This window comes from Bradyrhizobium sp. JHI2711 (assembly GCF_056156565.1).
Genome location: NZ_JBPZPT010000003.1, coordinates 895,500 through 951,855, shown reverse-complemented (window position 1 = coordinate 951,855; position 56,356 = coordinate 895,500). Strand labels below are relative to the sequence as shown.

Here is a 56,356-nt window from a genome sequence, read left to right as displayed (position 1 = left end):
GCGGCGGCGGAACGCCTTGAGCTGCTGGGATATCGGCCGCATCTCCGGCACGAACCAGGGCGGCAGCATGATGGTGGTGACGTCGATGCGCGAGGTGTCGCCTTCCGATGCGCGGATCGCGCGCAACAGATCCTTGGCGTGCAGAATGCCGATGATGTTCTCCGACTTGTCCCGCCACAGCGGAATGCGGGTGTATTCGGTGGCCAGCACCTCCCGCACCAGCTCCTCCGGCGGCAGGTCGGCGTTGATCATCACCATGGCCGTGCGGTGGACCATCACGTCAGACACCGTCAGCTCGCCGAGACGGAAGACGTTGTGAATGTACTCGGCCTCGCCGCTCTCGATCTTGCCGTGCACGGCCGATTCCTCGACCAGGCCCTCGATCTCCGAATCCGTCAGGATTTCGTGTTGCGAGAACTCCTGCACCCCCATCAGACGGAGGATCGCGCTCGACGCCGTGTTGAGGCACCAGCTCAGCGGGTAGAACAGGAGGTAGGAAAAATGCAACGGATAGGCAATCCACTGCGACACTGGCATCGGCTCCCTGATCGCAAGCGTCTTCGGCACCTGCTCGCCGATGACGATGTGCAGCGAAGAGAAGACCAGAAAACCCGCCACGAACGAGGTGAAGTGCAGCGTGGCCTCCGACATTCCGAGCGGGCTGAGGACGGGGCTCAGCAGCGCAGACACCGTCGGCTCACCGATCCAGCCGAGACCGAGCGAGGCCATGGTGATGCCGAGCTGGCAGCAGGCGAGATAGGATTCGATGTTCCCCATCATCGTCTGCAGCAGGCGCGCGCCGAAGCGGTTCTGCTCGACCATGGCCTTGACGCGGAAGCCGCGGCTCTTCACCAGCGCAAATTCCGCCGCCACGTAAAACGCGTTGGCGGCGAGCAGGAGGGCCGCAAGCAGCAGATTGATCGAGATCGAACTCATGTTTGCCTCGCGACCGCCCCGGCGTTCCCCGCCGTTTCGCGGGCGGCCGATCTGAACGGTCCCGTTATCACTGCGCGAGCTTCTCTTTCAGGAAGTCGCGCACCGGCGCCGGCTCGACGTCCTTTGCGATCACCGCGCGGCCCACGGCCTCCAGTAGGATGAAGGTGAGCTTGCCGCGCTTGACCTTCTTGTCCTGCGCCATCAGCGCCATCAGCGCGTCGGCATCGGCGAGCCCTTCCTGCGCAAAGCCGGCGATGTCCTGCAGGCGCGTCGGCAGGCCTGCCTCGATCAGGTGGCGCTCGATGCGCGCCGCCTCACGCTCGCCGATCATGCCGAGCTTCGCGGAGAACTGCGCTGCCAGCGTCATGCCGATGGCGACGCCCTCGCCGTGGAACAGGCGGTCGGAGAAGCCGGTCACAGCCTCCAGCGCGTGGCCGAAGGTGTGGCCGAGATTGAGCAGCGCGCGCTCGCCGGTCTCGCGCTCGTCGCGCGCGACGATTGCGGCCTTGGCCCGGCAGGAGGTCGCGATCGCATGCTCGCGGGCCGATCCGCCCCTCGAGATGTCGGCATGGTTCTTCTCCAGCCAGCTGAAGAAGGCCTCGTCGCCCAGCACGCCGTATTTGGCGACCTCGGCATAGCCGGCCCGGAACTGGCGCGGCGACAGCGTGTCGAGCACGGCGGTGTCGGCGATGACGAGCACCGGCTGGTGGAAGGCCCCGAGCAGATTCTTGCCCTGCGGCGAGTTGATGCCGGTCTTGCCGCCGACGCTGGAATCGACCTGCGCGAGAAGCGAGGTCGGCACCTGCACGAAATCGACGCCGCGGCGCAGGATCGCCGCGGCAAAGCCGGCGAGATCGCCGACCACGCCGCCGCCGAGCGCGATGACGAGATCGTTGCGCTCGATCTTCGCTGCGATCAGGGCCTCGCTGACCTTTTCGAGCCCGGCATAGGTTTTCGAGATCTCGCCTTCCTCGACGACGATGCGCGAGGTCGGAATACCGCTGGCTGCGAGCGACGCCTCAGTGGGCTCGAGCCAGTATTTCGCGACGGTGCGGTCGGTCACGATGGCCGTGCGCACCCCGGGACGCAGAGCGGCGACACGCTCGCCGAGCGAGGCCAGCACGCCGCGGCCGATGACGATGTCATAGGCGCGGTCACCGAGTGCGACGTCGACCTTGATGGGATCGGAATGTTTCAACGGCGCAGTCATCTTGACGCACTCGCAATGTCGGCAGGCGGTTGGGCTGGCTCTCCGCCGCAGAGGCGGGCGTGCAGCGCCTCGATGCATTCCTCGACGATTCTGTCGTGCGGCACGTCGCGCGAGGCGATGGTGAGGTCGGCATTGGCATAGATCGGCTCGCGCTGGGCGAGAAGGCGCGTCACGGTTCCTTCGGGATCGGCGGTCTGAAGCAGCGGACGGTCGGCACGGCGCCGCACGCGGCGCATGATGACGTCATGGTCCGCCCTCAGCCAGATCGAGATGGCCTTCGCCGCGATGCGTGCGCGCGTCTCCTCGCGCATGAAAGCGCCGCCACCGGTCGCCAGCACGATCGGCCCGCCCTCGAGCAGCCGCGCGATCACACGGGCCTCGCCGTCGCGGAAATAGGGCTCGCCATGGGCCGCAAAGATCTCCGGGATGGTCATGCCGGCATGGGCCACCTCGATTTCGGTGTCGGCATCGATGAAGGGCAGCCTGAGCCGGGCCGCGAGGCGGCGGCCGATGGTGGATTTGCCCACCCCCATCATGCCGACGAGCACGATCGAGCGCGCCCCGAGCGCCGACAGGATGTCGGCCTCGGGCGAAGCAGGAAGCGGCAACGCGGCGTCGGACATCGTCTCGCTCGACTGGATCTCGCTCGAACTGCCGCCAGATGCGGCATGGCTTTGGCCACCTATACGACCCCATGGGGGCCCTCGCCAGAGGACTCTTGCCACGAAACGGCGAACATGTTGGATGATTTCATTGGTTAATTTGGCTGCCGCGCCCCGACCCGAGACTCCAGAACGATGCCGAGCCTGTTCCGCTTCCTGACGGTCGTCGCCGTGATCGCCGGCATCGTCTATGGCGTGGTCTTCGCACTGGCGAACTTCGTCAACCCGAAGCCGCGGGAAATGACGGTGACGATCCCGCCGGACAAGTTTCTCAAGAAATAGGAGCTAGCCTCCCGGGCATGCCCGCCAAACCCTCAGACACCAGGCTCATCGGCCTGTTCCTCGACATGCTCGCCGCGGAACAGGGCGCCGGCCCCAACACGCTCGATGCCTACCGCCGCGACCTCAGCGATTTCTCGGAATTTCTGGGCCGCGTCGGCCATACATTCGTGGATGCCGAGACCCAGACGCTGCGCGACTATCTCGTCGATCTCGACACCCGCGGCTTCAAATCCACCAGTGTGGCCCGCCGGCTGTCCGCGATGCGGCACCTCTACCGTTTCCTGCTGAACGAGCGCATCCGCGGTGACGATCCCGCCGCGATCCTGTCAGGTCCGAAGCGCGGCCGCGGCCTGCCGAAAGTGTTGTCGATCGCCGACGTCGACCGCATGCTCCGCCGCGCCAGGGAATTGAGCGAGGCGGAAGATGCCTCGCCGTCGAAACGGCTGCGTGCCTTGCGGCTCTATTGCCTGCTCGAGGTGCTCTACGCCACGGGCCTGCGCGTCTCCGAGCTGGTGGCGCTGCCGCGCTCGGCGGCCAAGCGCGACGCCCGCATGATCGTGGTGCGCGGCAAGGGCAACAAGGAACGGCTGGTACCGCTCAACGACGCCTCGCGGCAGGCGATGGCGGACTATCTCGCCGCCACGGAAGCGGCAAAGGCCGACAGGAAGAACAGCGTGGCCGCGTCGAAATGGCTGTTCCCCTCGTTCGGCGAGAGCGGACATCTGACGCGCCAGCATTTTGCCCGCGACCTCAAGGAGCTCGCGGTTGCGTCCGGCTTGCAGGCCCGCCTGGTCTCCCCGCACGTGCTGCGCCACGCCTTTGCCAGCCATCTGCTGCACAACGGCGCGGACCTGCGCATCGTGCAGACCCTGCTCGGTCACACCGACATCTCGACCACCCAGATCTATACCCATGTGGTCGAGGAGCGGCTGAAGAGCTTGGTGCGCGACCTGCACCCGCTGGCGGAGAAGTAGTTGCTGCTGGTAGCCCGGATGGAGCGACGCGTAATCCGGGGCCGCCTCCTCGCGGCCAGACCTTCCCGGATTGCGCTGCGCTCCATCCGGGCTACGGGTAAAGGGTGAAACCGCCTTGACTTCGGCCACATCTCCGCGGAAAGAGCCGGGGCCTCACGGCTGATTTGGCCGACTGCACCAGCACACAAGCCAAACCATTGAAGACGCTACACTTCTTTCCGCCGCCCCAACTTGCTTCGCTTCTCGCGCCCCGTCCCCCTATATTGAGTTGATGCTAGACCAGATGCGCAGCTATCTCGACTTCGAAAAGCCCGTCGCCGAGCTCGACTCCAAGGTCGACGAATTGCGCGCGCTCGCCGCCACCGGCACCGACATCAGCGACGAGGTCGGGCGGATCGAGGACAAGGCGGCGCAGGCGCTGGCCGACCTCTATGCGAACCTGACGCCGTGGCAGAAGACGCTTGTGGCGCGGCATCCGCAGCGGCCGCATTTCAACGACTTCATCAAGGGCCTGATCACCGAATTCACCCCGCTCGCCGGCGACCGCAAGTTCGGCGAGGACGAGGCGCTGGTCGCCGGCTTCGGCCGCTTCCGCGGTGAGCCGATCTGCGTGATGGGCCAGGAAAAGGGCGATTCCACCGAGAGCCGCATCCGGCACAATTTCGGCATGGCGCGGCCGGAAGGGTATCGCAAATGCGTGCGGCTGATGGAGATGGCCGAGCGGTTCGGCCTGCCGGTGCTGTCGCTCGCCGATTCGGCCGGCGCCTATCCCGGCATCGGCGCCGAGGAGCGCGGCCAGGCGGAAGCCATCGCGCGCTCGACCGATGCGTGCCTGGCGCTGACCGTGCCCAACGTCGCGATCATCACCGGCGAGGGCATGTCGGGCGGCGCCATCGCCATCACCACGGCCAACAAGGTCCTGATGCTCGAGCACGCGATCTACAGCGTGATCTCGCCGGAGGCGGCGTCCTCGATCCTCTGGCGCGACGGCACCAAGGCGCAGGAAGCCGCCAACAACATGAAGATCACCGCCCAGGATATGCTCCGCTTCGGCGTGATCGACGCCATCCTGAAGGAGCCGGTCGGCGGCGCCCACCGCGACCCCGCCGCCATGATCGCCACCACGGGCGAGGCCATCGCCAAGGCGTTCGACGAGCTCCGGAACTTTGATGGGGATGCCATCCGCAAGCAGCGGCGGCAGAAATTCCTCGATATCGGCCGCAAACTGGGCTGATTCGCCTCGATTCCGCTGTCGTAGGGTGGGCAAAGCGAAGCGTGCCCACCAATCCCGGCTGTACGAACGGCTCGTGGGCACGGCGCTTCGCGCCTTTGCCCACCCTACCAGGCCTTTCGAGCAGCCCCCGGTAACCCCGCCTTAACCCTTTTTTTGCCCAAATCGGCGATCTGAGTCCCCTCGGCCCGAAAGCCCAAGTTCCGTCCCAAGTCGCGTCCATTTAGTCTTCGTTGACCATGCCACTGGGCCAACGCCCTCGTGATCCCCGCTCGGGTTGCGACCACATGACCCAGAGGTTAGAATTTTAATCAATGGCTTCAGGGCATAAGCGCTGGAGCGGGGTCTGACCGGGCCCGTCTCGGCGGGTCGGTTTACCGGTCGGATTGCGCTTCGGAATAATTGGGGTTCGCGCTTCAATGCCCGGCACGGTGTGGGGTCCATCTTGATTTCTCGTTCGCTTGCTCGCGCGCTCTTGGTTTCGGTTGCGCTGATGACGGCCGGCGGTCTGCTCGCCGGCTGCAACACCGATCAGGTCTCGCTTGCGACCAACGCCAAGGCCAATCAGCCGGTGCCGCCGAAGCTGATCGCCGCGATGGCCGAGAAGGACATGGACCTGCAATCGCCGATCCTGGTCCGCCTGTTCAAGCAGGAGGCCGAGCTCGAGGTCTGGAAGCAGACCCGCTCGGGCCAGTTCGCGCTGCTCAAGACCTATCCGATCTGCCGCTGGTCGGGCGATCTCGGCCCCAAGGTGCGCGAAGGCGACCGCCAGGCGCCGGAGGGATTCTACTCGATCAATCCGAGCCAGATGAATCCGCAATCGTCCTATTACCTCTCGTTCAACACCGGCTACCCGAACGCGTTCGACAAGGCGCTGGGCCGCACCGGCTCGCAGCTGATGGTGCACGGCGACTGTTCGTCGCGCGGCTGCTACGCGATGACGGACGAGCAGATCGCGGAGATCTATTCGCTCGGCCGCGAGTCCTTCTTCGGCGGCCAGAAGGCGTTCCAGTTGCAGGCCTATCCGTTCAAGATGACGCCGGTGAACATGGCCAGGCACCGGAATAATCCGAACATGCCGTTCTGGAAGATGATCAAGGAAGGCTATGATCATTTCGAGGTGACGCGGCAGGAGCCGAAGGTCGATTTCTGCGAGAAGAGATACGTGTTCGACGCCGCCAAGCCGGCGGACGCCAAGCGCGATCTGGTGTTCGACGCCTCTGCCAAATGTCCGGCCTATGTGATCCCCGAAGAGATCGCCAGCGCGGTCCGCGAGAAGCAGGCCAAGGACGAAACCGAATACGCAAGGCTCGTCGCCAAGGGCACGCCGGTGGCGCGGATGAACACCGGCATCGACGGCGGCATGCACAAGGTGTTCGCTGCCAAGATTCCAGAAGGCTCGACCGGCCTGTCCGAGAGCGCCGAAGGCACCACGCTGCAGATGCTGGCCATGGCGAAGGCGCCGGGCACGATCCCCGGCCACGTCAACCCGCCCAAGCCGAACCTCGATGCGGTGGCAAGTGCGCCGGCGCCGCGGGAAGAGCCGGTGGTCGCCGTCAGCGCCCCTGCCGCGAGCACCCGCGTTGCCGCGGCGGCGCCCGCTGCGAAGTCTGAAAGCGGCGGCTTCTTCTCCAATCTCGGCCGCAAGATGGGGCTCGGCACCGCCGATACCACCGCGACCGCGACGCCTGCGCCGCAAGCCACCGCGTCCGTGGCCCCGGCCGCCCAGACGTCCACGACACCGGCCACGGCCGCGTCGCGACTCAAGGCCGCCGTGACCCGCTTCGTGCCGGGACATGACAAGTCCAAGGATTCAGTCAAGGAGGCGGCGAAGGATACGCCGAAGCCGGCCGTCGCAGCCGCCAAGCCGGCCGAGCCGCCGAAGCCCGACACCCGCCTCGCCGCGACGCGTCCGGCGCTGAAGCCATCGGTGAGCGACGGCGCGGGCGATAGCACCCCGATCATATCAGGCGCCGCGCCGGTGGTGCAGTCGAACTCGTTCGACAGCCGCTTCTCGGCGGTGAAGTAGGCTAGCGCCCGAGCGCGCAATTATCGCTCTTTCCTCCGCACCGCACGGTAGGGACTGTGAATCGTGAACGCGTCGGGCACTATGCCGCTTTCGATCCGCTTCCATGTCACCTGTGCAGCAATGGGAAAGTTCTCGCGTGCCCGCGGCGAGAAGGTGCCGATCGCGGTGGTACCGCGGCCGTTGCGCAAATAGTCGAGAAAAATGCGGCCGCTGCGCCTGGCCTGGGCCGCGAGGACGTAGCGGTCCGGCCGACGCAATGCGAAATCGGCCACGAGACTGCGCGCCACGCGATGCGCCTGATCGTGCAGCATTGCCACCTCAAGCGGCGCCGTCAGATGAATGCCCTGGCCACCGGTCAGCTTGGGCCAAGTCGCAAACCCCTCACGGCTCATTAGCGCGCGAAGTTCCAGGGCGGTCTCGATCACAGCATCCCATTCGACGCCCTCGCCGGGATCAAGGTCGATTACGATGCGATCGGCGTGCTCGAAATCCTCAACAGTCGAATTCCAGGGATGCAATTCGACTGCGCCGATCTCGACGAGTCCCAGGAAACCGTCAAGGCTGTCCACCCAAAGCCGTGTGCCTTCGCCGCCTTCGCGCTTTCGGATGCGTAGCTGGTGCACCGCTTGTGGAATGTCCTTCGGCAGCGGCCCCTTGTGATAGAACGTCGTGCCGTGCACGTGCCGCACCAGCTTGAGCGGTCGATGTCCTAGATGCAGCAGCGCCTTCTTCCAGACGCGCTTCCAGTAACGCGCGAGCTCTTCCTTGGACGGCACGATCGCATCGGGCAGCAGCTGCAGGATATTCTCTTTGGGAACGCCGAGCTTCGGCCGTCTGACCGATGAAGGCACCAACCGGGGCGCCCTGACCTTCCGCGGCGCAAGATCGTCGCGCAGGCCCTTGAATACGGCTTCACGCAGCAGGCCATCGTCGGTCAGGGCGCCATATTCCACCTCGGCATTCACCACGGGCTCAACCCACGTAGCCTTGGGCTTCTTTACCGGCAGATCGAGCGGAGAATCGCGCCGGATCAGTGGGTCAAGCCGTTCACGCAATTCACGCGCGGTCGCCTCGGTGTATCCGGTGCGGACCTTGCCGGCATAAAGCAGGCGCCCATCCTCGTGATGCCCGACGTAAAGCGAAGCCACCTTGCGCGGGTACGCGCCCAGCTTTTCGACGAATGCGACGATCGGAAACGTCTCGCTCTTCTTGCATTTCAGCTTGAGCCAGGCTTCCTGCCGTCCGGAGCGATAAGGTGCGTCCGCGCGCTTGGCGAGCAGCCCTTCGAGGCCAAGCCTGCAAGCATGGCGAAGGATTTGCTCGCCGTCGGCTTCGACGTGCTCGACGTAGATGAAAGTCTCGGGCGCTTCTTTCAGGAGCCGCTGCAGCAGCTGCTTGCGCTCGACAAAGTCGACGCCGCGCAAATCGTATCCGTCAAGATACAATAGATCGAACGCGTGATAGCGAATGCGGCGGCTCTGCTTGGCGCCGAGCTCGCGCCGCAGCTGCTGGAAGTCCGGCCGGCCATTACTGCCGTAGACAACGGCCTCGCCATCAATGATCGCACTCCCGGCTCTGAGCTTTCGCGCGCCGGCTGCAATTGACGAGAACTGCTCGGTCCAATCGTATCCGGCGCGCGAATAGACCGTCGCCGCGCCCGCCTGCAGGTGAAGTTGCGCGCGATAGCCGTCCGCTTTTATCTCGAACACCCAGCCGCTGCCTTGCGGCGGGTTCTCGCGTAGCGTGGGATCGCATGGCACGATGTATGATGGAATCGGAATCTTCCGCGCGCCGGCTAGGCGCGATAGTCCCGACTGACGCAACGCAACGGCACACATGCGGGATTCAACGCGGCCCGACAGATTCGTTCCGATCTGAAATAAAATCGATGGAATGCCGCGAAGCTCTTGAACGACCCGAATATTTCGCAGTGCGAGGCGCGCCGCGCGCTAAGGCGCCAGATACCGCATCAGCTCCGGATTGCCTTTCACCTCGCCCGCCTCGCCTTGCAGTGCAACGCGGCCGCGGTCGAGCACGTAGGCGTAATCGGCGACGCGCAACGCCAAATCGAGGTGCTGCTCGACGATGATGACGGCGATGGTCTTGGCGAGCTCGATCAGGCGCTCAGTGATCTCCTCGATCACGCCGATCCAGACGCCTTCCGTCGGCTCGTCCAGCAGCAGCAGTTTCGGATCGCCCAGCATGGCGCGACCGATCGCGAGCATCTTGCGCTCGCCGCCGGAGAGCGTTCCGGCGGGCTGGTCGAGGCGCTGGCCGAGCTTCGGGAAGATGGTCAGCACGCGGTCGACGGCTGAGGCATCCTTCTTCGCCAGCGAGCCGACCGCGAGATTGTCGCGCACTGACAGGCGCGCGAACACCGAATGCTCCTGCGGCACGTAGCCGATGCCGGCGCGCACGCGCTCCTGGGTGGCGCGGCGGCTGATGTCGCGGCCGTCGAACGCGACCTCGCCCTTCCAGGCCGGCAGCTCGCCGACGATAGTCTTCATCAGCGTGGTCTTGCCGGCGCCGTTGCGGCCGAGCACGGCAACGCCTCCGCGCCAGGGAATGCCGAGGCTGACGTCGAACAGGACCTGGCTGCGGCCATAGCCCGTGTTGAGATGCTTGATGTCCAAAAATTCAGGCACGGCGCAGATAGATCTCCTGGACGGATGTGTTGGCCTGGATCTCCGACACCGTGCCTGACGCCAGCACCTTGCCCTGGTCGAGCACGGTGAGGCGATCGCAGATGTCGCGAATGAAATCGAGGTCGTGCTCGACGATGACCAGCGAACAATGCTGTTTGATCGGCTGCAGCAGCTCGCCCGTGACGCGGCGCTCTTCCAGACTCATGCCGCCGGTGGGCTCGTCGAGCAGCAGCAGCTTCGGCTTGCCGGCCAGCGCCATCGCGATCTCCAGCCATTGCTGCTGGCCGTGCGACAGCGCGGCGGCCGCATCGAAGGCGCGGTCGGCGAGGCGAAACTGCGTCAGCATGGACATGACCTGATCGTGCAACGCACCGCGGGTGCGCGAGAACACGAGGTCGAACAGCGAGCACTGCGCCTGCAGCGCGAGCAGGATGTTGTCGTAGAGCGTCAGCGACGGCAGCACAGATGTAATCTGGAATTTCAGGCTCATTCCGGCGCGGGCGCGCTCGGTCGGCGTGAACGCGGTGATGTCGGTGTTGACGAACGAGACCCTGCCTTGCGTCGGCACCTCGGCCCCGGCGATGCACTTCATGAGCGTGCTCTTGCCCGAGCCGTTCGGCCCGATCAGGCCGTGAAACTCGTTCTCGCCGACCGTGAGCGCTGCGCCGTCGAGCGCGGTTAGCTTGCCGAAGACCTTCTTGACGCCGACCGCTTCAAGGAGCATTGCGCGGCTCCTTTTGCTTGGCGCCAAAGCTGCCGACCCGCTCGCGTTCGCCGAGGACAAAACTGATCAGGCCGAGCGGCCGGAACAGGATCACGAGCAGGAGCAGCAGGCCGAGGATGATCGGCCAGATGTCGCGGTAATTGTCCGAGAGCCAGAAGCTGACGCCCTCGACGATGACAGCGCCGATGACGGCGCCGATCAGCGTGCCGGAGCCGCCGAACAGCACGTAGAGCACGACCTGGGTCGAAACCACGACGCCGACCATGTTGGGCCAGACAAAACCCTCATGGAAGGCATAGAGACTGCCGGCCAGGCCTGCGACGGCGCCCCCGACGGTGAAGATGATCGCTTTGAGATGCTGCGCCTTGTAGCCGAAGAAGGCGATGCGTTGCTCGTTCTCGCGCAGGCCTGCGAGCGCCAGACCGAATTGCGAACGCACCAGAAAACGGCAGAGCAAATAGACCACGACGAGGATGCCGAGCACGAGATAATAGAAGGCGGGCCCTTCGGTGAAATCATAGCTGCCGAGCGACATCGGTGCGATCGAGGGAATACCGTTCTGGCCGCCGAGATAATACCAGCCGCGCGCGAGCCGATCGGCGGCGTAGGAGCCGGTCAGCGTGCCGAGCGAGACGAAGATCACGCTGGAGGGATGCCGTCCCAGCAGCAGGAAGCCGCCGAGCAGCAGCGCGAAGGTGAGGCCGATCAGCGTGCCTGCCGGCAACACCAGGAAGATGTTGGTGATGTCGAGGTCGCGCGCGAGCAGGGCGACGCCGTAACCGGCCAAGCCGAAGAACAGCGCCTGGCCGAAGCTCATGATGCCGGCATAGCCCCAGACCAGGTCGAAGGACAGCGCAAACAGCGCGAGGATGATCACGCGCGTCGCGAAGACCGTGAGATAGTCCTGCAGCACCAGCGGCGCGAGTAGCGCCGCGAGGAGCACGAGGCCCTCGATGACAGGCAGGATTTTTCGTCTTGCCTTGACCTCGTCATTGGCCCGTTTCGCCGCTGCGCCGTCAGCCATCGCACCGTCCACTTCGTCGTCCGCGTCGGCGACGATGGCCTCTCTTACCACACTCATCGACTTCAGCATTCCGAGTTCAACCTCGTCAGAGGCAGCCGTGTCAATCACGGCGGGGTTCACCTCTCCCCAAGAGGGGAGAGGCGAAGAATCAGCATTCCTTGGGATCGACGAGGCCGTTGCTGCGCCCGACGATCTCGTAGTTTCCGCTCTTGGCGACGGCGGTGTACATCTTCATCTTGCAGTGCCGCTTGCCCGGCACCATCTCGGCGGGTCCGCCCGGACCTTCGGCGATCTTGGCATGGTCGAGCGCGGCGGCCACGGACTCGCGGTCGATCTTGCCGGCTTCCTTGACTGCGGCTTCCCACAGCTTGAGGCCGCGATAGGTGCCTGTGGCAGCGCTGCCGGCGGCGAACAGGAAGTTGCCCGGGAAATCCTTTTCATAGGCCGCCTGGATCTTGGCGTCGAACGGGTTCTCCTTGGTCAGCACCTTGAAATAGTCGAGGCAGCTGGCGAGGCCTTCGATCTCGGCGGCCTGGTTGATGTTGAGCGTGTTCTCGTCGTAGTAGACGCAGGCCAGGCGCCCGCCGTTCTTGAGGAAGCCTGCTTCATAGAGCTGCTTGAAGAACGGGCCGACGCCGGGCGGGATGACGGTGTTGAAGACGACGTCGACCTTGTTGGAGATGATGCGGTTGACGGTTGCGGAGAAGTCGACCTGGTCGAGCGGGTAGTACTCCTCGAACACGACCTCGCCACCATTCGATTCGATCACCTTGCGGGCGTAGACGTTGAGCGTGTGCGGCCAGACGTAGTTGGCGCTGGGCAGCGCGAACTTCTTGCCGCCGTTCTTGATCAGCCAGGGAATGAACTCGTCGCATTGCTGCGCCGGCGTCGGGCCGGTGCAGAACAGGTACGGCGTGCACTCCTTGCCCTCGTAGAGCTGCGGATAGATGTAGAGCGTCTTGCCGCGCGAAACGATCGGGTCCTTGATCGCGTTGCGCATCGAGGAGGTGATGCCGCCGAGCACCATATCGACCTTGTCGCGCTGGATCAGCTTGCGAACGTTTCCGACGGCGACGGATTCGTTGGACGCGGTGTCCTCGATATAGAGCTCGAGCGGACGGCCGAGCAGGCCGCCGGCCGCGTTGATCTCCTTGATCACCATTTTCGCGACGTTGGCGTCGGCGTTGCCGGCATAGGCGATCGGGCCGGTGAGGTCGGTGGCGATGCCGACCTTGATCGGCGCCTCGGCCGCATTGGCCCAGGGCGCCGGAATCACCCAGCTGCCGACGCCGGTTGCGACCGCGCCGGATGCAAAGGCGAAATTGGACAGGAAACGACGTCGCGTGAGCTGAGTACGATCGAGCATGTGATTAAACCCCTTTTCCAGCGATGAGACCTTGCGGACGGAATTTGATGAAGACGATGGCGAGCACGAAGACGAGCACGTCGGCGACGACGGGTGCCATTACCCAGGGCAGCGCCGCGCTCAGCGTGCCGATGACGCCGGCGCCCGCGACCGGGCCGATGAAGGAGCCGACCCCGCCGACCATGACCGCGACAAAGCCCTGGATCAGGAAGCGCAGGCCGAGATCGGCAAACAGGCTGAACACCGGCACGATCAGGGCGCCGGCTAGGCCGGCCAGCGCCGCACCGAAGGCAAAGGTGGCGCCGTAGATCAGCGGCGTAGAAATGCCCGACGCGCGCGCCAGCGACGGGTTCTCCAGGGTCGCCCGCACGCGCAGGCCGAAGCTGGTGCGCGACAGCAAGAGATAGCAGAGGCCCATCACCAGCAGCGTGATGACGATGATGGTGAAGCGCCACGCCGAGATGTGCATGGCGCCGATATCGATGGAGCCGCCGATCGGCTCCGGCACGGTGAGGTAGAAGCCGCCGATCAGCCCGCGAACGGCTTCGCGGATGATCAGTCCGAGCGCATAGGTGCCGAGCATGGCAACGATCGGCGCGGCGTAGAATCGCCGGATGATCAGCGCCTCCAGCACGAAGCCGAGCGCGCCGACGACGAAAGGCGCTGCAACCATGCCCGCCCAGATCGGCAGGCCCTTGGCATAAGCGAGATAGGTGATGTAGGCGCCGAGCAGGACGAACTCGCCCTGCGCGAAGTTGAAGATGCCCATCATGCTGGCGATGATCCCGAGCCCCAGCACGATCAGGACGATGATCGCGCCGAAGCTCAGGATCTCGAACGCCGCGACGAACGCGTTAGCCATGCGTTGCGTTTCCGCCGAGTTGAAGCAAAGGTTTCCTCACATCTTCTTCCAGTCGCCGATCTGCTCGAAGGCATGGGCGGCGCGGTAGATCGTGGATTCCTCGAACATGCGGCCGACCAGCATCAGGCCGACGGGCAGGCCGTCGACCATGCCGCAGGGCAGCGACATCGCCGGATGGTGGGTGATGTCGAACGGCGCGGTGTTGGAGATCATCTCGAGCGCGCGGGCGACATATTCCTCGCGGCTGGCATTGGGCTCCGGCAGCTTGGTCGCCTTCATCGGCGTCGTCGGCATCAGGAGCAGGTCGTAATCCCCAAACGCCTTGTCGTAGGCCGCGGTCAGCCGGCGCGAGATGTTGAGGGCCTTGCCGTAGAAGCGAGGGCCGAAATTGTTGTTGATGTAGGTGCCGAGCATCATGAACAGCTTCGTGGTCTCGGACAGCGAATCGGCCTGCCGACGCCAGCCGCGATGGAAATCCATCAGCGAGGTCGAATAGAGATCGCCGCGGCTGAGGCCGTAGCCGTCGCCGAACATCATGGTCTGGGTCAGGCCTTCCGTGCCGATCGGCGTCCAGATCGCCCCGCCCATCAGGTGCATCGGGATCGAGACGGTCTCGACCGTGGCGCCGAGATCCCTAAAGCGCTTTGCGGCCTCGCGCACGCTTTCATTCACCGCAGACTCGGCGGTCGGCTGTTCGAAACCCTCCTTGACGATGCCGATCTTCATGCCCTTGACGCCCTGGCCTAGCGCCTTGGTGTACTCCTCGACCTTCGGAGCCTTGATGCGCGGATCGTAGCCGTCGTCCCCGGCGAGCACCTCGAGCAGCAGCGCATTGTCTTCGACCGTTGCCGTCATCGGACCGGTGTGATCGACATAGATCTCGATCGGCATGATGCCGGTGTAGGGGACGAGGCCCCAGGTCGGCTTCATGCCGTAGATGCCGCAGAACGACGACGGCATGCGGATCGAGCCGCCCTGGTCGCCGCCAATGGCCATGTCGACCTCGCCGAGCGCGACCACGACGCCCGATCCCGACGACGAGCCGCCGGCCGAGTAGCCCATCTTGTGCGGATTATGCACCGGCCCGTAGGAGCCGGTGTGGCTGCCGCCGGACAGGCAGAAATGCTCGCAATGCACCTTGCCCTTGATCTCGGCGCCGGCATCCAGCATGCGCGTGACGATGGTGGCGTCGAAATCGGGCACATAGCCTTCCAAGGTCGACGAGCCGTTGGTCATGGGCACGCCGGCCAGCATGATGTTGTCCTTCAGCGCGATGGTCTTGCCCTTGAGCTTGCCGCTAGCGGCGCCCTTCACTGTCGACTTGCGATACCAGGCATTGCGCGGGTTCTCCTCCGCCGAGGGCCGATAGCCCGGCGTGCGCGGATATTTCACTTCGGGCAATTCGTCCGGCATCGCGGCAACGAGATTGTAGGCTTCGATCGAGCCCTGCATGAGACCGCGGAACGAGGCGACGTCGTCATCGGTGAGCGAAAGACCGCATTGCTCGGCGACACTGCGAAGTTGGGCTGGCGTGGGAAGGGCAACTGTCACGGCGCTCTCCTTGAAGTTCTTTGCAACGTTGGGCGTGGCCGCCCCGGCGCGACGCACGCACCCGCGGCCTCGCCGAAACATTCAAAACGGAAATATTTTCCTTTTCAAGTATTATTTTGCAAATGCGCCGGCCGGTCTAGCCGCGAGGCGGTCAGAGCGGCTTGATCAGCTTGAAATCGAGACCGTCGGCCTCGGCGAGATGCATCGGCATCCGCACGTGCCCGTTGCAGACGGTAACCCGACCGCGGGCGCCGCTGTAGACGATGTTGCGGCCGGCCGCGAGCAGCGGCCGCATCGCCAGCGAACCAGCCTTGTTCGCAACGGCTTCGAGGAAGCGCAGGCCTTCGTAACTCGATTGCCCCACCGAGCCGATCGGCGGCGCATTCGGCCCGAACATCGCGTGATAACGGCTCTGGAAGTCGTCATTGGCGCGCGCGCCGGTGCCGGTGAAGTAGCCGGAAGCGCAGAACATGTTCTCGCTGTTGTCGGCGCCGATGCCGAGTAGCACGGTATCGTCCATCGCGCCCGCGAGCCGCAGCGTCGTGGCGCCTAGCCCACATTCGCCGAAGGCCCGGTTGAAGGTGATGCTGTCGGTACCGATCAGCGAGATCAACACGACATCGGGCTTGGCGGCGCGGATCCGCGCCAGATGCGGCCCGTGATTGTCTTCGCCGAGCGGGACGAACTCTTCGCCGACGACGCGGCCGCCGGTTTCCTTGATGTAGTTCTTCACCGCGCGATGCGATTGCCAGGGCCAAACGTAGTCGCTGCCGATCAGGTACCAGCGTTTGGCCTTCTTGACGTCCGCGAGCCAATGGATGGCGGGGCGGCTCTGCCAGCGCGGCGTCTCGCCGATCGCCATCACGCCGGGCGTGCGCTCGCCGCCCTCGTAGACCGGCGTGTAGATATAGGGAATGCGGTGGCGTGTGGTGACGTCGCGGAGGCCCACGCGAACCGCGCTGGTGTGCAATCCGACGATCAGATCGACCTCGTCGAATGCGATTGCCTGCTCGGCGCGGTCCAGAACCTCATCCAGCGGCCCGCCGGCATCGTAGATCGACAGCTCGAGCTCGCGGCCGAGAATGCCGCCGCGCTTGTTGATCTCGGCGACGGCAAGCTGCGCGCTGTTCGTGGCACACGGGCCCCACACGCCAGGCGAGCCGGTGCAGCAGATGAAGCCGCCGACGCGCAGCTTGTTGACGCCGCGGCGCTTGAACAAGGCGTCACCGTGCGGCGACAAGGCACCGCCAGCTGCCGAAGACGACAGATTCCTGAACAGCAAGGACGGCGGTAACGCCGAGCCGCCGTGAGCCGGGAAGTTCACCGTCGCGCGCACGCCAACTCCTGTCTGAGGCCAGACCTGAAAGCACATTGAGCAGGCGGCCGCGGCTTCCGCCCTTTTGTTGGGCAATGATCTTATTTTGAAAATATTGAATATTCAAGAATTGAAGTGCATATAGATGCAGCATCGATTGCAAGACATTCACTCATTTGGGTCAAGGCGAAGTCTCAGCCGTGGCAAAACCGCCGAAACAAAATTCCCCAATCACCGAACACCTCGCTTACCTGCTCGCGCAAGCCAACCGGGAAATCAACCGGCAGCTCGAACTGAGGTTGAGCAAGGAGGGCGTGCCGGTCGAGCAATGGCGCATCCTGAAAGTGCTGTCGGACGGCGAGGGCCATTCGATGGGCGAGCTCGCGGACGCCGTGCTGCTCAACCATCCGACGCTCACGAAGATGATCGACCGCATGGTCTCCGACACGCTGGTCTACCGCGTGCAGGACCCGAACGACCGCCGCAAGGTGCTGATGTTCATCTCCGACCGCGGCAAGGTGCTGTGCAAGAAGCTCAACTCGCTCGCGGTCGACCAGGAGGAGCACATCCTGGAGAGCTACGGCGACAAGTCGACGAGCGAGCTCAAGCGGCTGCTGGAGAGCTTGATCGACAGCTCGAATTAGACCTCGTGAAGTGGAGCGTGGCGCCTTGCGAAGCGCACACACACATCTGCCGTTTCAATGCATAGCCAGAGGAAAGCACTCGCGCATCATCGCCAGCACGAGAGGCGATAGCGTTGGCCATTCCATGTCGTCCAGCCCACGGCCTTGTTGCTGACCGGCTTGGCTAGATACCATTTGTTGCCGTCGGCATGGTTGAAGTACACGCCGCCCTGGGTTCCGGTGCGTGGATTTGTCAACTTCACCCATCGCGAGCCATTATCTGAGAAGCGGCCTGACCAGCGTGCTCCCGAAGTGCTGGTGCAAGTGTTGCCGTTGCAGGTTGTCTGACTGTCATCGACGGCGGCCCATTTCATCCGGGCCGGGCGGCCGTCGATGTTGCACGACCATGTTCCGCCCCACCATCCGCCCACTTGGCTCGCAGGGGCGGAACCGCAGGCGTAAAAACTCAGGGCAAGGACACAAAAGGCGGTTGGCAGCGCGCGTTTGGACATTGTCTGGCTCCCAATTTTCAGGCCACGTCTCGTGATTCAATCAAACCACGGATTGAGCTCTGTAGCGGTGATCCAGATCACAATGAGCAGTGGTAAAAAATTGGATGGTCTACCCGAGGGCGTTCGCCGAGACTCGATGCCGCGCTTTGACCATTGGCTCTCCGGGTGAAGAGTTCTTCAGCGACGCAGCCGCGCGAGCGAGTGGCCGCCGGCCATCTGCAGAAGCAGCAGCACTCCGGAGTGATCACAGGAACAGGCGCTGAGGCGGGTTGCCAGATGACTGAAGCGTGCTCAGCCGCGCGTGACGGATAAAGGACCGTCTGACAATTGTGCGCCAGCCATCCTCAATGGCGTGCGCCTACCATTCGTTATGCAACGGAAGACCAGCAGGCATCATATGGATCGAAAGCATTCGACGCCTGGCGAACTCGTGGGCCAAGACAACACCGCGAGTTCGCTGGGTTTTGAGGTCATCGATCAAGCATACCGCCCGTGGCAGTGCTTGTACTTCTTGCCACTACCGCACGGGCAGTCCTCGTTGCGGCCGACCTTGCCCCAGCTCGTCGGGTTCTTCGGGTCGCGCAACGCCGCGTCGGTGGATTGGGCGCCGAGGGTGACGCTGGCGAGAGCCATCTCGTCCTCGCCGGTGTTCGGATCGAACTTGTGCGCCTCCATCGGCGGCAGGACGGGGGCCTCCTGCTCCGGCGGGACGATCTCGACGCGCATCAGCTGCGCCGTGACGGCCTCGCGCAAGTGAGCGCTCATCTCCTGGAAGAGATTGAAGGCTTCGGTCTTGTACTCCTGCAACGGATCGCGCTGGCCGTAGCCGCGCAGACCGATGACCTGGCGCAGATGGTCGAGCATGATCAGGTGCTCGCGCCAGAGATGGTCGAGCGTCTGCAAGAGGATGGTCTTCTCGACGTAACGCATCACGTCGGGACCCCATTGCGCGACCTTGGCCGCCATGTGTTCGTCGGCCTTGGTCTCGATGCGAGTCAGCAGCTCCTCGTCGGCGATGCCCTCTTCCTTGGCCCATTCGTCGACCGGCAGGTCGAGATCGAGCACGCGCTTCAATTCGTCCTTGAGCCCGGCGACGTCCCACTGCTCGGCATAGGCATGCTCGGGCACGTGCTTGGCGACGAGGTCGTCGATGAAGGCGTGGCGCATGTCGGCGACGGTCTCGGCGACGCTCTCGTCCTTCATCAGCTCGACGCGCTGGTCGAAGATCACCTTGCGCTGGTCGTTCTGGACGTTGTCGAACTTGAGCAGGTTCTTGCGGATGTCGAAGTTGCGCGCCTCGACCTTCTGCTGCGCCTTCTCCAGCGCCTTGTTGATCCAGGGATGGATGATGGCCTCGCCCTCTTGCAGGCCGAGACGCTGCAGCATGCTGTCGAGACGGTCCGAGCCGAAGATGCGCATCAGGTCGTCTTCCAGCGACAGGAAGAACTTCGAGCGGCCGGGATCGCCCTGACGGCCGGAACGGCCGCGCAGCTGGTTGTCGATGCGGCGGGACTCGTGGCGCTCGGAGCCGATGATGTAGAGGCCGCCGGGCTTCTTCACGGTCTTGGCAGGCTTGCTTCCCTTGGCCGGCTCGACCTCGACGGTCTCCTCGGCCTTCAGCACGATGTCGCGGAAGTGCTCGATATCGGCCTTGATCTGCTCGATCTTCTTGGCCTTCTCGGCCTCGTCGGTGATATCAGCAGTCTCCTGCTGGATGCGCATCTCCAGCGAGCCGCCGAGCTTGATGTCGGTGCCGCGGCCGGCCATGTTAGTGGCGATCGTGATCGCGCCCGGCACGCCGGCTTCGGCGACGATGTAGGCTTCCTGCTCGTGGAAGCGCGCGTTCAGCACCGCGAACAGTTTCGCCGGCTTGCCGGCGCGGGCGGCGGCATAGAGCTTGTCGAGCGCGCCCTCCTTGCCGAAATCGATCTGCTTGTAGCCGTTCTTCTTGAGGAATTCGGCGAGCACCTCCGACTTCTCGATCGAGGCGGTACCGACCAGCACCGGCTGCAGGCGCGCATTGGCGCGCTCGATCTCGGCGAGGATGGCCTGATATTTTTCCTTCTGGGTCCGATAGACCTCGTCGTCCTCGTCGAGGCGCGCGATCGACAGATTGGTCGGGATCTCCACGACCTCGAGCTTGTAGATGTCGAACAATTCGTCCGCTTCGGTCGCGGCGGTGCCGGTCATGCCCGCCAGCTTCTCGTACATGCGGAAGTAGTTCTGGAAGGTGATCGAGGCCAGCGTCTGGTTCTCGGGCTGGACCTGGACGTGCTCCTTGGCCTCCAGCGCCTGATGCAGGCCTTCCGAATAGCGGCGGCCCGGCATCATGCGGCCGGTGAACTCGTCGATGATGACGACTTCGCCGTCGCGGACGATGTAGTCCTTGTCGCGCGTGAACAGCGTGTGAGCGCGCAGGGCCTGGTTGATGTGGTGCACGACGGAGACGTTCTCGACGTCGTAGAGCGACTCGCCCTTGAGCTGGCCGGCATCGCGCAGCAGCGTCTCGATCTTCTCCATGCCGCCTTCGGTCAGCGTCACCGTGCGCTGCTTCTCGTCGACCTCGTAGTCGGTCTTGTCGAGCCTCGGCAGGAAGCCGTCGATGGTGTTGTAGAAGTCGGAGCGGTCGTCGAGCGGGCCGGAGATGATCAGCGGCGTGCGCGCTTCGTCGATCAGAATGGAGTCGACCTCGTCGACGATGGCGAAGAAGTGCGGCCGCTGGACCATGTCCTCGAGCCGGTACTTCATGTTGTCGCGGAGATAGTCGAAGCCGTATTCGTTGTTGGTGCCGTAGGTGATGTCGCAGGCATAGGCCGCCTTGCGCTCGGCATCGTCGAGACCGTGCACGATCACGCCGGTGGTCATGCCGAGGAAGCCGTAGATCTGGCCCATCCAGCCGGAGTCGCGGCGGGCGAGGTAGTCGTTGACCGTGACGACGTGGACGCCTTTGCCGGCGAGCGCGTTCAGATACACCGCAAGCGTCGCGACCAGCGTCTTGCCTTCGCCGGTCTTCATCTCGGCGATGTCGCCCTCGTGCAGCACCATGCCGCCGATCAGCTGGACGTCGAAATGGCGCTGGCCGAGCGTGCGCTTGGCGGCCTCGCGCACGGTGGCGAAGGCCGGGACGAGGAGATCGTCCAGCGTCTTGCCGTTCGCGAGCTGCTGCTTGAATTCCGCGGTGCGGGCCTTGAGCGCCTCGTCGGAGAGCTTCGAGACCTCGGGCTCCAGCGCATTGATCGCGTTGACGCGGGACTGATATCCCTTCACCCGCCGGTCGTTGGCGGAGCCGAAAAACTTGCGGGCGAGCGCGCCGATCATGCCAGGTTCCTGTGTTCGCGATTCAACCGCGTTGGGCCTAAGAAGTTGTCACCCGCCCGCCTATCAACTCACCGTGACGCTTCGCGGCGTCAGAGCCCGGACTGCGGGGGACATCCGCCATATGGGTGGGAATTGGGCAAGTCTGGGTTCAACGGCCAAAAACGCAGCAAAATAAACGCCATCGCCATGGTCGCGACCGCGCAGAGATATGGCCCGGTCGGGGCCTTGTCAACGGCGGGCGCAGTGCGGCTAATTCATCATTTTGACAGACTTTTCGCGTTGCCAAGCCCCCCTGATTGGGCGAGTGTCCGCCCCGCTCGAGCAGCCCCCTGCTTCAACATAAGGATTTTCCATGACCACCTCGTTCCCGGCAACCCAGCGCTTCCGCTCCGCGTCCGCCCTGGCTGGCAGCCTCGCTCTGGCGCTGTCCCTGGCGTTTGCGGGCCCGCTCCGGGCCGCCGATGATCCGGTGCTGGCGAAGGTCAATGGCGCGGAAATCAAGAAGAGCGACGTCACCATGGCCGAGGAGGAACTCGGGCCGAGCCTTGCCCAGATGGACCCGGCGACCAAGGACGAGAACGTCCTGTCGTTCCTGATCGACATGAAGATCGTCAGCAAGGCTGCCGAAGACAAGAAGATCGCCGACGGCGAGGAGTTCAAGAAGCGCCTGGCATTCGCCCGCAACCGGCTTCTGATGGACAGCCTGCTCGCCAGCGAGGGCAAGGCCGCGACCACGCCGGACGCCATGAAGAAGGTCTATGAGGAGGCCGCCAAGCAGATCACCGGCGAGCAGGAGGTGCGCGCCCGCCACATCCTGGTCGAAACCGAGGACGAGGCCAAGGCGGTGAAGGCCGAGCTCGGGAAGGGGGCCGATTTCGCCGAGCTCGCCAAGAAGAAGTCCAAGGACCCCGGCTCCGCCGATGGCGGCGACCTCGGCTTCTTCACCAAGGAGCAGATGGTGCCGGAATTCTCGGCCGTGGCCTTCTCGCTGGAGCCCGGCAAGATCTCCGACCCCGTGAAGTCGCAGTTCGGCTGGCACATCATCAAGGTCGAGGAAAAGCGCAACCGCAAGGCGCCCGATTTCGAGCAGGTCAAGGCCCAGATCGAGCAGTACGTGACCCGCAAGGCCCAGGCCGAGTATGTCGCCAAGCTGCGTACCGAAGCCAAGGTCGAGCGGCTGGACCAGCCGGCGGCGGATGCGTCGAAGGACGCCAAGCCGGATGCGAAGCCGTCCGACAGCAAGATGGCGCCGCCGGCGAAGAAGTAAGAATTCGCTGTCACTTCGCGGACGCCAAGTATATCTAACGTCGCAATGGCCGGGGCTCCCCCGGCCATCTGCATGTCCAGACCCTACCAAGGCGCCCGCGATGTCCTCCTCCGTCTCTCCGCTCGCCCCCAAAACCGTCCCTGATATGCCCGTGATCGCGGGCATCCGTCTGGCGACGGCTGAAGCCGGCATCCGCTACAAGAACCGTACCGACCTGCTGCTCGCGGTGATGGACAAGGGCACTGCCGTCGCCGGCGTCTTCACCAGGTCGAAGTGTCCCTCGGCCCCGGTGGAATGGTGCCGCGCCAAGCTGAAGGGCGGCAAGGCGCGCGCGCTGGTGGTCAATTCCGGCAATGCCAACGCCTTCACCGGCAAGACCGGCCGCGCCTCCACCGCGCTGACGGCGAAGATCGCGGCCAAGGCGGTCGGCTGCAGCGAGAGCGAGATCTTCCTGGCCTCGACCGGGGTGATCGGCGAGCCGCTGGATGCCACCAAGTTCGACGGCGTGCTCGGCCGCCTCGCCGAAGCCGCCGAGCCCGGCGATTACCTCGCCGCGGCCAAGGCGATCATGACCACCGACACCTTCCCGAAAGTGGCGACCGCGACAGTCAAGCTCGGCAAGGCCAAGGTCACCATCAACGGCATGGCCAAGGGCGCCGGCATGATCGCGCCCGACATGGCGACGATGCTGTCCTTCATCTTCACTGACGCGCCGATCGCGCCCGCCGCGCTGCAGGCGCTGCTCAAGAGCGGCGTCGAGGACACGTTCAACGCCGTGACCATCGACGGCGACACCTCGACCTCCGACACGCTGCTGGCGTTTGCGACCGGCGCCGCCGCCGAGCACGGCGCGCCGAAGATCAGCCGCGCCAGCGACCCGCGCCTGAAGGCCTTCGTCAAGGCGTTCAACCAGGTGCTCGCCAATCTCGCCGAGCAGGTCGCCCGCGACGGCGAAGGCGCGCGCAAGCTGGTCGAGATCACCGTCGAGGGCGCCAAGACCAAGGCCTCCGCCCGCAAGATCGCGATGTCGATCGCGAACTCACCGCTGGTGAAGACCGCGATCGCGGGCGAAGACGCAAATTGGGGCCGCGTGGTGATGGCGGTCGGCAAGGCCGGCGAGCCGGCCGATCGCGACAAGCTGTCGATCTCGTTCAACGGCATCCGCGTCGCCAAGCGCGGCGCGCGCGATCCCGATTATGACGAAGCGCAGGTGTCGGAAGCGATGAAGGCGCCGGAGATCGCGATTCTGGTCTCGCTCGGCCTTGGCAAAGGCCGCGACCGCGTCATGACCTGCGACCTCACCAAGGAATATGTGGCGATCAACGGGGACTACAGGTCGTAGGCCTTCCTCTCCCCGTTCTTACGGGGAGAGGTGAGCGCCATCATCCGGAGATCCGCGCGTCCGCGACCGCCTTCTTGAACAGCGCGTTCATGGCGTCCGCGATGCCTTGCGTCGGGCTGACCTCGAAATACAGGCCCGGCGAAGCGCAGCTCTGCATGTTCTGTGCGATCTGGCTGTTCGGCGACGGGCCATAGGGGCCGGCATTGAACGGATCGATCCACTTCATGTACCAGGGGTTGGTCGGCAGCGCGAGATACGTCGTATACAACACCGCGACCTTGACGCCGCGATCCTTCATCGTCTTGCAAAGCGCAGGGTTGAGCGGCGACTGGCACCGCGTGCTGCCCGAGAGCGGTTTCAGGCATCCGGTGTTGCTCTCATCGGCCACGCCGTCGGACACGAAGAACAGATACTTGAGCGGACTGGCCGACGTGCCGCTTCCGGGGGAGCTGATCTCGCCGTTGATCGCGGGAAAGACCGCGGTGAATGGGGTATCTTGATCGTGATTCTCGTTCTGGCCGTTCACCGACATCAAGTCGATCTTGCCGGCCGCCGCCTTGGCGCTGGAGAGAGAGGCCGACAACGAAAACAGACTGCGCAGGCCGAGCGAACTTGCAGAGCCGCCGAAATCATAGATCGCCATTCTGAACTGGTTTGAATAGGTCTCGGTGGCGTTTGCCGTATCCATCAAGGACTCGGTGGCGCTCCGAAGCACGTCGATCCGGGTGGTCACGCCAAGCTTCTTGGCAAGGTCGTAATAGTTGTTCTTGTCCTTGAGATCGTGGCAGGCGAAAGCGCACTTGTCCGACGTGTTGTTGACCATCTTCTGCACGTCGGCCGGGGTCGCACCGACGCCCATCGACGGCGAATTGTCCAGCAGCAGGTAGAAATCGATATAGAGCGGCATGCTGGCCGTCGCCTTCGACGTGCCGCTCAACGTCAGCACCGACTTGCCGATCACGCCGAGGAACATGGTGTTCAAAGTTGCGTTGAACGAAACCGTCGCGGTGACGGTCGAGCCGGACTTGACCACGGTCGGCGTGAGGCCGGTCAGCGTGTAGCCGGACTGACTGGCGCGATTGGCATTAAAAATGTTCGTGGCGTCCGTGATGCCGACCGAAATCGAGCCGTCCGCAGTCATGTTGCCGGCGGCCTTGAAGGCGGGCGAAGCCTTGGCGATCGAACCGACACTGGCGGCATCCGCCGCGGCCTGAAGCTTGGACCGGATCATCGTCGCGCGCGAATAGTCGATGGCGCAGCCGACCGCACTGATCAGGGGAACGCAGGCGAGCGCGAAAATCACCGCGATATTGCCGCTCCGGTCGTGGACGAACCGGCGGACGAGAACCGAAGGCGCAGCGCGCATGAGGTGGCCTGGAGTGGTTTAAAGAGTTCCCACTCTAGGAACTGCGGATTAAATATGACTTATGGTGACCTTGGAAACGTAGACTGCAACGAGGTTAACAAACCGTTGCAAACGATCTCAGCGAGCGACAGACGCGCATGGCCGATCTCAAACTGACACTGGTGGTGGCCTGCGCGCTCGTCGACGCCGACAAACGCGTCCTGATCGCGCAGCGCCCGGAAGGAAAGGCCCTGGCCGGCCTGTGGGAATTCCCCGGCGGCAAGCTCGAGCCGGGCGAGCGGCCGGAGCAGAGCCTGATCCGGGAGCTTCATGAGGAGCTCGGCATCAACGTCGCCGAGCCGTGCCTCGCGCCGCTGACCTTCGCCAGCTACGGTTACGAGACCTTCCATCTGCTGATGCCGCTCTATATCTGCCGGCGCTGGGAGGGGTTGGTCACCGCACGCGAGGGCCAGAACCTTGCCTGGGTCCGCGCCAACAAGCTGCGCGATTACCCGATGCCGCCCGCGGACATTCCGCTGATCCCGCATCTGATCGATTTGTTGATGTGAGGTCGAAGGGTACCGCTCTCTGGCGTCATGCCCGGGCTTGTCCCGGGCATCCACGGCCTTCGTGCCAGCCTGAAAGACGTGGATGGCCGGGACAAGCCCGGCCATGACGGAAGAGAAAGATCACTCCTTCCCCGCCTTCTTCACCGCCTCCGCCAGGCTCGCTTTCGCCGACCCCGGCTTCAGCGGCTGCTGCTGGCTCGCATGCGGGGCCCAGCCCGAGAGCCAGACGATGTCGAAGGTCGCACGGATGCGGCCGTCGGCATCGGCAAAACGCTCGGCGTAGATCTCGGCCATGCGCAGCAGCGTCGCGCGCCGGCTCGGTGTGCGGCGCCGCTCGATCAGCACATTTGCCGCACCCATGCGGCGGAGATCCTGCATCAAGGCGAACGCATTGGCATAGCGCACCACGACACGGTCGACGTCGGTCACCGGCAGCGCAAAGCCTGCCCGCTGCAATAGCGCACCGATGTCGCGAAGGTCAGCGAACGGCGCCACGCGCGGCGACACACCGCCCTCGCATTCGGCTTCCGCCGCGGCAAACGCCTGCCGCAGCTCGGTGAGGCTGTCGCCGCCGATCATGGCAGCAAGCAGCAGCCCGTCCGGCTTGAGTGCCCGGCGGATTTGCGCGAGCACACCCGGCAGGTCGTTGACGTATTGCAGCGCCAGCGCCGAGACGACGAGATCGAGGCTCTCAGGCGCGAGGGGCAACTTCTCCGCGCCGGCCGCGTCGAGCGCGATGTGTTCGATGGAGGGAAGCCGCGTGCGCAACGCCGCCAGTCCCGCGCCGGGCGTCCAGAGGTCGGCGGGAGCTTGAAACTCCCGCATCACCGCTGCCAAGCGGTCGGACATGTCCTCGGCGACCCGCTCGAGCAGGAATGTGACCGCGCCTTGGGCCTGGGCGCGCTGCTGCCGCCTCTGCAGCAAGGCACGATCAAACAAGGCGGGCGGGATTTGAGCGGTCCGGACCATGCCGCTGGTTACGCCGATCTCCACAGTTCTGGCAATCCGCTGCGTGCAGCGTTAGCCTCCCCACATGGAAGCCGACGCTCCCCCCATCCGTTCCATCGCCGCACCGCTGCGGAGCGCGTGGACGGCCGGCCGCCACGTGCTGGCGCGGGCGGCGCGGCTCGCGCTCGACATCGCCCTGCCGACACAGTGCGTATCGTGCCGGGAGCCGGTCGATGGCGAGGGCGTTTGCGCTTCCTGCTGGGCGCGGCTGTCGTTCATCGAGCGGCCCTATTGCCCGCGGCTCGGCATTCCCTTCGTTTACGACCCCGGCCCCGAGATGCTGTCGATGGAGGCGATCGCGAGCCCGCCGACCTACCAGCGCGCCCGCGCGGCGGTACGCTACGACGACGTCGCGCGCATGCTGGTGCATGCGCTGAAATATCAGGACCGTACCGATCTGGCACCGGCCATGGGCCGTTGGATGGCGCGCGCGGGCCGCGAGTTGCTGACCGGCGCCGACATGCTGGTGCCCGTGCCCCTGCATTGGCGGCGGGCCTGGCGGCGCCGTTACAACCAGTCGGGCGCGCTCGCGCGTGTCATCGAGCGGCAGAGCGGGATCAAGGTGCGGGGCGACGTGCTGCGGCGGGTGCGCGCCACCGAGCAGCAGATCGGCATGTCGCGGGCCCAGCGCGCCACCAATGTGCAGGGCGCATTTCAGGTATCTCCCGACCGTCAGGCCGAGGTCCAGGGCCGCCGCGTTGTCCTGATCGACGATGTCCTGACGTCAGGGGCTACGCTCGACACCTGCGCGCGGGCCCTGCTCCGCGCCAAGGCGGCCCAGGTCGACGTGCTGGTCTTTGCCCGGGTTGTCGAGAGCGGGCCCCGTCCCATATAATTCAATGAATTCATGACATGAGAGCGCCAGACGAATGACTGCTGCTGTCGAGATCTACACCCGGCCGGGCTGCGGCTATTGTTCCGCCGCCAAGTCACTGCTGACCCGCAAGAAGGCGACCTTCACCGAATTCGACGTCGCCAAGAACCCGTCCTGGCGCCAGGAAATGTACGGCCGCGCCGGCCAGGGCTCGACCTTCCCGCAGATCTGGATCGGCGGCACCCATGTCGGCGGCTGTGACGACCTCTATGCGCTCGATCGCGAAGGCAAGCTCGATGGCATGCTCGAAAGCGTGAAGGCGGTATCATGAGCGAGAACCGCACGTTCACCGCCGCCATGGTGCAGATGCGCACCGGCCTGATGCCCGGGCCGAGCCTCGAGCAGGCTACGAAGCTGATCCGGCAGGCTGCGGCCGATGGCGCCGATTACGTGCAGACACCCGAAGTCAGCAACATGATGCAGCTGAACCGCAAGGCGCTGTTCGAGCATCTCCAGAGCGAAGAGGACGATGCCTCGCTGAAGGCCTACCGGGCGCTCGCGGCGGAGCTGAAGATTCACCTCCATGTCGGCTCGCTGGCGCTGCGCTTCTCGCCGGAGAAGGCGGTCAACCGCTCCTTCCTGATCGGGCCCGAGGGCAATGTGCTCGCGAGCTACGACAAGATCCACATGTTCGACATCGAGCTGCCGGACGGCGAGAGTTATCGCGAATCCGCCAATTACCAGCCGGGCGAGACCGCCGTGATCTCGGATCTGCCCTGGGGCCGCATCGGCTTGACGATCTGCTACGATCTGCGCTTCCCGGCGCTGTACCGTGCGCTCGCAGAAAGCGGCGCCTATTTCATCACCGTGCCGTCCGCCTTCACCCGCAAGACCGGTGAAGCGCATTGGCACGTGCTGCTGCGAGCCCGTGCGATCGAGACCGGCTGCTTCGTCTTCGCCGCGGCGCAGGCCGGCACCCACGAGAACAAGCGCGAGACCTACGGGCATTCGCTGATCGTCGATCCTTGGGGCGAGATCCTCGCCGAAGGCGATGTCGAGCCGGGCATCATCATGGCTAGGATCGACCCGGCCAAGGTCGAGACCGCGCGCCGGGCGATTCCCTCGCTCCAGCACGGCCGCCGCTTCGGCGTCTCCGATCCCAAGGCCGGGCCGGACCATTTGCACCTCGTGCGGGGCTCGGCATGATCCGCTACGCGCTCCACTGCGACCGCAATCACGCCTTCGAAAGTTGGTTCCAGAGCTCGTCGGCCTATGATTCGCAGGTGAAGCGCAAGCTCGTGACCTGCCCGATCTGCGGCTCAGCCAAGGTCGACAAGGCGATCATGGCGCCGCGCATCGTCGGCAAGAAGGGGCGCGGTCGCGCCACGCCGCCGCCGGAGCCCGTGGCCGCGACCACGCCCGAGGCTGCGCCGTCAGGGCCGACCTCGCTGCTGATGGCGCAGGAGCGCGAGCTGCGCGCCAAGCTGAAAGAGCTGCGCGACCACATCGTCAAGAACGCCGACAATGTCGGTGAGCGCTTCGCCAACGAAGCCCGCGCCATGCATTACGGCGACAAGGAGCACCGCCCAATCTATGGCGAAGCCTCGCCCGAAGAGGCGAAGTCGCTGATCGACGAAGGCATCGAGGTCTCACCGCTGCCGACGCTGCCGGAAGACCGGAATTAAGCTCCCACCAGCACAGCGACGCCCAGGACAATCAGCGCAATGCCTGCAAGCTCGCGCGGCGCGATCGGCTGCTTGAACGAGTAATACGCCACGGCTTGCGCGAACAGCACCTCGATCAAGGCGAGTGTGCGGACGTTGGCGGCCGCCGTCAGTGCAAAGGCGAGGAACCAGAATTGCGAAGCGAAGGCGCCGATGAAGCCCGCGAGCATCGACGGTCGCCATAACCTGAGGATTCCTCGGAGCACGTCCGGCGCGCGCCAGAGCAGGTAGATCGTCAGCACCAGCGTCTGCACGAACAGGCCGAGCGCCAGCGTAATTGACGCCGCGGTCACGAAGGACACGTCGGGCACATTGATGATGGCGCCGCGAAAGCCGACCGCTGACAGCGCGAAGGCCGCCGCGGCAACGAGGCCGGTGATGGTCGGCTTCAGCTCGGCAAAGCTCTTGTCGCCGCCGGGGCGGAGCGCGGTGATGACGACGCCGACGGTGGCGATCATGATCGCGAGCACCTTCAGCCAGGTCAGGTGATCGCCGAGGAAGACGAAGCCGAATATCGCGGTCTGGATCGCCTCGGTCTTCAGGTAGGCCGTCGTCACGACAAACGAGCGGTCGTTCATCGCGAGCAGCATCAGCCCGGTGGCGACGATCTGGCTGAGCGCGCCCAACAGCAGCCATGGCCAGAACACGGCTGGCGGCGGGCTCAGATGATCGCCGGTCGCGAGCAGCACCAGCCCCAGGAACAGCAGCGAGAACGGAAAGCCGAACAGGAAGCGGATATTGGTCGCGCCCCAGGTCCCCAGCGGCTTCGTCAACGACCGCTGCATCGCATTGCGCGCGACCTGCCCGAGCGCGGCAACGATGGTGAAGGGAATCCAGAGGCTGGCGATGGTGAACATGGGGTGGCGGGCGCGAGGATCCGGGCCAACGTGCCGCTAGCGGTGGAGCAGGTCAATCACACGGATGTCATGGGTGCGATGCTCTCGCACAAACTCGGTGCCTGCGAACGCAGGGACGACGGTTGTGATGTGGCGTCTGCCTAAACCTGCGGCTTGGCCGTCGCGCCGCCATACCGTCGGCGATAGATCCACATCCCCACGCCCAGCACGATCGCAACCCCTGCAACGGTCAGCATCCAGATGTGCTTGCCGACATGCGCATGATGATGCAGCCCGGCATATTCATGCAGGGCCGACACGGCCAAGACGCCCGGCAGCACATGGGCGGGCGCCCAGGCCAGGATCGCCGGGATGTTCACGGCATAGAATTTCGTGGGCGCCATGCCCAGCGCGCCGGCGGTCACGGGCACGAAGGCGCGGATCGGCGGCACGAAGCGGGCGAAGAACACGGCCCAGGTGCCGAAGCGGTTGAAGAAGTTTTCGCTCTCCGCGACCACGCGTGGATAATTGGTCAGCGGCCAGGTGTTGAGGATCTCGCGCTGCCGCCTGTGCCCGATCCAATAGGCCGCCCCGTCGCCGAGTACGGCACCAGTTGCGGCCGCCAAGAGCACCCATGGCAGCTGCAATTCGCCGCCGGGGATCAGGGCGCTCAGCGCCAGGATGATGGTCGAGCCGGGGATCACCGATCCCACCACCGGAACGGCTTCGAGCAGCGCCGCCAGGAACAGGGTCAGATAGGCCAGCCACGCATGGGCGGAAACGAAGGCGATGAGGGGATCGAGGAAGGACGTCACGTCGTCTCTTGAAGGGCTGGAGCATGAGGGCTTCGGACCCTACATAAGTAACTGCATACGGCCAAAGTACCATTCGCACGGATTGGGGCCGACCCGCCCGAATTTCGGCGTGATTCGCAAGGCAGCCCTCCAAAAACTGCGTTCCTTGCCTATCTAAATGAAAAGACAACGGAACTTTGATTGGTGGGCGGGCTTCTGCCGGCTCGTTGTCTCTGATAGGTTGATTTTCAGCACCCAGCCGCAGCCAACGTGCGAATAACCGGTTTCGGGACCGCCCGGGACCTCGGAGGATTGATGACGACCGCCGCCCTGTCCAAAGTTGAGGAAGTTTCCGGCCTGCCCGACATGAAGGTGTCGGTGCGCCAGGTGTTCGGGATCGACAGTGATCTCGAAGTCCCGGCCTATTCCGAAGTCGATCCTCATGTGCCCGAAGTGGATTCCGATTACCGCTTCGACCGCGCCACCACGCTGGCCATTCTCGCGGGCTTTGCCAGGAACCGCCGCGTGATGGTGACCGGCTATCACGGCACCGGCAAATCCACCCATATCGAGCAGGTCGCGGCACGTCTGAACTGGCCCTGCGTGCGCGTCAACCTCGACAGCCACATCAGCCGTATCGACCTCGTCGGCAAGGACTCGATCGTGGTCCGCGACGGCAAGCAGGTCACTGAATTTCGCGACGGCATCCTGCCTTGGGCGCTGCAGAACAACGTCGCGCTGGTGTTCGACGAATACGACGCCGGCCGCCCGGACGTGATGTTCGTGATCCAGCGCGTGCTGGAGGTTTCGGGCCGCCTGACGCTCTTGGACCAGAACAAGGTGATCAAGCCGCATCCGGCGTTCCGGCTGTTCGCCACCGCCAACACCGTCGGCCTCGGCGACACCTCGGGCCTCTATCACGGCACCCAGCAGATCAACCAGGGCCAGATGGACCGCTGGTCGATCGTCACCACGCTGAACTATCTCAGCCACGACGAGGAAGTCGAGATCGTGCTGGCCAAGGCCAAGCACTATCGCACGCAGGAGGGCCGCGACATCGTCAACAAAATGGTGCGCCTCGCCGACCTCACCCGCAACGCCTTCGCCAATGGCGATCTGTCGACGGTGATGAGCCCGCGCACGGTGATCACCTGGGCGGAAAACTCCGACATCTTCGGCGATATCGGCTTCGCCTTCCGCGTCACCTTCCTCAACAAATGCGACGAGCTCGAACGGCCCCTGGTCGCCGAGTTCTACCAGCGCTGCTTCAATGCGGAGCTGCCGGAATCGGCAATCAACGTCGCGCTGAGCTGATCTCTCACGGTGTGTCGTCCCGGCGAAGGCCGGGACCCATACCGCGTGATGTCTCGATTGAAGCGACGCTGATAGTTTCCTGACACAAGAGCGGCCGGTGGTTATGGTCCCGGCCTTCGCCGGGACGACAGATAGGGTCAGATGACCGCCTCCAACTCCAAATTCCGCAGCAACAAGGAAGCACCGACTGAGCCGTTCAAGCGCTCGGTCGCCTCCTGTCTGAAGGCGATCGCAAAGGCGCCCGAGCTCGACGTCTCCTTCGCGGCCGAGCGCCCGGGCCTTGCGCCCGGCAAGGCGCGGCTGCCTGAGCCCGCGCGCAAGATGACGAAGCGTGACGCCGCGATCGTGCGCGGCCATGCCGATTCCATCGCGCTCAAGCTCGCCTGTCACGATCCCAAGGTTCACCGCAAGCTGATGCCCGGCAATCCGCAGGCGCGCGGCGTGTTCGAGGCGGTGGAGCAGGCCCGCGTCGAGGCGATCGGCGCGCGCCGCATGGCGGGCGTTGCCAAGAACCTCACCGCGATGCTCGACGACCATTTCCACCGCGGCAAGTTCGACGAGATCACCGACCGCGCCGACGCGCCGCTGGCGGACGCGCTGGCGATGCTGGTGCGCGAGCGCCTCACCGGCATGGCGCCGCCGACGGCGGCCAAGAAGATGGTCGATCTCTGGCGACCGATCCTCGAAGACAAGATCGGCAAGCGGCTCGACCGGCTCGACGGCGTGCTCGAGGATCAGACCAAGTTCGGCGATGCCGTGCATGACCTGCTGTCGGCCCTCGAGCTTGGCGACGAGCGCAACGCCGACAGCGAGGACAACGACGAGAACGAGGAGAACCAGGACGGCGACAACGACCAGTCCGGCGCCGAAGGCTCGCCCGATTCCGACGCCGCGCAGGAAATGAGCGCCGACCAGGCGCAGGCAACCAGCGAGGAGATGAGCGAGAGCGCGATGGAAAGCGCGCAGGCCTCCACCTCCGACACCTTCGACGATGGCGAGCTCGGTGATGACGAGACGCCGGGCGAGGCGACGCGCCCGAACCAGCACGGCAGGAACGAGCCGCGTGGGCCGGAATATCACGCCTTCGCGCCCAAGTTCGATGAGGTCATCGCCGCCGAGGATCTCTGCGACCATGACGAGCTGGAGCGGCTGCGCGCCTATCTCGACAAGCAGCTCGCACATCTGCAGGGCATCGTCGCCCGTCTCGCCAACCGGCTGCAGCGCCGCCTGATGGCGCAGCAGAATCGCGCCTGGGAGTTCGATCTCGAGGAGGGCATCCTCGACCCTGCGCGGCTGTCGCGCGTCGTCACCGATCCCTATCACCCGCTGTCCTTCATGCACGAGAAGGAGGCGACGTTCCGCGACACCGTAGTGACGCTGCTGCTCGACAATTCCGGTTCCATGCGCGGCCGCCCGATCACGGTCGCCGCGACCTGTGCCGACATCCTCGCGCGCACGCTGGAGCGTTGCGGCGTCAAGGTCGAGATTCTCGGCTTCACCACGCGGGCCTGGAAGGGCGGGCAATCGCGCGAGGCATGGCTTGCCGCCGGCAAGCCGGCCAATCCCGGCCGCCTCAACGATCTCCGCCACATCATCTACAAGTCCGCGGACGCCCCGTGGCGTCGTGCGCGGAAAAACCTGGGCCTGATGATGCGCGAGGGCCTCTTGAAGGAGAACATCGACGGCGAGGCGCTGGACTGGGCGCACAAGCGCCTGCTCGGCCGGCCCGAGCAGCGCAAGATCTTGATGATGATCTCGGACGGCGCGCCGGTCGACGATTCCACGTTGTCGGTCAATCCGGGCAATTATCTCGAGCGGCATCTGCGCCACATCATCGAGGAGATCGAGACCCGCTCGCCGGTCGAGCTGATCGCGATCGGCATCGGCCATGACGTGACGCGCTATTATCGCCGCGCGGTAACGATCGTGGACGCGGAAGAACTCGGCGGCGCGATCACCGAAAAGCTTGCCGAGCTCTTCAGCGAGACCAACACGGCGCCAACGCAAGCGGCCGGTCGCCCGCGACGCAAATTGCATTCGTGAGCACGCATCCATCCCGCCGCAGCTTCGTCAGCCTCGCGGCGGCGGGATTTTCCACTCTCGCGTTGCCGCGCTTGGCGCAGGCGCAGCTGCAGCCCAAGACCGAGCCGCCGCCGCGCGCCCTCCAGCTCGAGCATGCCGTCACCGCGCCGGTCAGCGTCGAGGTCAACGCGCGTAGCATTGCCAATTTCGAGCCGCGCGACCGCTCGCGCACGCGCTTCGGCTCGCTGGATTTTCGGAGCGGCCTGGTGCTGACCTCGCCCTATCGCGGCTTCGGCGGGCTGTCGGGCCTCCGCTTCCTCGACGGCAAGGGCGAGCGCTTTCTTGCGATCTCCGATCAGGGCGGCTGGTTCACCGGCAGCATCCGCTATTCCGGCCGCGAGATGGTCGGGCTCACCGATGTCGAGGCCGCGCCGGTGCTGGGCGCCGACGGGCGGCCGATCACCGAGAAGCGGCTCTGGTACGATACCGAGTCGCTCGCGCGCGACGGCAACCTCGTCTATGTCGGGCTCGAACGCGTCAATCAGATCCTGCGTTATGATTTCGCCAAGGGCGCCACGGGCGCCCGCGGCGAAGTGATCGCCGTCCCACCGGCCCTGCGCAAGCTGCCCTACAACAAGGGGCTGGAGGCGATGGTCGTCGTGCCCAAAGCGCAGGGAGCGGGCAAGAGCCAGGCCCAGCCGCTCGCGGGCACGCTGATTGCCATTTCCGAGCGCGGGCTCGATGCCGACGGCAACCTCCTCGCTTTCCTGATCGGCGGCTCGACGCCCGGCCAATTCAGCGTGCGGCGCTCGGAGAATTTTGACATCAGCGACGCGGTGCTGCTGCCCTCGGGCGATCTGCTCATCCTCGAACGTAAATTTTCCTGGTTCACCGGCGTCAACATCCGCATCCGCGCAATCCCGCTGAAGGGAATCGCGCCGGGCGCCGTCGTCGACGGCCTGACGCTGTTCGCCGCCGATCTCGGCCACGAGATCGACAACATGGAAGGCATCGACGCCCACGTCACCGCCGACGGCGAGACGGTGCTGACCCTGATCTCCGACGACAATTTCTCGATGTTGCAGCGAACCCTGCTGCTGCAATTCACGCTGGCGGAGTCTATGGCGCAGCTGACCATCAAGCCATTGCCGGAATGCACGAACAGGCGACCCGCCATTCCCGCGCCCCGCTAGCAATCCGCCGCGCGCCCACTACACTGATCCCATCTCCCTCCATCCCCCGGAACTTCCCGCATGTCCGTCCTGTTTTCCCCGATCAAGCTGCGCGGCCTGACGTTGAAGAACCGCCTCGTGGTGTCGCCGATGTGCCAATATTCGGCCGATGACGGCGTCGCCACCGACTGGCACTTCACCCACATCAACAATCTCAGCCTGTCGGGCGCGGCGATGTTCTGCATCGAGGCGACGCATGTCGAGGCGATCGGCCGTATCACGCCGGGCTGCCTCGGGCTCTACAGCGACGCCTGCGAGGCCGCGCTGAAGCCGATCCTGCATTCGGTTCGCAAGCATTCCTCCACCGCGATCGCAATGCAGCTCGCCCATGCCGGCCGCAAGGCCTCCAGCGCCCGCCCCTGGGACGGCGGCCAGCTGATCCCGGTCGAGCAGGGCGGCTGGCAGACGGTCGGGCCGTCGGCGGTGCCGCACAAGGAGGGCGAGGCCGCGCCGCTCGCGCTCGATGCCGCGGGCTTGAAGCGCATCCGCGAGGCCTTCGTCGACAGCACAAAGCGCGCCGCGCGGCTCGGCATCGACGCCATCGAGGTGCATGGCGCGCATGGCTATCTCTTGCATCAATTCCTGTCGCCGATCTCGAACCGGCGCACCGACGAATATGGCGGTAGCCTCGCGAACCGCATGCGCTTTCCGCTGGAGGTGTTCGAGGCGGTGCGCGCCGCGTTCCCCGCCGGCAAGCCGGTCGGCATGCGGGTGTCGTCGACCGATTGGGTCGAGGGCGGCTGGGATCTGGCACAGACCATCGAATTCGCGAACGCACTCAAGGCGCGCGGCGTCGACTGGATCGATGCATCCTCCGGCGGCGTCTCGCCGCTGCAGAAAATCCCGCTCGGCCCCGGCTATCAGGTGCAGTTTGCAGAGGCGATCAAGCGCGAGACCGGCCTGCCCACCATCGCCGTCGGCCTGATCACCGAGTCGAAGCACGCGGAGGAGATCGTCGCGTCGGGCAAGGCCGACATGGTCGCGCTCGCCCGCGGCCTGCTCTACGATCCGCGCTGGGGCTGGCACGCCGCCGCCGAGCTCGGCGGCGTGGTCGAGGCGCCGCCGCAATATTGGCGCTCGCAGCCGTCCACGCAAAAGGCGCTGTTCGGCAAGACCACGTTCGGGGCGAGGTGAGAGCGAGTGGGGTGCGCGCGCTGCCACCCCTCACGCATCCGTAAACCTCCTCACCTTCCACGCCCCTTAAAACTGGCCTAACCTCTCCACACTCAACGCCTCGCGGAGGCTGGCCATGCGTTTTCGTTTTCGTAAAACTGCCCATGTGTTCGAGCGCGTCGGCCTTGCCATGGCGGGGGCCGCGTGCGGATTGTTCGTCGGCGCCTATGTCGGCTCGGCGATCCCCACCCTCACCACGCAGGGCTTCCTGCTGCTGATGATGCTGCTCGGCGGCATCGGCTTCTATCTCGGCATCGACACGCCGCAGATGCCTTTCGACGATGCGCACAGCCAGATCGACGCCGCCGAGCTCATGAGCGCCGCCGGCACGCTCTCCGCCACGCTCACCGCGTTCGCCTCGGTCGCCGTGATCGTGCTCCGGCTCGATCCGCACATGGCCTGGACCTGGCTCGTCTTGGTCGGCTGGATGGCCGGCGTCGCCATGCAGATCGTCGCCGGCGCCAAGGCCAGGCTGCGTAAGTAGCTCTCTCTCTGTCTCTGTCTCGATGGGCCCGTCTGAAGCGGGCATCTCGAAGGACAGCCGCCGGGAAAAGCTCGCAATTCCGAGTGCCCGTCGTTTACGGCAGGGTTCGGCTTGCCGCAACTGCCTTGCCCGGCACCGTCTCTCTCTGTCAACCCGTCATCCGGTCAGGGCGCCGTTCGGAGCATTGCGCGCGCATTGGTCTTGAAGAGTTCATCTTTGCAACACATCTTGTGGCGCCCGCAGGTAGAGGCGTACCCTGCATTTTCTGCGGCTTTGATGCGAGGACCTGGGGATGAGCGGACCGGACGGAAGCAGGCAGTTGATCAAAAAGCACGATTTCGTTCAGGTCAGCGCAATTGCCGGGCTTCTCGCCGCCGCGTTCGCCCTGTCCGGCTGCGACAAGCCGGCATCGCAGGCTGCGGCTCCGCCGGCGCCGGCGGTGACGGTCGCCCAGCCGGTCAAGCGCACAGTCACCGATTGGGACGAGTTCACCGGCCGCTTCGAGGCGGTGGAGGAGGTCCAGGTGCGGCCGCGGGTCGGTGGCTTCGTCAACTCGGTCGAATTCCAGGACGGCGCCATCGTGCGTCAGGGTGACCTGCTCTACGTGATCGATCCGCGCCCGTTCGAGGCGGTGGCCACTCAGGCGGAGGGCCAGCTGTCAGACGCACGGGCGCGAGTGGAGCTCGCCAAGCGCGAGCTCGACCGTGGTCTCAGCCTCGTGCAGACCAGCGCGGTCTCCGAACAGGTCGTCGATCAGCGCCGCCAGGCCTTGCAGGCTGCGCACGCCGCCGAGATGCAGGCCGAGGGCGCGCTGAAGGCCGCCAAGCTCAACATCGAGTTCACGCATGTGGCAGCGCCCTTGACCGGCCGCGTCAGCCGCCATCTCGTCAGCCCCGGCAATCTCGTGCAGGGCAGCGACACCGGCACCTCGACGCTGCTGACTTCGATCGTCGCGCTCGATCCGATCTACATCTATTTCGACATGGATGAGGCGACGTTCATCAAATACAGCAAATTGTGGTTCGAAGGACGGCGGCCAAGTTCGCGCGATACCGCGAACCCGGTGCAAGTGACGCTGGCCGGCGAGACCAAGCCCTCGCGCGAGGGCACCGTCAATTTCCTCGACAATCGGCTGGACGTGTCGACCGGCACGCTGCGCAGCCGCGCGGTGGTGAAGAACACGGATCTTTCGATCCTGCCCGGCCAGTTCGGCCGCGTCCGCCTGATCGGCAGCGCGCCTTACGAGGCGCTGCTGATTCCGGACGCTGCGATCGCAACCGACCAGTCCCGCAAGATCGTGTTCGTGGTCAAGCCTGATGATACGGTCGAGGCACGCCCCGTCGTGCTCGGTCCGCTCGACGACGGCCTGCGCGTGATCCGTGAAGGGCTGAAGCCGGACGATCGTGTCATCGTCAACGGCATCCAGCGCGCCCGCGTCGGCGCCAAGGTCGCTCCCCAGACCGCGCAAGCGCCGGCCGGTGGCAAGTCATGAATCTTGGCCGCCTCTCCATCAACCAGCCCATTTTGGCGATGGTGCTGTCGATCGTGCTCCTGATCGTCGGTGCGCTCGCCTACACCACGCTGCCGGTCTCCGAATATCCGCAAGTGGTGCCGCCGACCGTCGTCGTCACGACGCAATATCCCGGCGCCTCCGCCCAGACCGTGTCCGACACGGTCGCAGCTCCCATCGAGCAGGAGATCAACGGTGTCGAGGACATGCTGTATCTCTACAGCCAGGCGACCTCGAACGGCCAGCTCACCATCACCGTCACCTTCAAGCTCGGCACCGATCTCGACAAGGCCCAGGTGCTGGTGCAGAATCGCGTCGCCATCGCGCAGCCGCGCCTTCCAGAGGAAGTGCAGCGCAACGGCGTCACCACCCGCAAGAACTCGCCCGACATCCTGATGGTCGTGTTCATGCTGTCGCCGGACGACACGTTCGACCAGCTTTACATCTCCAATTATGCGCTGCTCCAGGTCCGCGACCAGCTCTTGCGCATCGACGGCGTCGGCGACATCCAGATCTTCGGCGCCCGCGACTATTCGATGCGGCTGTGGCTCGATCCCGACAGAATCGCCAATCTCGGCCTGACCTCGGCCGAGGTGCTCGCGGCCATCCGCGCCCAGAACGTGCAGATCGCGGGCGGCCAGATCGCCGAGCCGCCGATCGCCGATCGCGCCTTCCAGCCCAACCTCACCTTCACCGGACGTTTGAAGGACCAGAAGCAGTTCGAGGATATCCTGATCAAGGCCGGCCCTGACGGCCGCACGGTGCGGCTGCGCGACGTCGCCCGCATCGAGCTCGGGGCGCTGGCCTACAGCACCAACAGCTTCCTGCTGCGCAAGTCGGCGGTCGCGATGCTGGTGACGCAGCGGCCGGGCTCGAACGCGCTCGCGACCGCAAAGAACATCTCCGACACCATGACGAGGCTCAAGGAGAGCTTTCCCAGGGGGCTCGACTTCAATATCGGCTACAACCCGACCGAGTTCATCGCCCAGTCGGTCCACGAGCTGATCAAGACCATTTACGAGGCCATGCTGCTCGTGGTCGTCGTCGTGCTGGTGTTCCTGCAGGGATGGCGGCCCGCGATCATTCCGATCATCGCGATTCCGGTCTCGCTGGTCGGCACGTTCGCGGTGATGGCGGCGCTCGGCTTCTCCATCAACAATCTCACCCTGTTCGGGCTCGTCCTCGCGGTCGGCATCGTGGTCGACGACGCCATCGTCGTGGTCGAGAATGTCGAACGCCATCTCGAACACGGCCTCAGTCGTCGCGATGCCGCGCTGAAGACGATGGAGGAGGTCGGCGGCGCACTGGTCTCGATCGCCCTGGTGCTATGCGCGGTGTTCGTCCCGACCGCGTTCCTTGGCGGCATCTCCGGGCAGTTCTTCCAGCAATTCGCCGTCACCATCGCCGTTGCGACGGCGATCTCCTGCTTCTGCTCGCTGACGCTCTCGCCCGCGCTGGCCTCGCAGATCCTCACACCACACGAAGAAAAGCGGCCGCCGGCCGCCTGGAACATCATCGCGCGCGGCTGGAATGCGTTCACCGGCGTGTTCAATCGCGTGTTCGACCGGCTGGCGCATGGCTATGCCGGCCTCGCCAATTTCGCGATTCGCCATTCGGTCCTGATGCTGCTGATCTACGTCGTGCTGATCGGCGGCGCCGGCTGGCTGATCGTGACCACGCCGCAGGGCTTCATCCCGGCGCAGGATCGCGGCTACGTCATCATATCCGTGCAATTGCCGGGCGCGGCGTCGCTGGCGCGCACCACCGAGGTCGTGCGCGAGATCGAGCGGATCTCGCTGGATACGCCGGGCATCGTTCGAGTCGCCGCCTTTGCCGGTTTCTCCGGCGCCACCCGCACGCAGGCCGGCAATGCGGCGGCGCTGTTCCCGGTGTTCGACGAGCCCGAGGCGCGGCTGAAGAAGGGCCTGTCCGCGAATGCCATCACGGCCGAGCTGCGCAAGCGCCTGTCCGCGATCCAGGGTGCTTTCATCATCGTGATTCCGCCGCCGGCCGTGCCCGGCATCGGCACCGGCGGCGGCTTTGCCATCCGCATCCAGGACCGCCAGGGCCGCGGGCCTGAAATGCTCGCAGCCGCCACCGACGAGCTTGTCGCCGCCGCGCGCAAATCGACGTCGCTGCTCGCCCCCTCGGTGTTCTCGCCGTTCACGGCCAACACGCCGCAGCTCTTCGTCGACATCGACCGCACCAAGGCGCAGAAGCTGGGCGTGCCCATCTCCAACATCAACGAGACGATCCAGACCTATTTCGGGTCGACCTATGTCAACGACTTCAACCTGTTCGGCCGCACCTACCACGTCACCGCGCAGGCCGACTTCCCGTTCCGGAAAGAACCGAGCGACCTTGCGCGCCTGCGCACGCGCAACGCTTCCGGCGACATGGTGATGCTCGGCAGCGTGGTCGAGTTCAAGGACGTCTCGGGACCCGACCGCGTCGCGCGCTACAATCTCTATGCGGCGTCCGAACTCCAGGGTGAGCCGGCGCCGGGCACGAGCTCGACCACCGCGCTCAACGCCATCAAGCAGCTCGCGAACGATACTTTACCGAGCGGCTTCACCTTCGAATGGACCGACCTGTCCTATCAGCAGGTCACCGGCGGCAATGCCGGCCTCTACGTATTTCCGATCTGCGTGCTGTTCGTCTATCTCGTCCTCGCCGCGCAATATGGCAGCTGGACGCTGCCGTTCGCGGTGATTCTGATCGTGCCGATGTGCCTGCTCGCCGCCACCATCGGCGTTCGCATCATGGGCCAGGACGTCAACATTCTGACCCAGATCGGCTTCGTCGTGCTGGTGGGACTGGCGGCGAAGAACGCGATCCTGATCGTCGAATTCGCGCGCGATATCGAGAACGAAGGCAAGCCGCGGCTGGAGGCCGTCGTCGATGCCTGCCGCCTGCGCTTGCGGCCTATCCTGATGACCTCGTTCGCGTTCATCCTCGGCGTCTTGCCGCTGGTGATCTCGACCGGCTCTGGCTCGGAGATGCGCCAGGCCGTCGGCGTCGCCGTGTTCTTCGGCATGATCGGCGTCACCCTGTTCGGCCTTCTGTTCACACCGATCTTCTACGTCGTGGTGCGGAACCTGGCGGAAGGGCGGCGCGACAAGAAGCCGGAGGCGATGGCCTGACGTCTCTCTCGATGGCCAAAGACTCCGCCACATCCTCCGCTGTCATCCTCGCGAACGCGGGGATCCATAACCACAGGAAGGAGTTTAGCGCGACAGCGGCGAGTCTTCGCCAAACACCATCCTGTGGTGATGGGTCCCGGGCTCGCGCTGCGCACGCCCCGGGACGACGGTGGAGAATGTGGCACGCAGAATCTCATACTAACGACCAACATGAAATGGATGGGGGCGCGCGGGGTTCTTCACTACTATCCGCGCGATTTCACAGAAGAATGCCGGGAGTTAACATATGAAATCAGCACTTTGGGCCGCAGCGGCCTCGGCCCTCTTGATTGCGGTTCCCGCCTCCGCGCAAGGCGTCAAGATCGGCATCCTCAACGACCAGTCCGGCGTCTATGCCGATTACGGCGGCAAATGGTCGGTCGAAGCGGCCAAGATGGCGATCGAGGATTTCGGCGGCGAAGTACTCGGCCAGAAGATCGAGCTCGTCACTGCAGACCACCAGAACAAGCCTGACCTCGCAAGCTCGATCGCGCGGCGCTGGTATGACGTCGAGAACGTCGATATGATCACGGAGCTGACGACCTCCTCAGTCGCGCTCGCGATCCACGAGCTCTCCAAGGAAAAGAAGAAGATCGACATCGTCGTCGGCGCCGCGACATCGCGCCTCACCGGCGATGCCTGTCAGCCCTACGGCTTCCACTGGGCCTACGACACCCGCGCGCTCGGCGTCGGCACCGGCGGCGCGCTGACCAAAGCCGGCGGCGACACCTGGTTCTTCCTCACCGCGGACTACGCCTTCGGCTACGCGCTGGAGAAGGACACCAGCGAGATCGTCACCGCCAATGGCGGCAAGGTGCTCGGCTCGGTGCGCGTTCCGCTCAATTCGTCGGACTTCTCCTCCTTCCTGCTGCAGGCGCAGAGCTCGAAGGCGAAGATCGTCGGCCTCGCCAACGCCGGCCTCGACACCACCAATTCGATCAAGCAGGCGTCCGAGTTCGGCATCGTCGCGAGTGGCCAGAAGCTCGCGGGCCTCCTGATGACGCTTGCCGAGGTGAACGGCCTCGGCTTGCAGGCCGCGCAAGGCCTGGTGCTGACCGAAGGTTATTACTGGGATCTCAACGACAGGACGCGCAATCTCGGCGAGCGCTTCCTCAAGCGCACCGGGCGGATGCCGAGCATGATCCACGCCGGTACCTATTCGGCGACGCTGAGCTATCTCAAGGCCGTCAAGGCTGCCGGGACCAAGGATCCGGATGCCGTCGCCAAGAAGCTGAAGGAGCTGCCGGTCGACGACGACTTCGCGCAAGGCGGCAAGGTGCTCGAGAACGGCCGCATGATCCACGACATGTATCTGTTCGAGGTCAAGAAGCCCTCGGAGTCGAAGAAGCCCTGGGATTATTACAAGCTGCTCGCCACCGTCCCCGGCGACAAGGCCTTCTTCACCGCCAAGGAGAGCGGCTGTCCGCTGACGAAGTAGGGAAGTGGCACAGCGAGCGCCACACCCTCGCTGTCGTCCCGGACAAGCGCGCCTCAAGCGCGCGCCGATCATGGACCCATAACCACAGGCACGCGTGGTTACGGGGACTCGGAGTGATCAGCTCGCATCACGACATCTTCCTGTGGTTATGGGTCCCGGATCGGCGCTTACGCTTGTCCGGGACGACAGCGGAATGTGTGGCGGCGGATTGCCTCACACCAACCGCAGCACCACCGCCCCGAGCGCCCCGACCCACAGCGCCATTGCCGCGAGCGCCTGGATCGCAAAGCCGGTGCCGCGCTTGGCCACGGCTTGCGAATAGCCGATGAAATAGACGATCCGGCCGATGATCCAGATCGCGCCAATCGCCGCCGCGATGGCGTCGCTGATATAGATCGCGAACAGCCAAAGGGCCGGCAAGAAGATCGGCATCCATTCCAACGTGTTCATCTGGATGCGGAAGGCCCGTTCGAAATCCGGATGCCCCGACATCGCAGGTACCTTCACGCCGGTCTTGGTGCGAGAGCGCGAGACGTTGATGGAGGTGAAGAAATAAAACGCGATCGCCAGCAGCGTGACGAGGGCGGTGAGATGATACATCGTCGTTCCTTCGAAGAGATCGCGCCTCAATAGCCGGTCAGCTCGAGATAGCCAACGCCGTCATGTGTGCCGGCAAAGCTGATCGGCCCTTCCCAGTACGAGAAGCCGGTCCCCATCCAGGCGTTCGGATTGAGCGGCTTGCAGAGGATCGAGAATGATCGCGCGGGGATCGCGATCTGCCATTGCACCGGCAACTTGCGTCCCGCAATCTCAGCCGTCGCCTTCGGCATCATCTGGATGTCGCTGCCTGCAATCATCTGCGTCTCGCCGGCCGCGCTGATCCAATTGCCGAACGGATAATTTCTGCCGTCCTTCTGCCGCAGCCGGTACAGCATCAGCTTGTCTCCGGATGACAGATGCAGCGACAGCCAGTCCCAGCCGGTCTGGTCGGCGTCGAGCGGCTGGCTGCTCCATTCCCGGTCCATCCAGGCCTGGCCCGAGACATCGACCGGCTTGTCCTCGATGCTGAGCGTGCCGCGCGCGCGGTAGAACGGCTGGCTGTAGTAGTACGAGGCCTGCCCACGCTCCGACTTTCGGCTGAAGCCGCGATCGCCCTGCAGCACGACCGGCCGGTCGGCCTCGAGCGTCAGTGCGTAGCTGAAATCGGCGCCAGCTGCCTTCAGCGACAGCGGCGCCAAAGCGCGGTCATCGGTGCGGTCAAAACTCTTCATCTCCCAATCGTCAATCCAGGCATCGAACGGTTTTGCCGTCACGCCGGCTTGCCCGACGCCACCCCGTGAAAACGTTTCAGAGAAGCGGTGAGTGTCGGCGCGCGTCACCGCGGCATGCGCCATCCACACCTGTTGATTGGCCCAGCCCTCGCCTTGCGGACCTGGCTGCGCCGCCTGGCGGAACAGCGTCCATTGCAGGCCGCACGCCGCGCCGCGCGCGTCGACGAGGTTTGCCGTGAGATACCACCACTCGATACGAAACTGCGGATGCGGTCCGTGATCTTCGGGGAAGGTGAATGTCTTTCCCGGCGTTACCTTTGTAAACCCATCGGCGGTCTCGGCGAGTCCGGCATAGCCCTGCGCGCCGGCGCGGCGCGGGAGGGCGAGGGCGACGATGCCACCGGCGAAGGCGCGCCGCGTGATGGCTTCAGCGCTCATTGGCAAACACCTTGACGAGATTCGCCGGCTGCATCCGCGCCAGCCGCACCATCGGGAGCAGCGCCGCAAGCAGCGAGGCGAAGAGCGCCACCGCGACCAGCTCCACCAGATGCAACGGAAAGACGTGGAACGGCAGCCGCCAGCCGAAAGCTTTCACGTTCACGATTGCAATCAGGCACCACGCGACCAGCAGTCCGAGCGGCACGGCCAGCAGTGCCGTGAACAGCGCGACCGAGAGCGTCTTGGTCAGCTCGATTGTGGCAAGGCGTGGCCGGGTCAGGCCGATCGCCCACAGCGGCGCAAGCTGCGGCAGTCGGGAGTTCGCCAGGGTCAGCAGGCTCGTGAGCAATGCGATTCCGGCGACGCCGAGCGTGAAGGCGTTCAGCGCCGACGTCACCGCGAAGGTGCGGTTGAAGATGCGGATCGATTCCGCCTTCACCGTCGCCTGGTCGGCGATTCTGCGGTCGTCGAGCCCGAACTGCTTCTGCAAAGCCGCAATCAGGCCGGGGATATTCTCTCTCGCGACGATCAGGCCGATCCGCGTCTGCGGCGTCTGCGGAAACTGCCGGATCAATGCGGCGACGTTCACAGTGAGCTGCCCCTTGGGGTTGCCGTAATCGGCATAGATGCCGACGATGTCGAGCTCCCAGCTTCCGCCCGGCGCCGGCACCTCGACGACGTCGCCGATCTGCACGTTCAGCCGCCGGCTCAATTGCTCGCTGATGAAAGCGGCATTGCCCGGCACCAGCCGGGTCCAGGCGCGCGGCGCGGTCTCGATCAGCGGCCAGCGCTCACGATAGAGCGCGTGATCGGGCAGGCCGAGCAACTCGACCGGCTGGCCCTGAAACTGCGCCTCCGCGCGCCCGCCGGGGAGGATCGCCTGAACATCGCTGCGATCCTTCAGCCAGCTCCGGATCGCGACGCCTTGCGCATTGTCGGACGCGCTGACGTAGACGTCGGCGGCGAGCCGCCCGTTGAGCCAGCCGATGAAGGTGCGGCTGAAGGTCTCCACCATGGTGGAGACCCCGACGTTGACGGCAAGCGCGAGCAAAAGCGCCATCAGCGCCAGCGACAATCCGGAGAGCTGCTGCCGGCTGTCCGCCCAGAACCACAGCACGAGCGGGCCTCGCGCGAAGCGCTGGCCTACGAGCAGGATGATGTCGAGGAAGGCCGGCAGGATCAGTGCCGCACCGAACATCAGCGCGGCCAGCACGCCGAACCCTGCGATCAATGATTGCCCGTAATGGAGCAGCAGCAGCGCGACGGCGAACGCGCCGCAGGCCGCACAGCTCTGCAGGATCAGCCAGCGGCGTTGCCGCTGCTGCCAGGCGCCCGGCTGCGCCGTCGCCAGCACCGGCATCCTGATCGCCTTGATCAGGCTGGTCGCCGCCGCCACAAGCGCACCCGCCACGCTGATCCCGATGCCGGCGAGCCACCATTCGGGCCGCAGGCTGAGCTGCCCAGGGATCTGCGCGCCATAGAGTCCGCGCAGCGAGGCCGCGACATCGGGCAGCAGGGCGGCTGCGATGAAATAGCCGCACGCGAGCCCGATCAGGCCTGCGACCAGCGCCAGCGCCACCAGCTCGACCACCAGCACCGTATTGACTAGCCGCGCCGAGGCGCCACAGGCCCGCAAAGTGCGCAGCATTGGCAGCCGCTGCTCGAACGCAAGGCCGACGGCCGAATTGACGATGAACAGGCCGACGAAGAACGACAGCAGGCCGAAGGCGGTGAGGTTGAGATGAAAACTGTCGGTGAGACGCTCGAGCTCCGTCTCCGCATTGGGCTCGACTCGCTCTAGCTGCTCGCCGACCACGCTCGCGAGCGGTGCGGGCTTGCCCCTCGGCTTGCCGATCAGCAGCCGCGAGACCTGGTCGGGCTTGCTCAGCAGCCGCTGTGCCACGCCGATATCGACCACGAGCACATCGGGTGCGAGCTGCGGCTGGACCCGCAGCGGCGGCAGCCTTGCGCCGCTGCTGATCGCCGGGGCCGCGCCTTCTGCTTGCTGCAAGCCCCTCAGCGTCTCCCGGGCCACCAACGTCTGGCCGGGCGGAGCAACGAAGCTGCTGAGATCCGTGGCACCCAGGCGTGGCGCGTTGCCGACATCGACCGGCAGCGTGACCGGCTCGATGCCGAGCAGCCGCACCGAATGCCCGTTGATCTGGACGCGCCCCTCCAGCACCGGCGACACCGGCCAGCCGGCGCGGCGGAGCTTTATGAACAGCTCCTGCGGGAAAGTCGCCGCATTGGGAGCGACCAGCATCGCGGTGCGCACGCCGCCGAACGTCGCTGCAGCGCGGTCATAGGCATTGCGGGCCTGCTGATTGATGGCCTGCACCCCGCTCCACAGCGCGGTCGCCGCAATCAGGCCAATCAGGAGCGTCGCGAACTGCATCTTGTGGCGCCGCCAATGGCTGAGCAGCACGGCGAGAACCCAGAGCGCGCGCTTCATGAAATGCGCCCCGCATGCAACGTGAGATGACGGTCGAGCGTGGCGGCGAGATGCAGGCTGTGCGTCACCATCAGGAAGCCGCAGCCGGTGCGCGCGACGAGGTCGCGCGCCAGCGCCAGCACCTCCTCGGCGGTAGCTTCGTCGAGATTGCCGGTCGGCTCGTCCGCCAGCAGCAGCGCGGGCTTTGTCGCCAGCGCCCGGCCGATCGCGACCCGCTGCTGCTGGCCGCCTGATATTTGCTCTGGATACCGTTTGAGCAGGCTGCCGAGTCCGAGGCGCTCGACAAGCTCTTTCGTCCAGGCCGCATCATGCCGGCCGGCGATCCGCGCCTGGAAGGCGAGATTGTCCGCGACGGAGAGGCTCGGGATCAGGTTGAACTGCTGAAAGACCAGGCCAACGCGATTCCGCCGCAAGCTGGCGCGTCCGGCATCCGATAGCGTGGTGACCTCGGCGTCACCCAGCCGGATCGAGCCGCCATCGGCGGCGTCGAGGCCAGCGATCAGGTGCAGCAGGGTGCTCTTGCCGCTGCCGGATTCACCGGTCAGCGCGACGCGCTCGCCAGCCCCGAGGTCGAGGTCGACGCCGCGCAGAACATGGACGGGCTCGCCGGCCGAAGAGAAGGTCTTTGAGAGGTTTCGGATGCTCAGCACGATGACGGCGCCGGACGGAATCAACGGAATTGCTGCCTAGCACACCTGATGCGGAAATGCCGGGGTTGCGTTGGCCCTGAAGCCGCTGTTAGCTTCCAAGACGGCCAAATCAAATAGGTACCGAAAAGACATACGGGGAGAATGATGAGCGCTCAGGAAATGCCGAATGTGGCGGCTGGGACGACCAAAACGCCAAAGGGCGCCTGGACTGTTACATTTCTCCTCTTTCTTTTCATGGTGGTGAACTTCGCCGACAAGATCGTGGTCGGTCTCGCCGGCGTGCCGATCATGACCGACATGAAGCTCAGCGCCGAGCAGTTCGGCCTGCTCGGGTCCTCGTTCTTCTTCCTGTTCTCGATCTCGGCCATCGTGGTCGGCTTCATCGTCAACAAGGTGCCGACGCGCTGGGTGTTGTTGACGCTGGCGGTAATCTGGGCGGTGTCGCAGTTCCCGATGGTCGGCACAGTCTCCTTCACCACGCTCTTGATCTGCCGCATCGTGCTGGGGGCGGGCGAAGGGCCGGCCTTCTCGGTCGCCGCGCACGCCATCTACAAATGGTTCCCCGACGAGAAGCGCACGCTGCCGACTGCAATCCTGTCACAGGGCTCGGCCTTCGGCGTCATCCTGGCGGTGCCGGCGCTGAACTGGATCATCGTCAACCATTCCTGGCACTACGCCTTCGGCGCGCTCGGCGTCGTCGGCCTGATCTGGGTCGCAGCCTGGCTCGCGCTCGGCAAGGAAGGCCCGCTGGAGGATACCGAGGTCCTGGCCGTCACCGAGCCGAAGATTGCGTACGTGCAGCTGCTGACCTCACGCACCTTCCTCGGCTGCGTGATCGCGACCTTCGGCGCTTATTGGGCGCTGTCGCTCGGCCTCACCTGGTTCACGCCGTTCATCGTCAAGGGGCTCGGCTTCTCGCAGAGCCAGGCCGGCTTCATCTCGATCCTGCCCTGGGTGTTCGGCGCCACCATCGTTCTCCTCACCGGCTGGATCTCGCAGGTGATGATGGCCCGCGGCTACACCACGCGCGTCTCGCGCGGCGTGCTCGGCTCGGTGCCGCTCATCGTCGGCGGCCTGATCCTCACCGCGATGGCGCATGTCGAGGGCGCCGGCCTGCAGATCGCGCTGCTCGTCCTCGGCTCCGGACTCTGCGGCGCGATCTACGTGGTCTGCCCGCCGATGCTCGGCGAGTTCACGCCGGCCTCGCAGCGCGGTGCAGTGCTCGCGATCTACGGCGCGCTCTACACGCTTTCAGGCATCATCGCGCCGAGCGTGATGGGCACCGTGATCCAGCGCGCCAGCAGCATGCTCGACGGCTACCTGACGGGCTTCACTATCAACGCGGTGGTCATGATCGGCTCCGGCGTCATTGGCCTGCTGCTGTTGTGGCCGAACACGGAGAAAGCCAGGCTGACACGTGGTGCGGCGGCGCAGGGCACGGCGCTGAAGGGCGCAGTGTCGCCGACGTAAGTCGCGGCTCTCTCTTACCCTCCCCTGGAGGGGGAGGCTCGCTGCGCATGTAGCGAAGCGGAATGCGTAGCGGGGTGGGGTGACGGTGTTTCCCATCCGGCAGTGCCCGAGAGGAGAGATCACCCCACCCCGCTCGCGCTGCGCGCGATCGACCACGGGCGAGCTTCGCTCGTCCCGGACCCCTCCAGGGGAGGGTAAGCGGCTGCTTCGTTAGCCTTCGCAGGAACGACAGTTGGATTTGTGTCGATGCCGACGGCTCAATTTGCTTTCGCCGGCCGGCGCTCCGTGAACGGCGACAGCACCACCGTCGCCACCATGAAGATCACGGACGCGCCGAACACCCAGTGCGGCGCGCTTTGATCCATGATCCAGCCGAACAGCAGCGGTGAGACGATGCCACCGAGGTTGAAGCCGGTAGAGGCGATGCCGAAAGCGCGCCCCGCGGCACCCGGAGGCGCGGCATTGCGCACCAGCATGTCGCGCGAAGGCGCGATCACGCCGGAGAGGAAACCTGCGGTCGCCATCGTCGCCGTCAAGGCCCAGCCCGGCAGCGTCACCAGCGCGATCAGCAGCACGATGGCCGCATTCGCGGCGAAGCAGGCCGCCGCGACATAGCCGTGGCGCTCGGTGCGGTCGGCGAGGAAGCCGCCGGCGAGTACGCCCGCGGCGCTTGCGGCGAGAAACGCAGTCAGCGCGACATTGGCGATCGAATAGGACGTGCCGTAGCCGCTCATCAGCGCCACCACGCCGAAATTGTTGATGCCGGCAACCGACAGGCTCAGCAGCATGAACAGCGCAGTCAGCGTGATCAGCGCCGGCGTGATGATGGCCTGCTTTGGCGCGCTCTCGCTGCCGGGCTTCTTCTTGTGCGCACCGGCATCGGGTATGTTCATGATGATCAGCAGCAGCGCCACCGCAATGCCGATCGCGCCCGAGGCGATCAGCGCGCCGGTGCCGCCGGACAGCGTTACGAGCGCGGCCACGATCGCCGGTGCGACGGCGCCGCCGAGAAAGCCGGCAAAGGTATGGATCGAGAAGGCGCGGCCCATCCGCCCCTCGTCCATGTGCTCCGCAAGAATCGCGTAATCGGCGGGATGATAGACGCTGTTGGCAAGACCCAGCAGCACTGCGCAGGCGATCAGCGAGGCGTAGCTGAGATGCAGACCGAGCAGGATCAGCGCGGCGCCGCCGAGCGCGAGCCCGGCCAAGAGAATGCGCCGCGCGCCAAAATGGTCGACGAGGTAGCCGGTCGGCGCCTGGGTTAACCCCGATACCACCGCGAACACGGTGAGGGCGAAGCCGAGCTCGACATAGCCGACGCCGAGCTTCTCCTTCAGGAACGGAAACAGCATCGGCAGGACCAGCAGATGGAAATGGCTGACCCAATGCGCGATCGAGATCCCCGTCAGCGTGCGCAGCGCACTGTCCGTCTTGCCTTGTTGCGGTGCGGCGAGAACGTCGACCATTGCAGTTCCGTTTCACTCCCGATGGACCGGCAAACTATCGGGGCTGGCGGTTATTTGTCCATGAACGCAGGCGCATGGCAGGTAGTGCGGGCGGGGCCGTGCGGGGTCAGGTGTGCTTCACGCCGTTGTCCCCGGCGAGCGCAGGAACGACAGCGGAGCTGCATCCTCAGAACGGCTCGTCGTCCGGGCCATAGCGATCGCGCTTCGGCGTTGCGATGTCGCCGTCTTCGTAGTCGTCGTCATCGGTCTCGCGCCGGCGCGGGGCCCTCTTCGCCTTGTCGTCCGCGGGCTTCTTCTCGGTGATCTTGGGCGGCTCGCTCGACTTGCCGGTCTTGGCCATGGCTGGTCCCGGATGGGTGATGCTGCATCCGAATCTACCTGCCAAATATGTGCGGCGCCTGATTTATCTCAAGGGGCGACGAGATCGTCAGTGCACCACCGGCCCGCCTGCCTTCTTCCAGGCATCGAGGCCGCCGGCGATATGCGCGGTGTTCGGAAGCCCCGCCTCCTTTGCGGCAGCAACGGCCATCGCCGAGCGTTCGCCGAAGGCGCAGAAGAACACCACGCGCCGCCCGGTTGCGGCCGCGACCTCGCGCAGCATGCCGCCGGGCTTGAGGCTCTCCTCGACGGAGGGATACGGCGTGTGCAGCGCGCCTTCGAGCATGCCGTGCTTCATCCGCTCATTGGTCTCGCGCAAGTCCACCAGCAGGATGTCGGGCCGGCCGAGGCTGCGGATCGCCTCGATCGCGCTGAGCGCGCGGCCTTCCTTCTCCAGCTCTTCCTGGTGCAGGCCGACATGCATGTTGGCGGGAATCGCCACGTCCATCATCTTCGGATTGGGCAGCTTCAGATTGGCCATCAGCTCGACATATTCGTCGACCGAGCGCACCTGGAGCCGTGGATTGTAGCGTTTTTCCTCGCCGATGGTGGAGACGGTGTCGCCCTTGTAGTCGTGGGCCGGAAACACCATCGTCTCGTCCGGCAGCTTCAAGAGGCGGTTGAAGATCGAATCGTATTGCGCGCGCGCCGAGCCGTTCTGGAAATCGGTGCGGCCCGTGCCGCGGATCAGCAGCGTGTCACCGGTGAAGACGCGGTCGCCCATCAAATAAGAATAGGAATCGTCGGTGTGGCCCGGCGTGTACATCACGTCGAGCGACAGGCCCTCGATCGTCACCTTGTCGCCGTCGGCCACCCGCATGGCGACGACGTCGGCCTTGGTCTGGTCGCCCATCACGGTCATGCAATGGGTGCGATCGCGCAGCTCGCCGAGGCCGGTGACGTGGTCGGCATGCAGATGCGTGTCCACCGCCTTGACCAGCTTGAGGTCGAGCTCGCGCAGCAATTGGCAGTAGCGGTCGACCTTCTCCAGCACGGGGTCGAGAATCAGCGCCTCGCCGCCGGGGCGGCTGGCGAGGACGTAGCTGTAGGTGCCCGAAACGCTGTCGAAGAGCTGTCGGAAGATCATGGCAGAACCCGGCTTGGAACTGACTTCCAAGATTCTACTACAATACGGGTCGGAAAGAGAAGTAATTCACTGCATGAGCAGAAAAATTTAGAAGATTATTATTATGGCCGCATGATCGCGGACAAAACACATCATCCCAGTCCTGCAATGCCTGGATTGCCTTCGACGCCTTTCAGCGTCACGCCGGAGCTGAGCCGTTCGGGCATCATCCGGCCCGAGCGCAGATATTTGCCGACCACGTCCCACACCGGCGCGCCCTGCTGGCCGTTGACTGAGGCCCAGCCCGCGACCTTGTAGCGGTGGCTGGCGTTGAGCGCCTTGCCGCTGCCGAGCTTCAGCTCCGAGATGCGGCTGCCGATCGCAGCGTCCGGCGTGCAGGTGTAGCTGAGCCCGCCGGCACGGACCATGTCGCCGCCCTGCTGGTAGTAGGGATCGGCGTTGAAGAGGTTGTCGCAGACGTCCTCGAGCAGGTCCTTGATCTGGGCCCCCGTTATCTCCTGCACATAGGTCTCGGGATAGGTGATCGCGGTTTCCGCCAGCAGATCCTCCATGGTCATGGCCTGGCCGGACAGCGCGGTGACGCCCCAGCGGAAGCCCGGCGACAGCGCGATTTCGGCATCGAGCTCGGTGCGCAGCGCGGTGCAGATCAGCTCGTCCATGGGGCCGGAGAAATTGCCGCGGCGATAAAGCAGCCGGTCGGGCGTCGCGATCTTTTCCGACCAGTCGGCCACGTGCGGTGCACGGACCCGGCCTATCAGCTCGGCCATCGCCGGATCGGGCTTCAGCAGCTCCGAATAGACCGGCAGCAGACGATATCTGGCATCGCTGACTTTGCCGCTGTCGAGCGCGAGATCGAGCACACCCAGAAATTTCCCGTTGGAGCCGGCATTGGTGACGAGCGTCGTACCACCTGCGTTCTTCACCGGCATGGGCTGCGGCACGGCATCATGGGAGTGGCCGCCGAGAATGACGTCGATGCCGGTGACCCGGCTGGCGAGCTTGAGATCCACGTCCATGCCGTTGTGCGACAGCAGCACGACGGCGTCGACCTTGTCGGTGCCGCGCAAGGCATCGACATGCTTCTGCAGCTCCTCCTCGCGGATGCCAAAGCTCCAGTCCGGTGTAAACCTCCTGGGATGCGCGATCGGAGTGTAGGGAAAGGCCTGGCCGACGATTGCGATGCGATACCCGCCGAGCTCCTTGATGACGGAAGGCTTGAACACGCGCCCAGTGGCCTTGTCGAAGGCGGGCGCGTCGTTGAACGCGGCCTCTTCGGTCAGGAACACGTTCTGCGCCAGGAACTCGCCCTTGAAACGCTCGAGATTGTCGCGCAGCGTCTGCTCGCCATAGGTGAATTCCCAATGGCCCGTCATCGCCTCGATGCCGAGCAGATTGGCCACCTCGACCATGTCGCGGCCCTGCATCAGGTTGGCCAGCCCCGTGCCCTGCCAGAGATCGCCGCCGTCGACGAGCAGCGAACGCCGCTCGCCGACATCGGCGCGCAGGCGATCGACCAGTGTCTTCAGATGGGCAAAGCCACCGAGCTTGCCGAAGCGGCCTGCGGACTTCTCGAACTCGAAGCAGGTGAAGGCATAGGCATCGGCGCTGTCGGAGCGGATGCCGAAGCGCTCGAGAAAGGCCCGGCCGACCAGATGCGGCGGCCGTCCCGCCATCTCGCCGATGCCGATATTGACGCTGGGCTCGCGGAAATAGACCGGATTGAGCTGCGCATGCGTGTCGGTGATGTGCAGGATGCGCGCATTGCCGAACCGTTCGAGGTCGTAGATGCTGGCGGCGTCAGCGCCGCGGGCGAGCCGCGGCAGGCCAATCGTTGCCGCGGCAAGGCCTGCACCTTTCAGGAAATCGCGGCGGCGGATCGCCATTCAAGAATTCTCCGCGCCTCTCGTGGGGACTGCGTTCACCGCGGGGCAGTCTAGCGGATTTCCATCGCCTTCCAGGCTTCTTTTTCGGAAACAGCCTGGAAGATCGACGCCCTCGCCAGCGCTTCGGCTTCCCTGGCCGCGGCCACCGCACGGCCGAAATCGCCGCCATCGGCAGCCCTTTTCGCGGCCGCCAGCGCAGATACGGTCACCGTCCACTGGTTGCGCATGCCCGCCGCCTCCTTGGAGGCGGCTTCGGCGGCCGCATAGGCCGCCTTGTAGTCCGCCTCACTCGCCGCGCGCGCGGATGGCGCAAGGCTCAAGGCGAGCAGCATGGCCAAGCCAAGTGACAGCTTCATGGCCGTGCTCCCGGTCCCGAGATCGGCAGGCCGTTGGCGACGTAGGACAGGAAATATTCGACGTCGCGATATTCATCCGACTGCGGCTCCAGTGGAACCGCGCGGGTCTGGCTGTTGCAGGTAACGAAGCGGCGGCTGGTCGTGCCCATGCCGCTCCATTCGGAGCGGTAGATCGGCATCGCGTTGAGGATGCCGAGCGCTGGGGCGAGGGTCTCGGCGCGGATGCGCTCGCCCGGGCTCTGCACGTGGCAGCTCGCGCAGGAGAAATTCATCTGGCCGCGCCGCGTGTAGAAATAGCGCTTGCCGTTCTCGTACGCCGCCAGCGCGCGGGGATCGTCGGGGATCTTGATGTCCATCAGCTTGCCGCGCGAGGTGTAGGCCATGTAGGCGGTGAGCGAGGCCATCTCGTCCTTGATGTAGGAATAGGGCGCCTCGCCATTGGCCTCGCGGCAGCGGTTGAGCGCGAGCTCCAGCGTGATGACCTTGCCTTCGCCGCTGTCGAAGTACGGATAATTCTGGCGGATGCCGATGCCGCCGTTCGGGAAGCAGTCGGCATAGGTCTTGCCGTTCTTGAACGGGGTCGAGAACATCTCCTTGCCGGCCTCGAGCGCGAACTCGTAAGGCGGGAATTCCTCCTTCTCCTGCCACTGCCGCTTCATGTCCTCGTTCATGGAATACGGACCGTTGACGAAATCCTCGTGCTTCACGTTCGGAAATTTCTGGAAGAAGAAGTTCTGGAACGCCTTGGCGTCGGCGACGGGATCGACCTTGTCGGCAGCGATCACGCGCGGCGCGGCGAGCGCGAACGCGACGAGCGCAGCGCTGAGCGAGCCCAGCAGGAGGTGGATGCGGGCCTTCATCACGCGATCTTCGCGGTGGTCGTATCCGAGCCGCCCTTGTTGTCGGTCCAGGAGATCTTGAGCTCGTCGCCCTTCTTGGCGCCCTTGAAGCTGAACTTGACGTAGGGGTCCTTGGAGACCGCTGTGCCCCAATCGGCGACGAACACGTCCTTGCCGTTACATTCGAACTTCAGCCGCTCGATGAAATGCGCCGGGATCAACTCGCCCTTGGAGTCCTTGACGAGGCCGGTGTCCATGGGGTGCTGGATCAGCGTCTGCACCTCGGTGATGTCGCCGGTCGATGTTGCGCGCACGCGAATGCTGGATGCCATGTCGAACTGCCTCGCTTAGCCGCCGCAACCGCCGACGGTGACCTTGACCTCCTTGGTCGCGCTGTAGAGCTTGCCGTCGGCCTCTACGATCGCGGTCAATTTGGTGGTCCTGGCCATCTTGAGCCGGTTGGCGACGGCAGGGATCGTGCCATCGGGAATCCTGTAGCTGGCCGCCAGCGCGCTCGAGTTCTCCGCCACGAAGAACGAGATCGAGGTGACCTTGTCCAGCGTCGTCGTCACCGAGATCGGCACGACGCCGCCGTTCTCGGCGATCTCCGGCGCATCCAGCTTGACCTTGTCCGACGGCTCGGCGGCCTTGCCGTAGAGCGCCTTGATCGCATCCGCCTCGCTCTTCTGCCTGAAGGCCTCTTCCGGATATTTGTCGTTCGCCGCGGCGCGCGCGGGCGCGAACGGCA

General features: G+C 65.0%; 51 protein-coding genes (2 of these 51 only partly in view). 21 read left to right on the top strand and 30 right to left on the bottom strand.

Annotated elements, in window-relative coordinates:
- The 3 genes from ACTEK7_RS26785 to ACTEK7_RS26775 all read right to left on the bottom strand — a co-directional run.
- Window positions 1-936, bottom strand: the 5' portion of a protein-coding gene (locus tag ACTEK7_RS26785; RefSeq protein WP_036014704.1) for a hemolysin family protein. It extends 417 nt beyond the left edge of the window; only the first 936 of its 1,353 coding nucleotides appear in the window; it begins with the start codon at window positions 934-936; the stop codon falls past the left edge of the window.
- 67 nt (window positions 937-1,003) lie between these two features.
- A complete protein-coding gene (gene aroB, locus ACTEK7_RS26780; protein WP_036014703.1) occupies window positions 1,004-2,146 on the bottom strand; it encodes a 3-dehydroquinate synthase in 1,143 nt (380 codons plus the stop codon).
- Complete coding sequence (locus tag ACTEK7_RS26775; protein WP_036042618.1) at window positions 2,143-2,769, bottom strand: shikimate kinase; 627 nt, start codon at window positions 2,767-2,769, stop codon at window positions 2,143-2,145. The genes aroB and ACTEK7_RS26775 overlap by 4 nt, the downstream gene beginning before the upstream one ends.
- Window positions 2,770-2,943: 174 nt before the next feature.
- Here ACTEK7_RS26775 and ACTEK7_RS26770 point away from each other — a divergent pair, with 174 nt between their 5' ends.
- From ACTEK7_RS26770 to ACTEK7_RS26755, 4 genes are all read left to right on the top strand, one after another.
- Window positions 2,944-3,090, top strand: coding sequence for a hypothetical protein (locus ACTEK7_RS26770; protein WP_035669499.1), 147 nt, complete (start codon window positions 2,944-2,946; stop codon window positions 3,088-3,090).
- 17 nt (window positions 3,091-3,107) lie between these two features.
- Window positions 3,108-4,064: a site-specific tyrosine recombinase XerD gene (gene xerD, locus ACTEK7_RS26765; RefSeq protein ID WP_225113633.1), complete on the top strand. Its 957-nt coding sequence runs from the start codon at window positions 3,108-3,110 to the stop codon at window positions 4,062-4,064.
- 271 nt (window positions 4,065-4,335) lie between these two features.
- Entirely contained in the window at window positions 4,336-5,298 is a 963-nt protein-coding gene (locus tag ACTEK7_RS26760) for an acetyl-CoA carboxylase carboxyltransferase subunit alpha (protein ID WP_036014693.1), read from the top strand.
- Window positions 5,299-5,788: 490 nt separating this feature from the next.
- Window positions 5,789-7,324: a L,D-transpeptidase family protein gene (locus ACTEK7_RS26755; protein ID WP_225148471.1), complete on the top strand. Its 1,536-nt coding sequence runs from the start codon at window positions 5,789-5,791 to the stop codon at window positions 7,322-7,324.
- A 20-nt stretch (window positions 7,325-7,344) separates the two neighbouring features.
- Here ACTEK7_RS26755 and ligD read toward each other — a convergent pair whose 3' ends face one another.
- From ligD to ACTEK7_RS26710, 9 genes are all read right to left on the bottom strand, one after another.
- On the bottom strand, window positions 7,345-9,162 hold the full coding sequence (gene ligD, locus ACTEK7_RS26750; protein WP_225148472.1) for a DNA ligase D: 1,818 nt from the start codon (window positions 9,160-9,162) through the stop codon (window positions 7,345-7,347).
- Between the two features lie 111 nt (window positions 9,163-9,273).
- On the bottom strand, window positions 9,274-9,969 hold the full coding sequence (locus ACTEK7_RS26745; protein WP_225148473.1) for a branched-chain amino acid ABC transporter ATP-binding protein: 696 nt from the start codon (window positions 9,967-9,969) through the stop codon (window positions 9,274-9,276).
- A complete protein-coding gene (locus ACTEK7_RS26740) occupies window positions 9,962-10,693 on the bottom strand; it encodes an ABC transporter ATP-binding protein (RefSeq protein ID WP_225148474.1) in 732 nt (243 codons plus the stop codon). The genes ACTEK7_RS26745 and ACTEK7_RS26740 overlap by 8 nt, the downstream gene beginning before the upstream one ends.
- Window positions 10,683-11,786, bottom strand: a complete 1,104-nt coding sequence (locus ACTEK7_RS26735; RefSeq protein ID WP_225148526.1) for a branched-chain amino acid ABC transporter permease — start codon at window positions 11,784-11,786, stop codon at window positions 10,683-10,685. The genes ACTEK7_RS26740 and ACTEK7_RS26735 overlap by 11 nt, the downstream gene beginning before the upstream one ends.
- 79 nt (window positions 11,787-11,865) lie before the next feature.
- Complete coding sequence (locus tag ACTEK7_RS26730; protein ID WP_036026233.1) at window positions 11,866-13,083, bottom strand: substrate-binding protein; 1,218 nt, start codon at window positions 13,081-13,083, stop codon at window positions 11,866-11,868.
- A gap of 4 nt (window positions 13,084-13,087) precedes the next feature.
- Entirely contained in the window at window positions 13,088-13,945 is an 858-nt protein-coding gene (locus ACTEK7_RS26725; RefSeq protein WP_025032673.1) for a branched-chain amino acid ABC transporter permease, read from the bottom strand.
- Window positions 13,946-13,981: 36 nt separating this feature from the next.
- Complete coding sequence (locus tag ACTEK7_RS26720; protein ID WP_036014727.1) at window positions 13,982-15,496, bottom strand: amidase; 1,515 nt, start codon at window positions 15,494-15,496, stop codon at window positions 13,982-13,984.
- 151 nt (window positions 15,497-15,647) lie between these two features.
- Window positions 15,648-16,832 carry a substrate-binding domain-containing protein gene (locus ACTEK7_RS26715; protein WP_036026234.1) on the bottom strand — a complete coding sequence of 395 codons (1,185 nt, stop codon included), beginning with the start codon at window positions 16,830-16,832 and terminating at the stop codon, window positions 15,648-15,650.
- A complete protein-coding gene (locus tag ACTEK7_RS26710; RefSeq protein WP_162131185.1) occupies window positions 16,720-16,974 on the bottom strand; it encodes a hypothetical protein in 255 nt (84 codons plus the stop codon). Before ACTEK7_RS26710 ends, ACTEK7_RS26715 begins: the two co-directional genes overlap by 113 nt.
- Before the next feature lie 37 nt (window positions 16,975-17,011).
- Between ACTEK7_RS26710 and ACTEK7_RS26705 the strand changes: the two genes are divergently transcribed.
- Window positions 17,012-17,455: a MarR family winged helix-turn-helix transcriptional regulator gene (locus ACTEK7_RS26705; protein WP_025032676.1), complete on the top strand. Its 444-nt coding sequence runs from the start codon at window positions 17,012-17,014 to the stop codon at window positions 17,453-17,455.
- 86 nt (window positions 17,456-17,541) lie between these two features.
- On the opposite strand, the gene ACTEK7_RS26700 is transcribed toward ACTEK7_RS26705, so the two are convergent.
- Together ACTEK7_RS26700 and secA are read right to left on the bottom strand one after the other, a co-directional pair.
- Window positions 17,542-17,946 (bottom strand): DUF6006 family protein, encoded by a 405-nt coding sequence (locus ACTEK7_RS26700; RefSeq protein WP_074448072.1) that lies wholly within the window; start codon window positions 17,944-17,946, stop codon window positions 17,542-17,544.
- A gap of 477 nt (window positions 17,947-18,423) precedes the next feature.
- Window positions 18,424-21,264, bottom strand: coding sequence for a preprotein translocase subunit SecA (secA, locus tag ACTEK7_RS26695; protein WP_109141738.1), 2,841 nt, complete (start codon window positions 21,262-21,264; stop codon window positions 18,424-18,426).
- A gap of 352 nt (window positions 21,265-21,616) precedes the next feature.
- Between secA and ACTEK7_RS26690 the strand changes: the two genes are divergently transcribed.
- Window positions 21,617-22,531 carry a peptidylprolyl isomerase gene (locus tag ACTEK7_RS26690; protein WP_225148475.1) on the top strand — a complete coding sequence of 305 codons (915 nt, stop codon included), beginning with the start codon at window positions 21,617-21,619 and terminating at the stop codon, window positions 22,529-22,531.
- Between the two features lie 100 nt (window positions 22,532-22,631).
- Window positions 22,632-23,873, top strand: coding sequence for a bifunctional glutamate N-acetyltransferase/amino-acid acetyltransferase ArgJ (argJ, locus tag ACTEK7_RS26685; protein ID WP_225148476.1), 1,242 nt, complete (start codon window positions 22,632-22,634; stop codon window positions 23,871-23,873).
- Window positions 23,874-23,913: 40 nt separating this feature from the next.
- On the opposite strand, the gene ACTEK7_RS26680 is transcribed toward argJ, so the two are convergent.
- Window positions 23,914-25,239 (bottom strand): TadE/TadG family type IV pilus assembly protein, encoded by a 1,326-nt coding sequence (locus tag ACTEK7_RS26680; protein WP_225148477.1) that lies wholly within the window; start codon window positions 25,237-25,239, stop codon window positions 23,914-23,916.
- A gap of 137 nt (window positions 25,240-25,376) precedes the next feature.
- On the opposite strand from ACTEK7_RS26680, the gene ACTEK7_RS26675 reads away from it, so the two are divergent.
- The gene (locus ACTEK7_RS26675) at window positions 25,377-25,787 is read left to right on the top strand and encodes a (deoxy)nucleoside triphosphate pyrophosphohydrolase (RefSeq protein WP_036014656.1); all 411 of its coding nucleotides are present in this window, start codon (window positions 25,377-25,379) and stop codon (window positions 25,785-25,787) included.
- Between the two features lie 120 nt (window positions 25,788-25,907).
- On the opposite strand, the gene ACTEK7_RS26670 is transcribed toward ACTEK7_RS26675, so the two are convergent.
- On the bottom strand, window positions 25,908-26,756 hold the full coding sequence (locus ACTEK7_RS26670) for a methyltransferase domain-containing protein (RefSeq protein ID WP_225148478.1): 849 nt from the start codon (window positions 26,754-26,756) through the stop codon (window positions 25,908-25,910).
- Between the two features lie 64 nt (window positions 26,757-26,820).
- Between ACTEK7_RS26670 and ACTEK7_RS26665 the strand changes: the two genes are divergently transcribed.
- From ACTEK7_RS26665 to ACTEK7_RS26650, 4 genes are read left to right on the top strand one after another with little or no spacing between them, the layout of a single operon-like run.
- Window positions 26,821-27,630, top strand: a complete 810-nt coding sequence (locus ACTEK7_RS26665; RefSeq protein ID WP_225148479.1) for a ComF family protein — start codon at window positions 26,821-26,823, stop codon at window positions 27,628-27,630.
- A gap of 34 nt (window positions 27,631-27,664) precedes the next feature.
- On the top strand, window positions 27,665-27,940 hold the full coding sequence (gene grxC / locus ACTEK7_RS26660) for a glutaredoxin 3 (RefSeq protein ID WP_036026245.1): 276 nt from the start codon (window positions 27,665-27,667) through the stop codon (window positions 27,938-27,940).
- Window positions 27,937-28,815, top strand: coding sequence for a carbon-nitrogen hydrolase family protein (locus ACTEK7_RS26655; protein WP_225127131.1), 879 nt, complete (start codon window positions 27,937-27,939; stop codon window positions 28,813-28,815). Before grxC ends, ACTEK7_RS26655 begins: the two co-directional genes overlap by 4 nt.
- Window positions 28,812-29,294 carry a DUF1178 family protein gene (locus ACTEK7_RS26650; protein WP_036014648.1) on the top strand — a complete coding sequence of 161 codons (483 nt, stop codon included), beginning with the start codon at window positions 28,812-28,814 and terminating at the stop codon, window positions 29,292-29,294. The genes ACTEK7_RS26655 and ACTEK7_RS26650 overlap by 4 nt, the downstream gene beginning before the upstream one ends.
- Here the strand turns inward: ACTEK7_RS26650 and ACTEK7_RS26645 are convergent.
- Both ACTEK7_RS26645 and ACTEK7_RS26640 read right to left on the bottom strand, forming a co-directional pair.
- Entirely contained in the window at window positions 29,291-30,190 is a 900-nt protein-coding gene (locus tag ACTEK7_RS26645) for an EamA family transporter (protein ID WP_036026248.1), read from the bottom strand. The two genes, ACTEK7_RS26650 and ACTEK7_RS26645, sit on opposite strands and share 4 nt — an antisense overlap.
- Before the next feature lie 140 nt (window positions 30,191-30,330).
- The gene (locus ACTEK7_RS26640) at window positions 30,331-30,984 is read right to left on the bottom strand and encodes a DedA family protein (RefSeq protein ID WP_036026250.1); all 654 of its coding nucleotides are present in this window, start codon (window positions 30,982-30,984) and stop codon (window positions 30,331-30,333) included.
- A gap of 294 nt (window positions 30,985-31,278) precedes the next feature.
- On the opposite strand from ACTEK7_RS26640, the gene cobS reads away from it, so the two are divergent.
- The 8 genes from cobS (at window position 31,279) to ACTEK7_RS26600 (ending at window position 43,318) form a co-directional block, all read left to right on the top strand.
- Entirely contained in the window at window positions 31,279-32,277 is a 999-nt protein-coding gene (gene cobS / locus ACTEK7_RS26635) for a cobaltochelatase subunit CobS (protein ID WP_036014642.1), read from the top strand.
- Between the two features lie 141 nt (window positions 32,278-32,418).
- Window positions 32,419-34,320, top strand: a complete 1,902-nt coding sequence (gene cobT, locus ACTEK7_RS26630) for a cobaltochelatase subunit CobT (protein WP_036014640.1) — start codon at window positions 32,419-32,421, stop codon at window positions 34,318-34,320.
- Window positions 34,317-35,492 (top strand): esterase-like activity of phytase family protein, encoded by a 1,176-nt coding sequence (locus ACTEK7_RS26625; protein ID WP_474809873.1) that lies wholly within the window; start codon window positions 34,317-34,319, stop codon window positions 35,490-35,492. Before cobT ends, ACTEK7_RS26625 begins: the two co-directional genes overlap by 4 nt.
- 60 nt (window positions 35,493-35,552) lie before the next feature.
- Entirely contained in the window at window positions 35,553-36,665 is a 1,113-nt protein-coding gene (locus ACTEK7_RS26620; RefSeq protein WP_225148481.1) for an NADH:flavin oxidoreductase/NADH oxidase, read from the top strand.
- Window positions 36,666-36,780: 115 nt separating this feature from the next.
- Window positions 36,781-37,188, top strand: a complete 408-nt coding sequence (locus ACTEK7_RS26615; RefSeq protein ID WP_036014633.1) for a hypothetical protein — start codon at window positions 36,781-36,783, stop codon at window positions 37,186-37,188.
- Between the two features lie 292 nt (window positions 37,189-37,480).
- On the top strand, window positions 37,481-38,680 hold the full coding sequence (locus tag ACTEK7_RS26610; RefSeq protein WP_036026265.1) for an efflux RND transporter periplasmic adaptor subunit: 1,200 nt from the start codon (window positions 37,481-37,483) through the stop codon (window positions 38,678-38,680).
- Entirely contained in the window at window positions 38,677-41,841 is a 3,165-nt protein-coding gene (locus tag ACTEK7_RS26605; protein ID WP_225148482.1) for an efflux RND transporter permease subunit, read from the top strand. The genes ACTEK7_RS26610 and ACTEK7_RS26605 overlap by 4 nt, the downstream gene beginning before the upstream one ends.
- 286 nt (window positions 41,842-42,127) lie before the next feature.
- A complete protein-coding gene (locus tag ACTEK7_RS26600) occupies window positions 42,128-43,318 on the top strand; it encodes an ABC transporter substrate-binding protein (RefSeq protein WP_225148483.1) in 1,191 nt (396 codons plus the stop codon).
- Window positions 43,319-43,531: 213 nt separating this feature from the next.
- Here the strand turns inward: ACTEK7_RS26600 and ACTEK7_RS26595 are convergent, their stop codons facing one another.
- Genes ACTEK7_RS26595 through ACTEK7_RS26580 form a run of 4 tightly spaced genes read right to left on the bottom strand, consistent with a single transcriptional unit; the run spans window position 43,532 to window position 48,129 of the window.
- Window positions 43,532-43,918 carry an MAPEG family protein gene (locus ACTEK7_RS26595; protein WP_225148484.1) on the bottom strand — a complete coding sequence of 129 codons (387 nt, stop codon included), beginning with the start codon at window positions 43,916-43,918 and terminating at the stop codon, window positions 43,532-43,534.
- 26 nt (window positions 43,919-43,944) lie between these two features.
- On the bottom strand, window positions 43,945-45,027 hold the full coding sequence (locus tag ACTEK7_RS26590; RefSeq protein WP_225148485.1) for a lipocalin-like domain-containing protein: 1,083 nt from the start codon (window positions 45,025-45,027) through the stop codon (window positions 43,945-43,947).
- Window positions 45,017-47,479 carry an FtsX-like permease family protein gene (locus ACTEK7_RS26585; RefSeq protein WP_225148486.1) on the bottom strand — a complete coding sequence of 821 codons (2,463 nt, stop codon included), beginning with the start codon at window positions 47,477-47,479 and terminating at the stop codon, window positions 45,017-45,019. The genes ACTEK7_RS26590 and ACTEK7_RS26585 overlap by 11 nt, the downstream gene beginning before the upstream one ends.
- The gene (locus ACTEK7_RS26580) at window positions 47,476-48,129 is read right to left on the bottom strand and encodes an ABC transporter ATP-binding protein (RefSeq protein WP_036014611.1); all 654 of its coding nucleotides are present in this window, start codon (window positions 48,127-48,129) and stop codon (window positions 47,476-47,478) included. The genes ACTEK7_RS26585 and ACTEK7_RS26580 overlap by 4 nt, the downstream gene beginning before the upstream one ends.
- 144 nt (window positions 48,130-48,273) lie before the next feature.
- On the opposite strand from ACTEK7_RS26580, the gene ACTEK7_RS26575 reads away from it, so the two are divergent.
- A complete protein-coding gene (locus ACTEK7_RS26575) occupies window positions 48,274-49,599 on the top strand; it encodes an MFS transporter (RefSeq protein ID WP_109145517.1) in 1,326 nt (441 codons plus the stop codon).
- Window positions 49,600-49,856: 257 nt separating this feature from the next.
- On the opposite strand, the gene ACTEK7_RS26570 is transcribed toward ACTEK7_RS26575, so the two are convergent.
- The 8 genes from ACTEK7_RS26570 to soxY all read right to left on the bottom strand — a co-directional run.
- Window positions 49,857-51,065, bottom strand: a complete 1,209-nt coding sequence (locus tag ACTEK7_RS26570) for an MFS transporter (RefSeq protein ID WP_036026276.1) — start codon at window positions 51,063-51,065, stop codon at window positions 49,857-49,859.
- A gap of 166 nt (window positions 51,066-51,231) precedes the next feature.
- On the bottom strand, window positions 51,232-51,405 hold the full coding sequence (locus ACTEK7_RS26565; protein ID WP_036014608.1) for a hypothetical protein: 174 nt from the start codon (window positions 51,403-51,405) through the stop codon (window positions 51,232-51,234).
- 87 nt (window positions 51,406-51,492) lie between these two features.
- Entirely contained in the window at window positions 51,493-52,530 is a 1,038-nt protein-coding gene (locus ACTEK7_RS26560) for an MBL fold metallo-hydrolase (RefSeq protein ID WP_036042512.1), read from the bottom strand.
- 131 nt (window positions 52,531-52,661) lie between these two features.
- On the bottom strand, window positions 52,662-54,413 hold the full coding sequence (gene soxB, locus ACTEK7_RS26555) for a thiosulfohydrolase SoxB (protein WP_225148487.1): 1,752 nt from the start codon (window positions 54,411-54,413) through the stop codon (window positions 52,662-52,664).
- A 50-nt stretch (window positions 54,414-54,463) separates the two neighbouring features.
- Entirely contained in the window at window positions 54,464-54,769 is a 306-nt protein-coding gene (locus ACTEK7_RS26550; RefSeq protein WP_036014604.1) for a hypothetical protein, read from the bottom strand.
- The gene (gene soxA / locus ACTEK7_RS26545) at window positions 54,766-55,629 is read right to left on the bottom strand and encodes a sulfur oxidation c-type cytochrome SoxA (RefSeq protein ID WP_225141066.1); all 864 of its coding nucleotides are present in this window, start codon (window positions 55,627-55,629) and stop codon (window positions 54,766-54,768) included. The genes ACTEK7_RS26550 and soxA overlap by 4 nt, the downstream gene beginning before the upstream one ends.
- Window positions 55,629-55,940, bottom strand: a complete 312-nt coding sequence (soxZ, locus tag ACTEK7_RS26540) for a thiosulfate oxidation carrier complex protein SoxZ (RefSeq protein ID WP_225148488.1) — start codon at window positions 55,938-55,940, stop codon at window positions 55,629-55,631. Before soxZ ends, soxA begins: the two co-directional genes overlap by 1 nt.
- 15 nt (window positions 55,941-55,955) lie before the next feature.
- Window positions 55,956-56,356, bottom strand: partial view of a thiosulfate oxidation carrier protein SoxY gene (soxY, locus tag ACTEK7_RS26535; protein WP_225148489.1) — the 3' portion only. 97 nt of this gene lie beyond the right edge of the window; only the last 401 of its 498 coding nucleotides appear in the window; its start codon lies off the right edge, out of view — the gene reads right to left on this strand; the stop codon is at window positions 55,956-55,958.

Excerpts from the sequence above, each read along its gene's own strand:
- aroB (WP_036014703.1), bottom strand. The coding sequence starts at position 2,146 with ATGACTGCGCCGTTGAAACATTCCGATCCCATCAAGGTCGACGTCGCA.
- ACTEK7_RS26775 (WP_036042618.1), bottom strand. The coding sequence starts at position 2,769 with ATGTCCGACGCCGCGTTGCCGCTTCCTGCTTCGCCCGAGGCCGACATC.
- ACTEK7_RS26770 (WP_035669499.1), top strand. The coding sequence starts at position 2,944 with ATGCCGAGCCTGTTCCGCTTCCTGACGGTCGTCGCCGTGATCGCCGGC.
- xerD (WP_225113633.1), top strand. The coding sequence starts at position 3,108 with ATGCCCGCCAAACCCTCAGACACCAGGCTCATCGGCCTGTTCCTCGAC.
- ACTEK7_RS26760 (WP_036014693.1), top strand. The coding sequence starts at position 4,336 with ATGCTAGACCAGATGCGCAGCTATCTCGACTTCGAAAAGCCCGTCGCC.
- ACTEK7_RS26755 (WP_225148471.1), top strand. The coding sequence starts at position 5,789 with ATGACGGCCGGCGGTCTGCTCGCCGGCTGCAACACCGATCAGGTCTCG.
- ligD (WP_225148472.1), bottom strand. The coding sequence starts at position 9,162 with ATGTGTGCCGTTGCGTTGCGTCAGTCGGGACTATCGCGCCTAGCCGGC.
- ACTEK7_RS26740 (WP_225148474.1), bottom strand. The coding sequence starts at position 10,693 with ATGCTCCTTGAAGCGGTCGGCGTCAAGAAGGTCTTCGGCAAGCTAACC.
- ACTEK7_RS26735 (WP_225148526.1), bottom strand. The coding sequence starts at position 11,786 with ATGCTGAAGTCGATGAGTGTGGTAAGAGAGGCCATCGTCGCCGACGCG.
- ACTEK7_RS26730 (WP_036026233.1), bottom strand. The coding sequence starts at position 13,083 with ATGCTCGATCGTACTCAGCTCACGCGACGTCGTTTCCTGTCCAATTTC.
- ACTEK7_RS26725 (WP_025032673.1), bottom strand. The coding sequence starts at position 13,945 with ATGGCTAACGCGTTCGTCGCGGCGTTCGAGATCCTGAGCTTCGGCGCG.
- ACTEK7_RS26700 (WP_074448072.1), bottom strand. The coding sequence starts at position 17,946 with ATGTCCAAACGCGCGCTGCCAACCGCCTTTTGTGTCCTTGCCCTGAGT.
- secA (WP_109141738.1), bottom strand. The coding sequence starts at position 21,264 with ATGATCGGCGCGCTCGCCCGCAAGTTTTTCGGCTCCGCCAACGACCGG.
- ACTEK7_RS26690 (WP_225148475.1), top strand. The coding sequence starts at position 21,617 with ATGACCACCTCGTTCCCGGCAACCCAGCGCTTCCGCTCCGCGTCCGCC.
- argJ (WP_225148476.1), top strand. The coding sequence starts at position 22,632 with ATGTCCTCCTCCGTCTCTCCGCTCGCCCCCAAAACCGTCCCTGATATG.
- ACTEK7_RS26680 (WP_225148477.1), bottom strand. The coding sequence starts at position 25,239 with ATGCGCGCTGCGCCTTCGGTTCTCGTCCGCCGGTTCGTCCACGACCGG.
- ACTEK7_RS26675 (WP_036014656.1), top strand. The coding sequence starts at position 25,377 with ATGGCCGATCTCAAACTGACACTGGTGGTGGCCTGCGCGCTCGTCGAC.
- ACTEK7_RS26670 (WP_225148478.1), bottom strand. The coding sequence starts at position 26,756 with ATGGTCCGGACCGCTCAAATCCCGCCCGCCTTGTTTGATCGTGCCTTG.
- ACTEK7_RS26665 (WP_225148479.1), top strand. The coding sequence starts at position 26,821 with ATGGAAGCCGACGCTCCCCCCATCCGTTCCATCGCCGCACCGCTGCGG.
- grxC (WP_036026245.1), top strand. The coding sequence starts at position 27,665 with ATGACTGCTGCTGTCGAGATCTACACCCGGCCGGGCTGCGGCTATTGT.
- ACTEK7_RS26655 (WP_225127131.1), top strand. The coding sequence starts at position 27,937 with ATGAGCGAGAACCGCACGTTCACCGCCGCCATGGTGCAGATGCGCACC.
- ACTEK7_RS26650 (WP_036014648.1), top strand. The coding sequence starts at position 28,812 with ATGATCCGCTACGCGCTCCACTGCGACCGCAATCACGCCTTCGAAAGT.
- ACTEK7_RS26645 (WP_036026248.1), bottom strand. The coding sequence starts at position 30,190 with ATGTTCACCATCGCCAGCCTCTGGATTCCCTTCACCATCGTTGCCGCG.
- cobS (WP_036014642.1), top strand. The coding sequence starts at position 31,279 with ATGACGACCGCCGCCCTGTCCAAAGTTGAGGAAGTTTCCGGCCTGCCC.
- cobT (WP_036014640.1), top strand. The coding sequence starts at position 32,419 with ATGACCGCCTCCAACTCCAAATTCCGCAGCAACAAGGAAGCACCGACT.
- ACTEK7_RS26620 (WP_225148481.1), top strand. The coding sequence starts at position 35,553 with ATGTCCGTCCTGTTTTCCCCGATCAAGCTGCGCGGCCTGACGTTGAAG.
- ACTEK7_RS26615 (WP_036014633.1), top strand. The coding sequence starts at position 36,781 with ATGCGTTTTCGTTTTCGTAAAACTGCCCATGTGTTCGAGCGCGTCGGC.
- ACTEK7_RS26610 (WP_036026265.1), top strand. The coding sequence starts at position 37,481 with ATGAGCGGACCGGACGGAAGCAGGCAGTTGATCAAAAAGCACGATTTC.
- ACTEK7_RS26605 (WP_225148482.1), top strand. The coding sequence starts at position 38,677 with ATGAATCTTGGCCGCCTCTCCATCAACCAGCCCATTTTGGCGATGGTG.
- ACTEK7_RS26600 (WP_225148483.1), top strand. The coding sequence starts at position 42,128 with ATGAAATCAGCACTTTGGGCCGCAGCGGCCTCGGCCCTCTTGATTGCG.
- ACTEK7_RS26595 (WP_225148484.1), bottom strand. The coding sequence starts at position 43,918 with ATGTATCATCTCACCGCCCTCGTCACGCTGCTGGCGATCGCGTTTTAT.
- ACTEK7_RS26590 (WP_225148485.1), bottom strand. The coding sequence starts at position 45,027 with ATGAGCGCTGAAGCCATCACGCGGCGCGCCTTCGCCGGTGGCATCGTC.
- ACTEK7_RS26585 (WP_225148486.1), bottom strand. The coding sequence starts at position 47,479 with ATGAAGCGCGCGCTCTGGGTTCTCGCCGTGCTGCTCAGCCATTGGCGG.
- ACTEK7_RS26575 (WP_109145517.1), top strand. The coding sequence starts at position 48,274 with ATGAGCGCTCAGGAAATGCCGAATGTGGCGGCTGGGACGACCAAAACG.
- ACTEK7_RS26570 (WP_036026276.1), bottom strand. The coding sequence starts at position 51,065 with ATGGTCGACGTTCTCGCCGCACCGCAACAAGGCAAGACGGACAGTGCG.
- ACTEK7_RS26565 (WP_036014608.1), bottom strand. The coding sequence starts at position 51,405 with ATGGCCAAGACCGGCAAGTCGAGCGAGCCGCCCAAGATCACCGAGAAG.
- ACTEK7_RS26560 (WP_036042512.1), bottom strand. The coding sequence starts at position 52,530 with ATGATCTTCCGACAGCTCTTCGACAGCGTTTCGGGCACCTACAGCTAC.
- soxB (WP_225148487.1), bottom strand. The coding sequence starts at position 54,413 with ATGGCGATCCGCCGCCGCGATTTCCTGAAAGGTGCAGGCCTTGCCGCG.
- ACTEK7_RS26550 (WP_036014604.1), bottom strand. The coding sequence starts at position 54,769 with ATGAAGCTGTCACTTGGCTTGGCCATGCTGCTCGCCTTGAGCCTTGCG.
- soxA (WP_225141066.1), bottom strand. The coding sequence starts at position 55,629 with ATGAAGGCCCGCATCCACCTCCTGCTGGGCTCGCTCAGCGCTGCGCTC.
- soxZ (WP_225148488.1), bottom strand. The coding sequence starts at position 55,940 with ATGGCATCCAGCATTCGCGTGCGCGCAACATCGACCGGCGACATCACC.